This is a genomic window from Ruminococcus flavefaciens (assembly GCF_900108555.1).
Lineage (GTDB): Bacteria > Bacillota > Clostridia > Oscillospirales > Ruminococcaceae > Ruminococcus > Ruminococcus flavefaciens_P.
The window spans coordinates 1-57,671 of record NZ_FNWV01000003.1 but is presented as its reverse complement, the minus strand read 5'-3'; the positions used below and the strand labels follow the sequence as shown (position 1 = coordinate 57,671).

53 protein-coding genes, 2 tRNA genes and 1 rRNA gene (1 of these 56 running past the window's edge) are annotated in these 57,671 nt (G+C 43.2%); 34 read left to right on the top strand and 22 right to left on the bottom strand.

The features are described from left to right. Positions 1 to 428: the beginning of an amidoligase family protein gene (locus tag BLW60_RS05365; protein WP_074715016.1), read on the bottom strand. It extends 685 nt beyond the left edge of the window; only the first 428 of its 1,113 coding nucleotides appear in the window; it begins with the start codon at positions 426 to 428; its stop codon lies beyond the left edge, outside the window. A 55-nt stretch (positions 429 to 483) separates the two neighbouring features. Beyond that, positions 484 to 768 carry a DUF960 domain-containing protein gene (locus BLW60_RS05360; RefSeq protein WP_074715013.1) on the bottom strand — a complete coding sequence of 95 codons (285 nt, stop codon included), beginning with the start codon at positions 766 to 768 and terminating at the stop codon, positions 484 to 486. A 313-nt stretch (positions 769 to 1,081) separates the two neighbouring features. Here BLW60_RS05360 and BLW60_RS05355 point away from each other — a divergent pair, with 313 nt between their 5' ends. Together BLW60_RS05355 and BLW60_RS05350 are read left to right on the top strand one after the other, a co-directional pair. Then, complete coding sequence (locus tag BLW60_RS05355; protein ID WP_074715010.1) at positions 1,082 to 1,387, top strand: plasmid mobilization protein; 306 nt, start codon at positions 1,082 to 1,084, stop codon at positions 1,385 to 1,387. Then, on the top strand, positions 1,369 to 1,863 hold the full coding sequence (locus tag BLW60_RS05350) for a relaxase/mobilization nuclease domain-containing protein (RefSeq protein WP_074715008.1): 495 nt from the start codon (positions 1,369 to 1,371) through the stop codon (positions 1,861 to 1,863). Before BLW60_RS05355 ends, BLW60_RS05350 begins: the two co-directional genes overlap by 19 nt. A gap of 291 nt (positions 1,864 to 2,154) precedes the next feature. Here the strand turns inward: BLW60_RS05350 and BLW60_RS05345 are convergent, their stop codons facing one another. The 5 genes from BLW60_RS05345 to yidD all read right to left on the bottom strand — a co-directional run bounded on the left by BLW60_RS05345 (position 2,155) and on the right by yidD (position 7,765). Next, complete coding sequence (locus BLW60_RS05345) at positions 2,155 to 3,525, bottom strand: SPFH domain-containing protein (protein ID WP_074715005.1); 1,371 nt, start codon at positions 3,523 to 3,525, stop codon at positions 2,155 to 2,157. A 32-nt stretch (positions 3,526 to 3,557) separates the two neighbouring features. Beyond that, on the bottom strand, positions 3,558 to 4,622 hold the full coding sequence (locus BLW60_RS05340; protein WP_074715003.1) for a zinc ribbon domain-containing protein: 1,065 nt from the start codon (positions 4,620 to 4,622) through the stop codon (positions 3,558 to 3,560). Between the two features lie 700 nt (positions 4,623 to 5,322). Beyond that, positions 5,323 to 7,038: an SH3 domain-containing protein gene (locus BLW60_RS05335; protein ID WP_074715000.1), complete on the bottom strand. Its 1,716-nt coding sequence runs from the start codon at positions 7,036 to 7,038 to the stop codon at positions 5,323 to 5,325. 33 nt (positions 7,039 to 7,071) lie between these two features. Continuing rightward, positions 7,072 to 7,302, bottom strand: coding sequence for a DUF4177 domain-containing protein (locus BLW60_RS05330; RefSeq protein ID WP_074714997.1), 231 nt, complete (start codon positions 7,300 to 7,302; stop codon positions 7,072 to 7,074). A gap of 13 nt (positions 7,303 to 7,315) precedes the next feature. Further along, the gene (gene yidD, locus BLW60_RS05325; RefSeq protein ID WP_242872833.1) at positions 7,316 to 7,765 is read right to left on the bottom strand and encodes a membrane protein insertion efficiency factor YidD; all 450 of its coding nucleotides are present in this window, start codon (positions 7,763 to 7,765) and stop codon (positions 7,316 to 7,318) included. Between the two features lie 374 nt (positions 7,766 to 8,139). Between yidD and BLW60_RS05320 the strand changes: the two genes are divergently transcribed. The 6 genes from BLW60_RS05320 (at position 8,140) to BLW60_RS05295 (ending at position 20,253) form a co-directional block, all read left to right on the top strand. After that, entirely contained in the window at positions 8,140 to 9,900 is a 1,761-nt protein-coding gene (locus BLW60_RS05320; protein WP_074714995.1) for a type I restriction-modification system subunit M, read from the top strand. A 2-nt stretch (positions 9,901 to 9,902) separates the two neighbouring features. Further along, the gene (locus BLW60_RS05315) at positions 9,903 to 10,349 is read left to right on the top strand and encodes a hypothetical protein (protein ID WP_074714992.1); all 447 of its coding nucleotides are present in this window, start codon (positions 9,903 to 9,905) and stop codon (positions 10,347 to 10,349) included. A 36-nt stretch (positions 10,350 to 10,385) separates the two neighbouring features. Beyond that, on the top strand, positions 10,386 to 11,696 hold the full coding sequence (locus tag BLW60_RS05310; RefSeq protein WP_242872841.1) for a restriction endonuclease subunit S: 1,311 nt from the start codon (positions 10,386 to 10,388) through the stop codon (positions 11,694 to 11,696). Then, the gene (locus BLW60_RS05305; RefSeq protein ID WP_074714987.1) at positions 11,693 to 14,680 is read left to right on the top strand and encodes a type I restriction endonuclease subunit R; all 2,988 of its coding nucleotides are present in this window, start codon (positions 11,693 to 11,695) and stop codon (positions 14,678 to 14,680) included. The genes BLW60_RS05310 and BLW60_RS05305 overlap by 4 nt, the downstream gene beginning before the upstream one ends. 122 nt (positions 14,681 to 14,802) lie before the next feature. Then, on the top strand, positions 14,803 to 15,483 hold the full coding sequence (locus BLW60_RS05300) for an SOS response-associated peptidase (RefSeq protein ID WP_242872832.1): 681 nt from the start codon (positions 14,803 to 14,805) through the stop codon (positions 15,481 to 15,483). Between the two features lie 198 nt (positions 15,484 to 15,681). Beyond that, positions 15,682 to 20,253, top strand: a complete 4,572-nt coding sequence (locus tag BLW60_RS05295; RefSeq protein WP_074714981.1) for a leucine-rich repeat protein — start codon at positions 15,682 to 15,684, stop codon at positions 20,251 to 20,253. 23 nt (positions 20,254 to 20,276) lie between these two features. On the opposite strand, the gene BLW60_RS16980 is transcribed toward BLW60_RS05295, so the two are convergent. Further along, positions 20,277 to 20,504 carry a hypothetical protein gene (locus BLW60_RS16980; RefSeq protein WP_207645912.1) on the bottom strand — a complete coding sequence of 76 codons (228 nt, stop codon included), beginning with the start codon at positions 20,502 to 20,504 and terminating at the stop codon, positions 20,277 to 20,279. A gap of 115 nt (positions 20,505 to 20,619) precedes the next feature. Here BLW60_RS16980 and BLW60_RS05290 point away from each other — a divergent pair, with 115 nt between their 5' ends. The 5 genes from BLW60_RS05290 to BLW60_RS05270 all read left to right on the top strand — a co-directional run bounded on the left by BLW60_RS05290 (position 20,620) and on the right by BLW60_RS05270 (position 28,104). Next, positions 20,620 to 20,847 (top strand): hypothetical protein, encoded by a 228-nt coding sequence (locus BLW60_RS05290; RefSeq protein ID WP_074714978.1) that lies wholly within the window; start codon positions 20,620 to 20,622, stop codon positions 20,845 to 20,847. A 357-nt stretch (positions 20,848 to 21,204) separates the two neighbouring features. Then, the gene (locus BLW60_RS05285; RefSeq protein ID WP_074714976.1) at positions 21,205 to 23,106 is read left to right on the top strand and encodes an ImmA/IrrE family metallo-endopeptidase; all 1,902 of its coding nucleotides are present in this window, start codon (positions 21,205 to 21,207) and stop codon (positions 23,104 to 23,106) included. Between the two features lie 283 nt (positions 23,107 to 23,389). Further along, the gene (locus BLW60_RS05280) at positions 23,390 to 26,488 is read left to right on the top strand and encodes an ATP-binding protein (protein ID WP_074714973.1); all 3,099 of its coding nucleotides are present in this window, start codon (positions 23,390 to 23,392) and stop codon (positions 26,486 to 26,488) included. Positions 26,489 to 26,524: 36 nt separating this feature from the next. Continuing rightward, positions 26,525 to 26,794, top strand: a complete 270-nt coding sequence (locus BLW60_RS05275) for a helix-turn-helix domain-containing protein (protein ID WP_074714969.1) — start codon at positions 26,525 to 26,527, stop codon at positions 26,792 to 26,794. Between the two features lie 119 nt (positions 26,795 to 26,913). Next, positions 26,914 to 28,104 carry a tyrosine-type recombinase/integrase gene (locus tag BLW60_RS05270; protein WP_074714967.1) on the top strand — a complete coding sequence of 397 codons (1,191 nt, stop codon included), beginning with the start codon at positions 26,914 to 26,916 and terminating at the stop codon, positions 28,102 to 28,104. 120 nt (positions 28,105 to 28,224) lie between these two features. Here the strand turns inward: BLW60_RS05270 and BLW60_RS05265 are convergent. Beyond that, a tRNA-Glu gene (locus BLW60_RS05265) sits at positions 28,225 to 28,296 on the bottom strand. Between the two features lie 4 nt (positions 28,297 to 28,300). Continuing rightward, positions 28,301 to 28,377 (bottom strand) — tRNA-Met (locus BLW60_RS05260). Between the two features lie 217 nt (positions 28,378 to 28,594). On the opposite strand from BLW60_RS05260, the gene BLW60_RS05255 reads away from it, so the two are divergent. Beyond that, positions 28,595 to 29,038 carry a DUF5680 domain-containing protein gene (locus BLW60_RS05255; protein WP_074714964.1) on the top strand — a complete coding sequence of 148 codons (444 nt, stop codon included), beginning with the start codon at positions 28,595 to 28,597 and terminating at the stop codon, positions 29,036 to 29,038. A gap of 4 nt (positions 29,039 to 29,042) precedes the next feature. Here the strand turns inward: BLW60_RS05255 and spoVAE are convergent, their stop codons facing one another. The 4 genes from spoVAE to BLW60_RS05235 all read right to left on the bottom strand — a co-directional run bounded on the left by spoVAE (position 29,043) and on the right by BLW60_RS05235 (position 32,482). Next, complete coding sequence (gene spoVAE / locus BLW60_RS05250) at positions 29,043 to 29,405, bottom strand: stage V sporulation protein AE (protein WP_074714961.1); 363 nt, start codon at positions 29,403 to 29,405, stop codon at positions 29,043 to 29,045. A 1-nt stretch (position 29,406) separates the two neighbouring features. Then, the gene (locus BLW60_RS05245; RefSeq protein ID WP_074714958.1) at positions 29,407 to 30,420 is read right to left on the bottom strand and encodes a stage V sporulation protein AD; all 1,014 of its coding nucleotides are present in this window, start codon (positions 30,418 to 30,420) and stop codon (positions 29,407 to 29,409) included. Positions 30,421 to 30,749: 329 nt separating this feature from the next. After that, positions 30,750 to 31,505 carry a hypothetical protein gene (locus tag BLW60_RS05240; protein WP_074714955.1) on the bottom strand — a complete coding sequence of 252 codons (756 nt, stop codon included), beginning with the start codon at positions 31,503 to 31,505 and terminating at the stop codon, positions 30,750 to 30,752. Between the two features lie 11 nt (positions 31,506 to 31,516). After that, positions 31,517 to 32,482 carry an AEC family transporter gene (locus BLW60_RS05235; RefSeq protein WP_347496391.1) on the bottom strand — a complete coding sequence of 322 codons (966 nt, stop codon included), beginning with the start codon at positions 32,480 to 32,482 and terminating at the stop codon, positions 31,517 to 31,519. A gap of 625 nt (positions 32,483 to 33,107) precedes the next feature. Between BLW60_RS05235 and BLW60_RS05230 the strand changes: the two genes are divergently transcribed. Continuing rightward, positions 33,108 to 35,732 carry a cation-translocating P-type ATPase gene (locus tag BLW60_RS05230; protein ID WP_074714953.1) on the top strand — a complete coding sequence of 875 codons (2,625 nt, stop codon included), beginning with the start codon at positions 33,108 to 33,110 and terminating at the stop codon, positions 35,730 to 35,732. A gap of 399 nt (positions 35,733 to 36,131) precedes the next feature. Here BLW60_RS05230 and BLW60_RS05225 read toward each other — a convergent pair whose 3' ends face one another. The 8 genes from BLW60_RS05225 to BLW60_RS05190 form a co-directional block, all read right to left on the bottom strand. Further along, the gene (locus BLW60_RS05225; RefSeq protein ID WP_074714950.1) at positions 36,132 to 36,479 is read right to left on the bottom strand and encodes a type II toxin-antitoxin system PemK/MazF family toxin; all 348 of its coding nucleotides are present in this window, start codon (positions 36,477 to 36,479) and stop codon (positions 36,132 to 36,134) included. Positions 36,480 to 36,588: 109 nt separating this feature from the next. Then, positions 36,589 to 36,978, bottom strand: coding sequence for a ribosomal maturation YjgA family protein (locus BLW60_RS05220; protein ID WP_074714947.1), 390 nt, complete (start codon positions 36,976 to 36,978; stop codon positions 36,589 to 36,591). After that, a complete protein-coding gene (gene hydF / locus BLW60_RS05215; protein ID WP_074714944.1) occupies positions 36,975 to 38,174 on the bottom strand; it encodes a [FeFe] hydrogenase H-cluster maturation GTPase HydF in 1,200 nt (399 codons plus the stop codon). The genes BLW60_RS05220 and hydF overlap by 4 nt, the downstream gene beginning before the upstream one ends. 139 nt (positions 38,175 to 38,313) lie before the next feature. Next, positions 38,314 to 38,529: a PF20097 family protein gene (locus tag BLW60_RS05210; RefSeq protein ID WP_074714941.1), complete on the bottom strand. Its 216-nt coding sequence runs from the start codon at positions 38,527 to 38,529 to the stop codon at positions 38,314 to 38,316. A gap of 24 nt (positions 38,530 to 38,553) precedes the next feature. Beyond that, a complete protein-coding gene (locus BLW60_RS05205) occupies positions 38,554 to 38,739 on the bottom strand; it encodes a hypothetical protein (protein WP_074714938.1) in 186 nt (61 codons plus the stop codon). Positions 38,740 to 38,995: 256 nt separating this feature from the next. Next, positions 38,996 to 39,175, bottom strand: coding sequence for a hypothetical protein (locus BLW60_RS05200; protein ID WP_074714936.1), 180 nt, complete (start codon positions 39,173 to 39,175; stop codon positions 38,996 to 38,998). A 225-nt stretch (positions 39,176 to 39,400) separates the two neighbouring features. Next, entirely contained in the window at positions 39,401 to 40,576 is a 1,176-nt protein-coding gene (locus BLW60_RS05195; protein ID WP_074714934.1) for an NAD(P)-dependent malic enzyme, read from the bottom strand. A gap of 82 nt (positions 40,577 to 40,658) precedes the next feature. Next, a complete protein-coding gene (locus BLW60_RS05190) occupies positions 40,659 to 41,618 on the bottom strand; it encodes an L-lactate dehydrogenase (protein WP_074715644.1) in 960 nt (319 codons plus the stop codon). A 361-nt stretch (positions 41,619 to 41,979) separates the two neighbouring features. On the opposite strand from BLW60_RS05190, the gene BLW60_RS05185 reads away from it, so the two are divergent. The 19 genes from BLW60_RS05185 to BLW60_RS05100 all read left to right on the top strand — a co-directional run. Continuing rightward, entirely contained in the window at positions 41,980 to 43,215 is a 1,236-nt protein-coding gene (locus tag BLW60_RS05185) for an argininosuccinate synthase (RefSeq protein WP_074714932.1), read from the top strand. Positions 43,216 to 43,425: 210 nt separating this feature from the next. Continuing rightward, positions 43,426 to 43,842, top strand: a complete 417-nt coding sequence (locus tag BLW60_RS05180) for a GNAT family N-acetyltransferase (protein ID WP_074714929.1) — start codon at positions 43,426 to 43,428, stop codon at positions 43,840 to 43,842. Position 43,843: 1 nt separating this feature from the next. After that, a complete protein-coding gene (locus tag BLW60_RS05175; RefSeq protein ID WP_074714925.1) occupies positions 43,844 to 44,287 on the top strand; it encodes a nucleoside deaminase in 444 nt (147 codons plus the stop codon). 44 nt (positions 44,288 to 44,331) lie between these two features. Continuing rightward, on the top strand, positions 44,332 to 44,484 hold the full coding sequence (locus tag BLW60_RS16730; RefSeq protein WP_175460890.1) for a hypothetical protein: 153 nt from the start codon (positions 44,332 to 44,334) through the stop codon (positions 44,482 to 44,484). Between the two features lie 17 nt (positions 44,485 to 44,501). Beyond that, the gene (locus BLW60_RS05170; RefSeq protein ID WP_074714920.1) at positions 44,502 to 45,869 is read left to right on the top strand and encodes a DUF3887 domain-containing protein; all 1,368 of its coding nucleotides are present in this window, start codon (positions 44,502 to 44,504) and stop codon (positions 45,867 to 45,869) included. Positions 45,870 to 45,914: 45 nt separating this feature from the next. After that, on the top strand, positions 45,915 to 47,294 hold the full coding sequence (gene argH, locus BLW60_RS05165; RefSeq protein ID WP_074714917.1) for an argininosuccinate lyase: 1,380 nt from the start codon (positions 45,915 to 45,917) through the stop codon (positions 47,292 to 47,294). A 1-nt stretch (position 47,295) separates the two neighbouring features. Further along, the gene (locus BLW60_RS05160; RefSeq protein ID WP_074714914.1) at positions 47,296 to 47,544 is read left to right on the top strand and encodes a hypothetical protein; all 249 of its coding nucleotides are present in this window, start codon (positions 47,296 to 47,298) and stop codon (positions 47,542 to 47,544) included. Positions 47,545 to 47,924: 380 nt separating this feature from the next. Continuing rightward, a complete protein-coding gene (gene argC / locus BLW60_RS05155) occupies positions 47,925 to 48,878 on the top strand; it encodes an N-acetyl-gamma-glutamyl-phosphate reductase (RefSeq protein ID WP_074714910.1) in 954 nt (317 codons plus the stop codon). 38 nt (positions 48,879 to 48,916) lie between these two features. Further along, positions 48,917 to 49,333, top strand: a complete 417-nt coding sequence (locus tag BLW60_RS05150) for a contact-dependent growth inhibition system immunity protein (protein ID WP_074714907.1) — start codon at positions 48,917 to 48,919, stop codon at positions 49,331 to 49,333. After that, positions 49,330 to 50,625: a bifunctional glutamate N-acetyltransferase/amino-acid acetyltransferase ArgJ gene (argJ, locus tag BLW60_RS05145; protein ID WP_074714904.1), complete on the top strand. Its 1,296-nt coding sequence runs from the start codon at positions 49,330 to 49,332 to the stop codon at positions 50,623 to 50,625. The genes BLW60_RS05150 and argJ overlap by 4 nt, the downstream gene beginning before the upstream one ends. Positions 50,626 to 50,655: 30 nt before the next feature. Continuing rightward, positions 50,656 to 51,030: a hypothetical protein gene (locus BLW60_RS05140; RefSeq protein ID WP_074714902.1), complete on the top strand. Its 375-nt coding sequence runs from the start codon at positions 50,656 to 50,658 to the stop codon at positions 51,028 to 51,030. A gap of 191 nt (positions 51,031 to 51,221) precedes the next feature. Next, the gene (locus tag BLW60_RS05135) at positions 51,222 to 51,971 is read left to right on the top strand and encodes a PH domain-containing protein (RefSeq protein ID WP_074714900.1); all 750 of its coding nucleotides are present in this window, start codon (positions 51,222 to 51,224) and stop codon (positions 51,969 to 51,971) included. 1 nt (position 51,972) lies between these two features. Next, entirely contained in the window at positions 51,973 to 52,638 is a 666-nt protein-coding gene (locus tag BLW60_RS05130; RefSeq protein WP_207645911.1) for a hypothetical protein, read from the top strand. Between the two features lie 26 nt (positions 52,639 to 52,664). After that, positions 52,665 to 53,531 (top strand): acetylglutamate kinase, encoded by an 867-nt coding sequence (argB, locus tag BLW60_RS05125; RefSeq protein ID WP_074714894.1) that lies wholly within the window; start codon positions 52,665 to 52,667, stop codon positions 53,529 to 53,531. A gap of 157 nt (positions 53,532 to 53,688) precedes the next feature. After that, the gene (locus tag BLW60_RS05120) at positions 53,689 to 54,858 is read left to right on the top strand and encodes an aspartate aminotransferase family protein (protein WP_081348130.1); all 1,170 of its coding nucleotides are present in this window, start codon (positions 53,689 to 53,691) and stop codon (positions 54,856 to 54,858) included. Between the two features lie 2 nt (positions 54,859 to 54,860). Continuing rightward, positions 54,861 to 55,325: an LURP-one-related family protein gene (locus tag BLW60_RS05115; protein ID WP_072952394.1), complete on the top strand. Its 465-nt coding sequence runs from the start codon at positions 54,861 to 54,863 to the stop codon at positions 55,323 to 55,325. 23 nt (positions 55,326 to 55,348) lie between these two features. Beyond that, on the top strand, positions 55,349 to 56,257 hold the full coding sequence (gene argF, locus BLW60_RS05110) for an ornithine carbamoyltransferase (RefSeq protein WP_074715642.1): 909 nt from the start codon (positions 55,349 to 55,351) through the stop codon (positions 56,255 to 56,257). 125 nt (positions 56,258 to 56,382) lie between these two features. Then, the gene (locus tag BLW60_RS05105; protein WP_074714889.1) at positions 56,383 to 56,766 is read left to right on the top strand and encodes a DUF3592 domain-containing protein; all 384 of its coding nucleotides are present in this window, start codon (positions 56,383 to 56,385) and stop codon (positions 56,764 to 56,766) included. Between the two features lie 512 nt (positions 56,767 to 57,278). Next, positions 57,279 to 57,671 (top strand): 16S ribosomal RNA (locus tag BLW60_RS05100); the annotation flags it as partial.

Below are 57,671 nucleotides of genomic sequence, written 5' to 3'. Positions count from 1 at the left end.
TCCTTGCCAGCTCCGTCAATTTCAAGCTCAACGCCGAAATATCGGGTTGAATCGCCTCCATAAAATATAGGCTCAGGTTTGTAGCTGTAGTCGTGGATAGAGCGTTTTTTGTCAACTTCATCGTGATAGCATTCTGAGCAGTAGTCGTATCCGTCGAGGTGATAGGCATCGTCTTCGTGTAATAGCACATCACAGCAGCTACAGCGAGTATAGTGATTGTGGTAACATGACGCACATAGATCTGTAAACCCATCGCCATACACGTCGTCTGTCCAGATTATAGTGCCACATCTGTCACAAGTGCTAGTATATCGCTCCACGCAGTCGCTGCAGATGACTTGACCGTTTATAGTCTCGAAATCTTCGTCTTCGCCAATAATAGCTCCACAGTGGGAACAATACAGCGCGTTATTCTTGTTTTCTTCCATTGTAAAAACCTCCGTAAAATAGAAGAACCAGCCCCCGAAGGGGCTGGCTTTAATATTAATATTCACTTGATAAGAGCATGGTGGAGTGGTCATCATCATCGATGACGTATATTTTTTGCGTGATAGGTTTATCCGACGGGAGCAGGTATACCTTGCAGTATTCTGGCTGTTCCGATCTGTGCGTGATAGACTGCATACATCCGACCTGTTCAAAATCGAAGATTTGCAGATAATCGCGTGGTTCTGGGAGTTGGTCAATACAAGCCCATAGGAATAGTTGCTGCTCGATAGGGATTGTATCGTTCACTCCTCGACTGAGATATCGTTTGTTGTTGAACATCGGTTGTTTCTCCTTTCAAAAATTTGTCACACATTTAATATGACCATGTTAATAATATATTTATGAAAATGGCTAAAAATAGGAGAAAAACTGTTTTTTGATACATATATTGTTACTTTGGAGGAGAAAAAAGTAATAAAAACATGATTTTATGTACTACATTATAATGAGAGCGTGAGCGGCTTGCTAATTTATGGAAATAACCATTTTTATCTATAGACTAATATTAAAAATCTAATTAGATAAATACAGCAATCCATAGAAAACAAGCAGTTCATACTCTCATAATCTATATTTAAGGAAGGTACTTATTATGTACAACTATCAACCAAAGAAACCAACAAAGACCGAGAATGAGCGTAAAGATAAGGTTAAATCAGTACGCATGTCAAAGGATGAGGAAAAGAAGATCAATGACAATGCAAATAAAGCCGGCATGTCTTTTGGTAGTTATATGGTTAATGTAGCTGCTAATGGTGGCAACAAGTTCACACCTGCAGATCTTGTTGAATTTCAGAATACAGTTAATGATATATGTAATATCGTAAAAGAGAATGCACCAGATAAGGTTCAAAATATGCAGGAAGGAGCGTTTAAGCTGTGGCGAAAATTGATATAATTCGTAATACATACGGTGGACTTGAATACCTACACAATGCTCTTGAATATGTAACAGATTACAGAGCGTTATACAACGTCGGATACGGAGTTAACCCTTATGATACAGAAATGGCTTATAACCAGATGCTTTATACAAGGCAATATTTTGGGAAGGTCAGCGGTAACCCTCTTGTTCATATAGTTGTCGCATACAACAATCAAGTGAAAGATATTGAAACAGCAGCATATTACGGACAGCAGTGTGCGCAATACTTTGCTCCTCGTTTTCAAGTTCTGTCCTGTAATCATAAGAAAGATGAACACTGCTGTCAGTTCCATACACATCTAATCATCAATTCTGTCAGCTATATAAATGGTCAGATGATAAAGACAGGATATGATGATATGTATGCTTACTGCAAATACGTTGAGCAGGTAACCGGACAAAGATGTTGGTTCTACTTTGAAAACAAGGCCGTATATAACGGCGTATAATAACACAATCATATGAACAACTAATCAAGGCATTTAATAGAAAAACTAACAGCTGAGATCCTTATATGATCGTTCCTCACCTTGACTGGGAGGAACGCTGATGTTAGTGTTTGTGCGTACTGAGATTACAAGTATCAGAAGAGAGATTGCTTCTATGACCAATTGTTCACTGATATTATCATAAAAGGCTCGCTATTTTGCGAGCCTTTTAACTATTCAATTATGATTATCTGATGTTTTGTGATATTAAACCATTTTAGCATAATATGTTCATAGGTAAGTAATTAAGTATTACTTAGGTATTGAAGGAGGAGTTTGTGAAAATATATGTTTTAATTCTTCAACGCCACCTGCTTCAGCCCATTCAGCCATACCGTTCTTCCAAACTAGACTTTTCTGAGCGAGTTGCCCTGAGCTTGCCATTTGTGTTAAAGTCTGAATATCAAATGGTCCTGTAGATTGTCCATTTATCACAATATAATATGATGAAATTGGGACGGGTGGCGGGGCTATTCCTAAACTATTATGTTGATTACTGCCTGAAAGTATATTATTCATTGTACCAGCAATATTCTGACCAACAGCACCTCCTAAAGCCATTCCAGCCATCATTGCAGCAGGATTGAAACCTGCAGCTCCGCCATTGCCGATATTTAGATTTCCAGCACCACTTTCGCCCATTTTTCCAAGAGCTTGAGCTCCTGCAATACCAACATCAGCCTGTGTTTCGGTTTGAAATGCAGCAAAGTTTGACATTTGTGTTTGCTTATGTTGAGCATATTGAGCCTCTTCACGTTGTATACGTAATACTTCAGCATAGTTTTCGGCTTTAATTCTTTGCATATCATGAATATTTTTGATATTAGCAGCAGTCTGTGCTTGGACAGTCATGTAAGTTACATCACGAGTTACAGCCATTAAATTTGTATATCCATCGCTTGTCTTATCAATTTCTATAGCTCCTATGTCAATGCTTGATATTGTCACACCAAACGTCTCATTTATGTGATTTATGATTTTACTTTCTATAATATCATTTATTTGAGCTGTCTTACTTTCAAGCTGGACTACAGGAATGTTATTTGTAGCTGGAGCATTGGTAACAGCATCCTTAACATGACGTGAAACAGCGTCACGAATTTGCTTTTGAAAATCATCTAAACTAAACGAATTGAGCTTGTGAAGTTTAATAAATTCTCTGTAATCAGTAATCTTAAAACTTATGGTTCCACGAACAGCAACTGGGATTCCAAAGTCTGAAAAACGAGGATCATATACATCAAAGAATGGTATAGCAAATCTAACCTGGATTATTCGTGCTAGATTTATAAAGTAAACTTCAGCCTGAAAAGGAGTTCCTCCTTCATATGCAATTCCAATTATACTTGCAATCACAGGAAGGTTTTTTGTTTGTATTGTTTGATCAAACGGTCCTTCAATAAAATCTTGAATTATTCCGTTTCTTTGTGTGTAAACAAAAACAGCGACTTCGCCATCTTTCACACGTAATGAAGATCCCCACCTAATAGAGTTCTCACGGTTACTTTCACCTAATTTTACACCAGACGGATGCCATTTCCATATTAGATATGATGGTTCGTCACAGCGTATTTCGTCCATAAAACCACCTTTGCGGGCGTTATTTTTTCTAAGTATGCTCATATTGCACCTCCGCCAAGTTATTTAAATTTTCATTATTTTTTCTTGCTGTAATAAATTAATGCTGGTATTCCTAAAGTATATATATTTAATATAATCCAAATCAACTTTAAACCAGCACTCCAGGAAGAAAAACCTTTTCTTTTACTTTCATAACGAATAATGGAGTTCTGTTTTTGTCTATTGGAATAGATTAATGCTGGTATCCCTAAAGTGTATATATTTAATATAATCCACATAACTTGTGCACCAGCACTCCAAGAGGCAAACCCCGTCTTTTCACTATAACAATTCAGCGAATCTAGTTTTTCTTGCTTTTGTTTATTGGAATATACAATTGCAGGGATGCCCAATGAAAATATGTTCAAGATTATCCATCCAACCTTTTTCTCTTGATTCCACGAAGAATACCCTTTTAACTTAGGATCAATAGTTTGATTTGAGCTACCTTTCATTGTAAAAAGCATAATTATACCTGCTCCAAACAATATTACACCTATATTTATATCAGATATAATCAAAATCAAGCCAAAAATTATTAATACATAAGGTATGAATGAAAAAGCACTATTTTTCGCTTTTTGCTGATTTATAGCTCCTTTAATGGACAAATAATCACTTTTGATATCACGTAAATCTGAAGTTCCACGAAGAGTATATTTTGCCTGTTGATAACATCTTTCTATAATTGCAAGCCATGCATCAGATATATCTTCAACATCTAAATGTGAAGCATAGTATTCTGTGTCAAAATTAGATTTTGCATAATTCATGAATGAAAGGATATCTTCCTTGTTATTTGGAATCGGAAAAGATTTAATAAAATCAATCTTTTCTTTTTCAGTTTCTAGGCTTTGAAGCTGACTGGAAAATGAATCCAAAGCTGAAGAAACACGAGTATCACGGAATTCATACCCACATAATGAACAGTTAACTTCAAAAGAACTAACAACCTCTCCACAGTTTGGACATTTATGTACGACACCTTCAAAAATCTGGATTCTTGGTTGTTGATTTACACTACCAAATCTTGTCCCACACTCAAAACAGAATTTCGCTCCATCTGGTAATTTTTTTCCACAGTTCATGCAAAACGGCATTTTTCTCCCCCCTTTGTAATAAATTATTCTAATCTGACAGTATTTCACATTTCATTGATTTTACAGTAAAACATTCTTCAAATATAGTAGATGAAATAAATCTCTTGCTAAATGGGGGATTATTATGAATACCGGCAGCACAATGTTAATTGTTTTGCAAAAGATATAGTTTTTAATATATCTTATAATATAATTATAACATTTCAATTCGGCAAAATAAAGAATAATGTATTAATATTGCACTAATTGCGTTTTTTTGTAGTATTACACAATCAGACAATGCTGCAGTTGTACATTATGACATGAATAAAAGGCTATAAATCATCAATTTTCAAACTTTATATACTTATCGGACAACCTATATCTAGAAACTAAAAACCGACAAATAAACATATTAAAAATCCGGGGAATTTTCCCCGGAAAGATACATTTCTTATGCCACAAACACCCCTATACCAAAATATCCTATTGGTACTTCAGAAATTATTTTGACCGAAGTACTAGTATTGTATATGAATATGGATACGGTCAGAATCAGTAACAGAATTGTCACCGTATGCGTAATATCATAAAGCTATAGCAATGGAATAATTGATTTTGTAAGCTTTCAAACGACGATAAGTCGGATCATCAGATAATTTCGTTATGGAATAATCCAAAAAAAGACCGCTCTTTATCGAGCGGTCTTTAATACTTATCTTCAATTAATATCGAGGAACTCTTTGCTTACATATCCATAATCTGTATGATTAAATCGTCCCGTACCTGATGAAAAACCAACATAACACCAGGCAGAAGTACTTCCATAGACATAAACCATTTCACCTTTAGGGATTTCAAGAATAATATCATAAGTAGTTCCAGGACCTTTGCGAAGATTTAAACCAGATGTTTCCGTATTTATAGTACCATGCGGAATAGCATTGATATCTGAAGGATCAACGAAAGTCATATCTGCCGGAGCATTTTCAATATTGGCATAATTAGAGTACAGACTTAAAGCATTTGAGTTTTTCTCGCTTTCTACGATATATCCAGAATCAGACACATTTGATGTATCAGAAGAAATGCTGATCCAATTCATATCATTATAGTAATTAATTGCAGCATAATACTCCGATGTATCAATTCGTTGCCCATTTCTAAAATAACCAGTACCACCTTGTTCAGGAAACGTGCTTATCTCATCGATTTTGTTGAATTTATAATCATTTGATAATTCATAGTAATAAGATCCTTGTCCGCCCCCATAATGCTTCTCGCATATAAGATGCCTTTCTTCAGAAATATCGAGTCCGCCCCAGCAATCCTTAAGTTTAACAAACATAGAGCTATCATAATAAAAAATATGATATTGCGTATCACCTGATATTCCCATATAAGATACTATCAATTCTGGGATATCATCATCGTTTATATCATAATCAGTTGTGACGTTAAGTTGAGGAATATTCATAAAATTATTACTATAAACATCTGATAAATCATTCTTTAAATCACTAACTGCTTTATCTTTAGCAGTTTCGATTTCTTCTTTAGAAATTTTTACAGATGCTTTTGTAGTAGTATTTTGATTTGTAGTTAAGATTTCAGAAGTTGTTTCCTGAGCCGAAGCAGTAGTTGCTTGCGAGGCTATCTCCTCTGTAGTAGTTGTTATAACTTCATTATTGCTTGATTTATCAGAGTTTTTATTATCCTTATTCTTAGTAAGCAGCATACCGCCAAGAATACCCATTCCAACAAGCAAAACAGCTATCACACCGACAAGGACAATTATAGCAGGAGATTTCTTCTCCTCTTCATAGCTGAATAATGTTGGAGAAGGCTGCGGAGCAGTTGGCGTAGAAGGAGCTGTGTTTACAGAAGGAGCGGCAGCAGGCGTTTCAGCTTCATAGCCAGTCTCTTCATCATAAACTTCTTCATTGGCAGCCGCATTCATCGCCTTTTCATAAAGCGTATCAAAGCTTGCAGATTCAGCTGCTTCTTCGACATTATTGTCAGCTTCTGTTTCAAAATAAGCTTCCTCCATGACGTTATTTTCGTCCTCAATAACATCATCCACGGAAGTGTCGCTATTGTCATCGTCTTTATGTTCAACAGTAAATCCGGTAACTTTTCTCTTCAGACCAGCGAAGGCTGCTCCTGCTTTTTCCTTTGCTAATGTAGCTTTTTCAGCGGCGTCATCGGATTTGGCATAGTCAACAGCTTTTTTCGACAGCTTTGATACTGCTCCGCCTGCGAACTTTGCAGCAGCAATGTGTGCTCCTACTACGGCTTTTGCAGCCTTGACAGCCGTCTCAGCTCCCTTGCCTTTTTCCTTTGTCGGTGTCGGCTGATCTTTGTGTACCGGTGAGGAGCTATTGCTCGATGTTACTTTGTATTCTCCGTATATCAGCTCATAATTAGTCATAAACATATCGTCGTCACCTCCGATACAAAATACTCATATTCAATCCTTGAAGAAGATGAGTACATCCATATTGAAGTGTTCAAAAAAAACACCCATACACATTTTACCACAGCCAGCTCTTCGTGTTATAGGCAATGAATGTATACCGAGAAGTTTCCATCCTTCAGCAGCCTCTTTGTTGATTATTTCCTCATACTTTTGTCCGATAACAAGTGAATCTTTTTTTCTTTGTCCCTGAAAATGTTCAACTTGAACTGTTTTGTACTGCATAAATTCTACCTCCTTATGGTTCGTCAATGCCTCCGTTAGGATAACGGCAGCGTAATATGCGTTTTATCCCTCTTATAAAGCCTTTTAAGGCTCCATACTTCATGACGGATAATTTCATATATTCAGAGCAGCATGGCTCGAATAAACATGATGAACGTACTATTTCGGGTGCATATTTCTGATAAAGAGTAATAATAGTCAACAATAGTTTCTTACCCAATATGGCAAAGAATAAAATTACTGCCAATAACAAAATTAAAGCAAATATCCAATCGGAAATATCAGTTAAATAATGTATAGCAATCATAGCCATTGAAACTATTAAAATTATACTTAACAGCAATAATGCATCTTTCCAGACTTTGATTTTAGGACGAATAACTATCTTCTTTGACTCTTCTAAAGATTGTTTTACCTGAGCAAGTATTATTTGCTCGTCTAACTGAGTATTATGTTCTGGCATTTCGCCGGAATTGTTTTCGTAGATTTTATAATTACACTTCATAATTCTAAAAATATACCTATAGATATTGGGAAATTGTTGTATCTTATATAGTAATAATATCATTATATTTGAATAAAATCAAATATATTTTGTTAACAATATACACATTTGTGCTTTTCGTATGTTTATACAATTTAGAGATGTAGCAATTGTATAATGTGACAAGAGAAAAAGGCTATAAATCGTCATATTTCAATTATAATATACCAAATGGATAAACAAAAATCGGGGCATCCGCCCCGACATCTTTTCACTCTTTTTCTTGAAAATTTAACAATTATGTGGTATAATTAACCTAAATATTGTTTATTCTGGTACAAGGGGTATAGAACATGGCAAACGAAAGATTTACAGTAGTCGGTACAAATATCGCTGAAAAGGCGTCTATGATATGGAACGTGGCAGATATGCTGCGCGGACCGTTCAAGCCGCATGAGTACGGACTTGTTATACTTCCTATGACGGTAGTGAAGCGTTTTCACGACTGTCTGCTGCCTACGCATGATAAGGTATTAGCCGAGTATGAAAGCAAGAAGGGCTTCGCAGTTATTGAAGGCTTCCTCACAAAGGCTTCCGGCTATCAATTTTATAATACAAGCAAATACACATTTGATCTGCTCTGCGCCGATCCTGACAACATCGAGGCTAACTTCCGCGACTATCTCGCAGGATTTTCTGCCAATGTACAGGACGTGCTTGCAAAGTTCGATTTTGATGCTATAATCCGCCGTATGGTGGAAAGCAATACCCTTTATCTCGTTATAAAAGAATTCAACTCCCAGAAGGGCTATCTCGGCCCTGACAAGATAAGTGCAGTTGACTGCGGCTATATGTTCGAGGACCTTGTTAAGCGTTTCTCGGAGTCCTTCGGCGAGGAGGCAGGAGCTCACTTCACCAGCCGTGACGTTATCTACCTCATGACAGACCTGCTCCTTTCGGACGCTGACCTGTCTCAGGGCGGTACTGTCACCGTATACGATATGGCTATGGGTACAAGCCAGATGCTCAGCTGTATGGAAGAGCGTATCCACGACCTCAACTCCGATATTGACGTTACCTGCTTCGGTCAGGAGTTCAATCCGTCCACATTCGCTATCGCAAAGGCTGATATGATGATAAGAGGCGGCGATCCTAACAATATGCGCTACGGCGACACTCTGTCCGAGGACCAGTTCAGCGGCTATCAGTTCCAGTACATCATATCGAATCCGCCTTTCGGTATCGACTGGAAGCGTGAGCAGAAGGCAGTTGAAGCGGAAGCCAAGCAGGGCGAGCTGGGACGTTTCGCTCCGGGACTTCCGAAAATATCCGACGGTCAGCAACTTTTCGTGCTGAACGGTCTTTCAAAGCTTGCACAGAACGGCAGAATGGCTATCGTACAAAACGGCTCTCCACTGTTCTCAGGAGACGCAGGCAGCGGACCTTCCGAAATTCGCCGTTACATACTTGAAAATGACTGGCTGGACGCTATAATCCAGCTCTCGACGGATATGTTCATGAATACGGGTATCAGTACATATATCTGGGTGCTGAACAAGAATAAGCCTGCCTACCGTGCAGGAAAGGTTCAACTCATCGACGCTTCGCACTGCGGAGAGCAGCGCAGGAAGTCTATCGGCTTCAAGCGCTATGACGTTACCGACCTCTGCCGTGATCTTATCGTGAAGGCTTACGGCGAGTTCAGACAGGACGAGATATACGGCGACAAGAACGGCGTTTACTGCCACAGCAGGATATTCGACAACGAGGAATTCGGCTATAACAAGATAGTTGTGGAGCGTCCCACGCTTGATGAGAACGGACAGCCTGTGCTGAAAAAAGGAAAGCCTGTTGCAGATGCTTCCAAGCGTGACACGGAAAATGTTCCGCTGAGGGAGGATATCGACGAGTATTTCGCCCGTGAGGTACTGCCTTACGCTCCCGATGCGTGGATAGACAAAAAGAAGACCAAGGTTGGCTATGAGATACCCATGACACGCTATTTCTATGAGTATCAGGCACCTGAAAAGGTGGAGGATATAATGGCAAGGCTGAGCGGTATTGAGGCTGATATACAGTCGAGCCTTTCCGCGCTGTTTGATAAGGGGAACTGAATATGGCAAAGAATTACGATAAACAAAAGTCACTGCGCAATACAGGCATTTTTCTTGTAGTGATCGCAGTATTCGTTCTGCTTGCCCTCATCTGGGCTGTCATCCGGAACGCAGTATACGCAAAAAAGTATACCGTCGCCGTGAACGGAACAGTCATCAGCAGTTATGTTTATTACGAGTATGATCACGATCATAAAGAACCACACAGCAATGTTACCATACAATATGAAGGGCTGAACGGCAGCCTGCATACGATCAAACACAACCATCTCTACGGCGAATACAAGGAAGGGGAAACCGTATCGCTGAGATGTAATGAGGAACGGGATGAAGCCGTACTGAAACAGGACACAGAGCAGAATCCGATTTTCATCGGCTGTCTTTCTGCGATCTCTTTGTTTTTTGGCACAGTCGGTATACTGCTGATCAAAGGGAAAGCTAATGGCTGATGCTGGCACTGAAATGAGGTGAAAAAATTGAGACAGATGAAAGACAGCGGTATTGAATGGATTGGGGAGATTCCTGAGAGTTGGGATGTTAGGAAAATTAATTCAGTTGTCCCTATAATTACAGACTTTGTCGCAAGTGGAAGTTTTGCTGATTTAAGAGAAAATGTACAATACCTTGATGAACCTGATTATGCTATGCTTGTAAGAACCGCAGATTTGTCTGGAACACGAGATAATACTGTTTACATTTCAAAGGAATCATATGAATTTCTTTCAAATTCCAATCTTTTCGGCGGTGAAGTAATATTATCCAATATTGGTTCAGTCGGTAATGTTTTCTATTATGAGCCATTATATGAAAGGAGTTCTTTGGCTCCAAATGCAATTATGCTAAATGGTACACCATGCAACAAATTCCTATATTATTGGTTTTTGTGTCCAATAGTAAATGAAGAACTAAAAAGAATTGGTAGCCATGCTGTACAGCTTAAATTCAATAAAACACAACTAAGACAAATGCCAATGCTTTGTCCTCCTGTTGAAACACAACAGAGCATAGCTTCTTACCTCGACCGCCAATGCGCCCATATCGACAACATCATCGAGAAAACAAAAGCCTCTATCGAGGAATACAAAAAGCTCCGTCAGGCTGTAATAACGCAGGCTGTTACCAAGGGCGTAAGGGGCGACAGAGCTATGAAGGACAGCGGTATTGAGTGGATTGGGGAGATTCCCGAGGAGTGGGAAATTGTTAAACTTAAACGTATTTCGATTAGAATAGGTGACGGTCTGCATTCAACACCAGAATATGATGAAAATGGTGAATATTATTTCCTGAATGGAAATAATATTGGAAGTGATACGCTTATCTTCAAAGAAAATACCGATAGATTAAATGAGGAAGAATATTTGAAATATAAGCCGAGTGTTTTAACTGATAATACTGTATTGATTACTTTAAATGGTGCTACATTTGGAAAAACATCATTTTATAATAACGAAAAAGTATTGTTAGGCAAAAGTGCGGGCTATATAACATTAAAAAAAGAACACTCAAGAAAATTCATAAGGTATTATTTGGCAAGTATTCCCGCAAAAATAATAATGGATTTAAGTCTTAATGGTACTACTATAGCAAATCTTTCATTAACTACTCTCAATAATTTTTCAACCCCTCTCCCATGTATTGAGGAACAAATAGAAATCGCTGCCTACCTCGACAAAAAATGCGCCGAGATAGACAGGCTTATATCGAAAAAAGAACAGTTCCTCACCGAGCTGGAATCCTATAAAAAATCCATGATATACGAATATGTCACTGGCAAAAAGGAGGTGCCCACAGCATGAGCGTAGACGAGACCAACGAAAAACGCTTTGAATCCGATATACACGCCGCTATGCTCGCAGGCGGATATACCACGAATACCGACACATACGACGCAGAAAACGCCCTCTACCTCGATACGCTGATACGCTTTGTCAGGGCTACTCAGCCTAAGTCATGGCAGCGCTTTGAGCTCCAGAGCGGCACTCCCGAAAAGTTCGCAAAGGCTTTTCAGTCGGCAGTCGATATGGACGGACTGCTCGCCGTTCTGCGTAACGGCTTCAAACACAAGGGCATTCCGTTCCGTGTGTGCTACTTCAAGCCCGAATCCACGCTGAATCAGACCGCCGTGAAGCAGTATGCCGCCAACGAGATAACCATAAACCGCCAGTGGTATTTCTCCGCCGAGAATAAAAAGTCGGTGGATATGGTCATCGCCGTGAACGGTATACCTGTTTTCGCCTTCGAACTGAAGAACCAGTACACAGGTCAGGACATCGAGAACGCAAAGCGGCAGTGGATGTTCGACCGTGACCCGAGGGAGCTGTGTTTCCAGTTCAATAAGCGTATCCTTGCGTACTTCTGCGTAGACCAGCTCGAAGCCTGCATGACTACTAAGCTGGCAGGCAAGAACACGTTTTTCCTGCCTTTTAATCAGGGCAGCAACGGAGCAGGCAATGACGGCGGCAAGGGCAATCCGCCCAATCCGAACGGCTACCCGACCGCATACCTGTGGCAGAATGTCTTCCAGAAAGACAGCATGATGGATATATTGCAGAAGTTCATGAGCTACCGCAAGGATAAGAAAATGCTGCTGTTCCCACGTTATCATCAGCTTGACGTTGTTCGCAGCCTTATCGGGCATGTGCGGCAGTTCGGAGCAGGTCATAATTACCTGATACAGCACAGCGCAGGTTCGGGCAAATCCAACTCTATCGCATGGACGGCGTACAGACTTGCAGCTCTCTTCAATGACGAGGACAAGCCTGTTTTCTCCAGTGTTATCATAGTTACCGACAGACGAGTACTCGACGCACAGTTGCAGGAGACTATCTCAGGCTTCGACCATAAGCTGGGAGCAATTGAGACTATCGACGAGAAGAAGAATTCAAGAGACCTCCGCGACGCTATCAACGATGGCGTGCGTATCATCGTCACTACATTGCAGAAGTTCCCTGTGATATATCAGGAAGTGGACAGCGTTGCAGGCAGGAACTTTGCTGTTATCGTTGATGAGGCACACTCCTCACAGACAGGCAGTTCCGCACTCAAACTGAAAAGCGCTCTCGCTGATACAGAGGAAGCTCTCCGTGAGTATGCAGAGATAGAGGGCAAAGCCGAGGACGAGATCGACCGCACCGATAAGATAGTGGAGCAGATGATCTCTCACGGCAAGCACAAGAACCTGTCCTTCTTTGCATTTACCGCAACTCCGAAGGCTCAGACACTGGAAATGTTCGGTGAGCCGTATCCCGACGGCTCCTTCCATCCGTTCCATATATATAGTATGCGTCAGGCTATTGAAGAAGGCTTCATACTGGACGTTCTAAGCAACTACATGACTTACAGTACCTGCTTCAAGATTGCCAAGAACACAACTGAGAATCCTGAGCTCCCCGAGAGCCGTGCAAAGAAGCTCATCAAGAAGTATCAGACGCTGCACCCGTATAACATCAGCCAGAAATCAGCTATCATCGTTGAAACTTTCCATGAGACCACACGATATAAGATAGGCGGCAAGGGAAAGATGATGGTAGTTACCGATTCGAGACTTGCAGCTGTACGCTATTTCCACGAGATAAAGCGTTACATAGCTGAGCATGGCTATGATGATATGGACGTGCTCACAGCGTTCTCAGGATCTGTCAAGGATGGCGATAATGAGTATACTGAAAGCTCACTCAACGTCCGCAAAGACGGCAGCCATATCTCCGAAACACAGACAAAGGCAGAGTTCCACGATAACTTCAACGTGCTTATAGTTGCAGAGAAGTATCAGACAGGCTTCGATGAACCTCTGCTGCATACAATGATAGTAGATAAGAAGCTGAAAGGTGTAAAGGCAGTACAGACGCTCTCACGTCTTAACCGTACCTGCACAGGCAAGATTGATACGTTCATACTTGACTTTGCCAATAAGAAAGAGGATATCCTCGACGCATTCCAGCCATTCTATCAGGAGACATTCCTTGAACAGGAAGTAAACGTTGACCTAATCTACCAGACAGAGCGTGAACTGCTGAATTACGCTATCTATACCAATATAGACATAGAAGCGTTCATCGAGGTTTGGAATAAATCCGGCGGTCAGGAGTCAACATCAATGGGAAAGATGACAAGCGTACTGAAGCCTGTTGCGGATAGATATAACCTCAAGAACTCTGAGGAGAGGTATCAGTTCAGACGCCTTGTTCGTAACTTCATAAAGTGGTATGGTTATATAACGCAGGTAGTCAGGATGTTCGATAAAGATATGCATAAGGAATATCTCTTCCTGAGATATCTGCTGCATCTGCTTCCGGCAGAACCTGCTGATCCTTGTGACCTTGAAGGAAAGCTGAAGCTTGAATACTACAAGCTACAAAAGACTTTTGAGGGCAATATACATCTCGAAAACCTTGATGGAGAGTATATTCCTGCCAAGCAGAAAGCCGTAGGAGGTAAACAAAAGAAAACACCTCTTGACGAGATACTCGAACAGATAAATGAGAAGTACAAGGGACAGTTCACTGATGCAGATAAGGTCATTATCGATGCACTGCATCAGAAGCTCAAAAAGAATGCGAAGCTCCTCAGCTCTGCCAAGACTACAGATCCTGTTATTTTCACAGAAAGCATCTTCCCTCAGATCTTCAGTGCAACCGCTATGGAGAACTATACTGAATCTCAGGAAAGCTATGAATCCTTGTTCAAGGATAAAAACAAGTATAATGCTATCATGAGTGCTCTTGCAGGTGTTATTTATCGTGAGATGCGTACACAAAATACAGATAACCATAATCAATGATATATTAATGAGGACCGCCTACTGGCGGTCCTTCTTTTATCTTGACAAATGTATCTTCATATGGTATAATAAAAATAGAACATATATTCTATCTGCTGTGCTGGGAGGTGTTCTTCATGTGTATGTCCTTACGAATTGAGCCAAAGGAAATGGCTGAAGTACTCGTAAAGGTAAGAAAAATGGCTTTAGCCCATGATATGTCCATTAAGCTCGGTAAGAGCCTTATCATGTCAGGAGACTTATTCCCAGAAGATATTGCACCTGTTCTCGCGCCTAATAAGTATGGGAATGTGGCTATATTTCCTATGGCATGGGGATTTACACATAAATCTACGCCTAAGCCTCTTGTCAACTGCCGCGTAGAAACTGCTGACAGCAAGCCTTTGTGGAGAGACTCCTGGTACAGAAGAAGGTGTGTTATCCCTGCATCATGGTATTATGAATGGGGCTATCCTATATTTGATAACGATAGCCGCAGCATGATAGAGCATCGCAATACTAAGAAGATTAAGTTTGCCATACAGACGGAAGGTTCAGATATCACTTATATTGCAGGGCTTTACCGTTATGAGGAACATTGTGGTATGCAGGTTCCGATGTTTTCAATACTTACGCGAGAAGCAGCAGGCACTGTAAGAGATATCCACGACCGTATGCCCCTTATACTGGATAAGGATAATGTTCTGGACTGGATACGACCTAACGGAAATCCTAGTGCTATAGTCGAGAAAGCACTAACTAATATGGCCTTTGAGCAGGCTGTGGAGTATCCTCGGTTTCCGCCTGAGACCATCACAGCATAGAATAAATAGATATCCATATAATATTCAAGTATTATAATTTATGCAATATAAATACTTGACCATATATTTTCCCTATGATATAATATGCAATGGGTTATACGACGCAAGTAATAGTATAACTTCTTTTCTTCGTATATTCAGTATAATTCCGCCTAATGATTATTTGAAGAAAAGGATTTTCAAAATGGAGGCTGATTTATGAAACTAAAAAAAGTAATTGCAATTTTGTCTGCTGCAGTATTGACTGTTTCATCATCACTTGCTTATTTCCCTTCAAAAATGATGAACGATCATATACTGACTGCAAACGCTGAATCTTCTTCTCCGATTTCCATGGAAGGTAATATAATATGGGAACCAATCAAGGCAGAAGAAATTAAGGAAACTGAGGACAGCTGGCTGTACAGCGAAGTCGATGATGAAATAACGATCATCGGCTATAAAGGTTTGGAGACTGAGCTTACATTACCATCAACTATTGACCAAAAAACAGTAACTTCAATAGCTGATGAAGCTTTCAGCGGCAACTCTAAAATTATAAGCATTGATCTCGGAGCTGTTAAGAAACTTGGCAATTCCATATTTAAAGATTGTTCTGAACTGAAAGAGATCACGATACCTAAAACTGTTGTCTATGGCGGAAGTGACAAGGGCGGAGCTCTTAAAGGAAGCAGCATAGAAAAAGTGATATTTGAATCAGGAATACAATCCATACCTGATTATATCTGTAACGGTGCTGAACTTCTCGATACAGTTGAATTTCCTACTATTAAAGCGACAAAAAACGGATTTACTATTGGAAAATACTCTTTTGCAGACACATCATTATCAAGTATTGAGCTTCCTGAAAATGTAACTGAGCTTGGTGAATATGCTTTTCAGGGCTGCTCTATACTGAAAAACATTATTCTTCCTGAGTCACTAAAAACAATAAGTGGATTCTGTTTCAGCGGCTGTGAATCATTGACGGAACTTAAACTTGGTCCGAATGTAACAGCTATCGGAGAAAAAATGATTGAAAAATGTACTAAGATCAAGGAACTTACTATCCCGTCATCTGTCGATACATTTTATACAGGTGCAGTTGGGTACGGTTGCCTCTGCGGAAGTAGTGTTAAAAAAGTAATATTTGAAGACGGAACGAGAAACATTCCTGGCTATATATGCCGCGATTCATCTGAGCTTGAAAATATCGTTCTGCCCGAAAGTGTAGAAAGTATCGGTGAGAGCACATTCAGAAACTGTCCAAGGATCAAAACGATATCTCTTCCAGAAAATGTTGAGAGTATAGGTAACAGTTGTTTCAGTGACTGTACTGCTCTTGAAAGCTTTACATTCAACAAGAATGTCAAAAACCTCGGACATGATCTGTTCAACGGCTGTAAAAAGCTCAAGGAATTAACTATCCCTGCAAGTGTTGAAAATGTTGATAGTAATCATAATGTTAATGGTTGCCTTGAGGGATGCGGTGTAGAGACTGTAACTTTTGAAGCTGGCATAAAGAATATCCCTCATTTCATTTGTGCAGGTGCAACACAGCTAAAGAATGTAATAATCCCCGAAGCACCTTCAAAAACATTGGAAGGTTATTCTATCGGTGCGAGTGCATTTAAAGGAACTGCCATTGAATCTATAGAGCTGCCTGCAAGTCTTACTTATATAGGAGAGAATGCATTTGAAGGCTGTTCACTTCTTAAATCAATATCGCTTCCTGAAGGAATTAAAACCCTTGATAAGCAATGCTTCAAGAATTGCGTCCTGCTTACAGAGCTTGAAATACCGAGCAGTGTTACAACTCTTGGTCAGGAGATGATAAGCGGCTGTAATAATATCAAATACCTCGATATCCCAGCAGGCGTTAACTATATAAGCGGCGGAGCATGGATTGCTGGAGGAAACAGAGTTGATGCAGGAGTTATCGCAGGAAGCGGTGTTGAATATCTCAGCTTTGAAAAAGGCATGAAAAAAGTTCCCGATTATATCGCAAAAGATGCCAAGGAATTAAAGACCGTAATACTTCCCGATACTGTTACAGAAATCGGCAATCACGCTTTCGAGAACTGCACAGCTCTCAAAAAGGTAGAATCTTCGAACTCATCTCTGAAATTCAGTTCAGATACATTCATGGGCTGTGAAAGTCTCAACGATAAGCGTTTAACTGTATTTGATCCTAAAAATACATACTTCATTGCCAATACAGAGCGAGGAAGTGTAAACGGTATCATAAACTACAAGCTCAAATATGATCTGCTCCCTTCTGTTATAAGCGACGCACAGAGCATGAAGCTTTTTATAGATGTGCCTGACGGATTAACGCTCATGTTTGATACTATCCACAGTAAAGACCTTAGTATCAATACTGAAGATATCCAGAATGGAGTTATCCCTGTAAATTCAAGAAGCGGTGAGATGGAATTCTCAGTACGTGTTACCGATATCGGCAATTACAAAATATCCGCATCTCTTTTATTTGAGTCTGACAAGACAAAATGGAATCAGCCTATAGGCACTGTATATGTTGATTGTCCCGATATCACTATCGGCGCACCGACAGTAGTTAATAGTTATGAAGCAGAAGTGTACGGCGTATCACAGCGCGATCATGATGTTGAGATATTCGTGAACAACAAGAGTGTGGGTATATTCAGAACAAATACGTCCACAGGAAAATATCACGGAACTATTTCTCTTCCCGAATCGTCTGATGGTTCGGTTTATACTCTTTACGCAAAATGCGGAAGTCTGAAGAGTGAAGAGATAAAAGTTGAATATTCCGCAGGCAGGCCGTCTGTAAAAAAGGTTGTTCTAAAATACGGTGTTCATGGCAATAAATTTGAAGAACTTGATATTACTGATGTATTTACAAAAGGCACATCACCTGTTGTTATATTTCAATCTGATCTCGGTTTTGATATAACTACCGTAAACACAGATAAAATTGACAGATTGTTTGTTACAAGCCAGAAGGGCGATGACATCAAATACATAGAAGCGTTTTATAATGCTGAAAAGGACTTATGGAGTACTGAAGGAAATTTCGATGAAAATGATCCACACTACGTCCCCGGTACTCTGAATATATTCATTCTTGAAAAGAAAGATAATCCTGATAAATACTACGCAGAGAATGCATTATCGGAAGCTGATATTCCAATTGAAATCAAGAAAAACAGCAAAGTTGAAATTTTAAAAAGCAACGAAGATAACAGCTGTTATATAGCAGATATAACATTATCTGACGGTAACTTCAGTGATTCTTTCTTATATTACGCAGACGATAATGCTTCGGGAGCGTACATAGATAATAACTATTATACTATTGAAGAAATAGAAAATAATCTCGACAAACTTACTGAAGGAAAAGAGGCTTATACTACAATTGAGGATAATAAAGAGGTGAAGTATTACATTTTAAGTTCAGAAATAGTTATTCCAGAAAAAGCTGATGTAAAAAAAGCACCAAGACCTTTAGATATATTAAATAATAATAAATATGCAACTACAAATAATGATAAAAGTGTCCTTGATTGGTTTGAAGTATTTTTAAAGGGCGAGAAAGGTTTATTCGACGGTTCGACAATTCTGGAACTCATAGAAGGAAAAGATTCTGATAAAAAAATAGTCAAAATAATGAATAGAATCGTAAGTCATGGAATACTTGATGCCATGAATCATTTATTTGACTCTGCACCTGGTTTTGCTTCTAAAATATTTGGTGGCGGATTAACACTTGTGGAATTTAAAAATCTTTGGGATAAAGCAAATGGAAATAAAGATTACCAATTTGCCGCTTTTAATTTGGCTGCTCTTAGATTATTTAATTTAATTGGTATGCCGATGTTAATGGCAGCAAATCCATTATTAGGATTCCTTTTAAGCTGGGGCATAAGTATGGGACTTGATAAACTTAGAGACTATATTGAATACTGTATGGAGAACGGAATGACGCCGGGATTTGAAGGTTTCTTTAAGTATATTACCCCAGGTTGTCTCAAATGGATATGGGATCCAAGCGGTGCTGTCTATGATGCCGCAAGCGGAGAACCATTAAAGGACGTAACCGTTACGTTATATTACCTCGATCCAGAAACAGGGCAGAGTATAAAATGGGATGCAGAAGACTACGATCAGCTGAATCCGCTTACTACCGACAGCGACGGAAACTATTTATGGGACGTTCCAGAAGGAAAGTGGAAGGTAGTCTGCCATAAGGACGGATATGAAGATGCAGAATCCGAGTGGCTCGATGTTCCTCCTATTAGAACAGATGTCAATATTTCAATGACAGCAAGCAGCAAAGCAAGTACAACAAGTACTGCAACTGCTACCACCACAGTTACTACCACAACGAGCAAAGCTTCGACAACTACTACAACTAACACAACATCAAAAACTACAACTACTACAACTAAGTCTGCAACAACCACTACATCAGCTCTTAAAACATCTACTAATACATCGACTACTACACAGGTGATAACTACTTCAGTTACTACAACAACAGTCGCATCGACAACTGATTATATTCTTGGTGATGTTAATAATGATAATCTGATCAATGCAGTTGATGCATCTTCGATTCTTAAATATTATGCTCTGATCTCTACAAGTAAAGAGGGAGGATATAGTGAGGAGCAGAAGCTTGCAGCCGATGTTGATCATGATGGTTTGATAAACGCTGTTGATGCATCAATTGTACTTGCGTACTATGCTTATGCTTCAACGGCAAATGATGACATATTGTCATTGGAAGCATTTGCAAAAAAGTAAATAGATAAAATGATGAGTCGGGCTTATGCCTGACTCATTTTTGATTTTGATGATTTTTGGAATGTTATAAGAGAAGCAGGCACTGTCAAAGCTCTGTCCAATATGGTCTTTGAAAAGGCTGTAGAGTACCATAGATCCCCAAATGAATTCATTACAATGTAAAAAAGTATCTTTGAAGGCGGCTTTATGCCGCCTGTTTCTGTCTTCTCAGTTGGTAGATTAGGTTTGTGATCTCGAAGACCGTGGAGCATTCAAAATCGTTGTTATAGCTATGCGAACCGCCCTTCGAGGCGGATCTGTTTTACATATTTACATTGTATCGATGATATGCTATAATAGGGGATAAGAAACGAAAAGGAGCTAAATATGGGACAGAAAGAGATTATCGACAGGGACACTTACCGAAAAATCAAGAAAATGAACCGAGAGGAGCTGACAAAGTTCATTCTCCAGTACGGGGATGAGCTGCTCGGAGAACAGGGAAAAACAATTGATCTTCCTGCTCTTGAAGCGGAGCTTAGTAAGATCAAGGGTATTGGTAGTAAGCGCCTTGAGGAGATAATGGTTGTTATAGAGAAATTTTTACAAGAATAAATAAAATACTTATGGGACGGCATGAAGTCGTCCTTTTAGTTATAATAGTATTTACCTTTAATCCTGCTTCGTGTTACAGAGTAAAGTACTTCTTTACTTTCATAAGAGGCTATGGTATAATTTAAGCAACAAAAAGTATTAAAGCTCGTCACCGCGAAAGTGGGGGGGGTGGAGATCAAAATATTGAAAATTAGAGACGATTACGTTTTTTTGAAAAAATGAAGTTGCCATTTTGTCAAAAAGAGGCCTTTTTTGTGAAAAGCTGAAAATAGTTTTTCTGAAAAAACGTAATTGCTTAGAAAAAATGTGTTTTTATATTTGTTTTGATAGGCATGTATCATGATAGAGGAGAATACTATGAGAAAATATAAAAGCTTAAAAGATTATATTCGCCTAAATAATTTGGAAGTTATTATTCAAGGGCTAACAAATCATATTATGGCAATTTCATGTGCTAATGCCAGCTATAGCATAAACGATATCGAGATTCACACCTTGGTATGGAAGTCATTTGACCAAGGAATGCTTACTATAACGATAGGCGTGTCGGCTATACTTATCAGCAGCAATGGAGGGGCTGATTCTCTTCATTATTATAATATATCGTTATGCGGCAATGTTATAAGTAGATTATCAGATTTGCATATAATTAATATCGTGGAAGTGACTGAGGAGCAACTTCAAAAAGAAACTGTAGAGTCGCTTTTCATGTTACCTATTATTTCTGCTGATAATCTTGAAGACATAGCTGAGGAGTTCTATGAAAAGTATTGCCCTGATTATCTATTAAATCCAAAACAGAAGTATTCTTTCCCAGTTGTAAGGATAAAAGAATGGGTAGGTTTGAAGTTGTGGTATGCTGATCTCCCCGACAATTGTTTTGGCAGGCTTTATTTAAAAGAGTCTACTGCAACAATATATGATTCCTCAAAATACCCTATAATTGATAAGTACGAGAATACGCCTATTCCACGAGGTGCAATACTTCTTAACTATAATTATTATTATAAAGGCAATAAGTACGACGATGTTATTACTTTCTGTCATGAGCTCGTTCACTGGGCTATGCATCAGAGCTATTTTATCCTGCGTCATATGCTTGAAGACAGCTTTGAGACTATGAACTGCTCGGTTGATCTGCCTAATTTTGATGGTAATATGACAATTGCCGATAAAGCCTATTGGATTGCTGAAGGCCAGGCAAATGAGCTTTCTATACGATTAGCTATGCCGAAACATCTTGTTGAACAGGCTATAGCCGAATATGAAAACAATTCAAAAGGCATTACTCGCGATGGTATTTACTATCAGTCCATGGTTGAAGATTTTGAATTGAAGTTTAACGTTTCTCGTGAAATTGTGAAGAAGCGCCTAATGCAACTCGGCTATGATTTTGCCGATGGTACATGTGTAAAAGTAGACGATTGTCATTATCCTGCGTTTACATTTACTCATGGTACATTAAAAGAGGACGAAACGTTCATAATTGATCAATCAAAATATGAACAACTACTGCGCGAGAACAAAGATTTTGAGGATTTGATAAAAAGTAATATCTGTGTGTACACAGGAGCTGTTGTATGTATATATAATGCCAAGTATATTCGGCATTTCATAAACAATGGAAAAAATAAATATGTTCTTTCCGACTATGCTATGAAACACGCTGATGAATGCTGTGTAAGGTTCAATGCATATTATAATGCGTCCGCTTTTCAAAATTATAATTATTACATACAAGAGTATTTATGTTCCTTAATTGATAAAAATAAACGAGTTCGTTTCGATAGTAATAAAAATGAAACAATAGTTGAGTATAAACATAAAAGAGCATTATTTCTTCAGAATGATAAAATATTATACGATGAGATGGTAAAAGATGGAGTTACTACATTTTCAGAAGCATTGGTATATATAATGGATAATAAAAAGATTATAGATGAAGATTTCAAAGAAACAAAGCTTAAGAAAAAATATTTAGCTGAGTTTTTAGGATGTGATGATAAAACTATTCAAAATTACCGTAACGGATCTGCTAATATTACAATCGAAAAAGCTATGCTGATTTGCCTAGCATGTGAAACAGGTCCTAAAGTAAGCATGTTTTTAATAGAAAAATCGGTTGGAGGAATACCTGATATTGGTATAAAAAAGATTGCGTATGAATGGTTGCTTTTGAATACTGACTTACCATTGAACGAATGGGATAGGATCTTAGAAGAAGATTTTCACCTTTCTCCTATACGCTTTGACGCTTAAAAACAAGAAACAGATGACGCTGTCTAAACTTTGTTGAATCTGCCGAGAAATATAATTTCTCGTTTTAAATATAAATATGCTGAACAAGCACCATGTTGAGTAATGGCATGGTGCTTGTTTTTTTTAAATATGGATATATATATATATAGGGGGAGAAAATGTATTTCCTTTTCAGAAATTGAAATATAATCTATAATATTATCAGCAGGAATTCTGAAGCCTTTTAAATCAAAATCTTAAGGCGAGGTAACTGCAAAATAGTACTATAATAGGAGGAATAGAAATGGAGTCAAACTCAAGTTTCGATTTCGTTTGTGATTGCGGCTGCGATGTGGAATACGCGAGTCAGAAAGCACGTGAGCTTGATGAGCTTATAGAAAAAAGAGCTGATCAAAAGGCAAGCATAAACGAAGAGAAGCGCTTTAATGCACACAGAGAAGAGTTTCAACTTGAGGTATTAAAACTGCTTCAGGAAGAAGGAATCAGAAAAGAGGGTGTGGAGTTATCCTCCGCATCTCCTCTAATAAGCGATACTTATATTATTGATGGTGTCACGTTGCTATCTGATGATTTTATTCCTGATTCAGTGGAAACAGATCCGCTATACGAGGAAACCTCGTTAATCAAGAGCCCGTATAGCCTCGAGTATCAGGAGGTCAACCATAAAACAGGTAAGCGCAAGTTAGCCTGGAAGGAATCGGCGACACTCGTGTTAATTTGTAATCCTATCGCATATGGAAAATGTGAGGAAATCGACGTATTCCTTAAGGGCGTGAAAAAGCCGTTACGTTTTCCGAATGGAGAAATCAGCGAAGAGACCTTCCGCAGACAGACACCCTTCGCAAGGAAGGGAATAAACGTCAGCGTTAAAAGGCACTATGAAAGCTTCTTGCGTTCTCTTCGTGAATGCCCCAATAAAAAGTTTCTGACAATTCCCAAGCACGCAGGAGGTATTAAGCTGCAAAATGGCGTGACGACATACATATCCTCTGAGTCAGTAATACCAGGTCTGGAAGAACTGTTTCCTCAGGAAGTCAGAGATCACAAAATGGTTGCTCATGCTCTTCCGCTCAAGGATATGGTGGCAATCTATCGTAAGGCTATGCCGAACTGTTTGGAAGCCAAGATTGCAACTATAGTTCGTACTGAAAGCCTTCTTCTTCCATGGTTTGAGGCGGAAGGGCTTCATCCAGATTGTGGCTTTTCAATTTCGTATACTAATGATGCCGAGAGAGAAACGGCTATCGCTCTTACGAAGAGAAAGAACTATTCGTCCACGGTTGTGCAGGCGCTTACCGATCGCATTCCGAAGGTAAGAAAAGAGCTTTCAGCAGCAAACGACGTCACAGTGCTCTTCACATTTTCGGGTATTTTCGATGAAGGCACTTCTCTTGATAATGCCTTTAAGGAAATAATGTGGGACATCAATGGTGAGAACGGCGATGAAGACGGAACTCGTAAGATCATCGTGATACTTACCGATATTCCAGAGAGAATTCCTGACGATTATCCTGTGTATTACATCAACTGCAGCGAGGATATAGTCTCAAAAAATGTGCCTGTTTTACAGCGTTTGGCTGGTATGTTAGATTATTCCTTTAAGGAGTATCTCTACAACAACCCTGACACTGCAAAACAGCTTGTTCGCGACGGAATAAAAGTTGCTCGTCACATAGTCAGCACCTTCAGCAATGTTGTAGTTACAGATATAATGAAAATGACTCTGGCTACTGCGCATATTTTGGAGAGACTGGGCGTCGTTACAGATTCAGATTTTAGAGGTGTAATTCGTTGGTTAATGTCTGAGGCGTCTTCAAGATTAACGATGACCGACTTGTACTGCAATAGCTTTAAGTCGGCAGTAAGCAATACAATTCTCAGTAAAGAACTGAAATTGTCTATGCAGTTCGGTCCTCTATTCTATTCTGACGATGGATACACAGCGTTCTTCAGAACTGAAGACAAATCAATTAACTTAAGTGGTGACACACTTAAAAATGTAATCATACCGAAAACACCAGCAGGGAGTGTTACAAAAATGAATAAGCACGCGAAAGAAAAAGGTATGCTTATAGCTCAACATACCAACAAGAGGAAGCTCAAAGTTGCATTTGGCGAAGGATTAATTGAGGATGTTGAAGTATTCTCTTATAAAAGTTCGGTGTTGAATGCCGAGGCAAAGGCATATGTCGATGATATCATCAATAATGAGTATTGGTTCAACATAGGCGAATACCCTGACGGATTCGTTCCTGTACTGTATAACGCAGACGGCACAAGAGTCGCTGGATATGTGTTCAATCCAGACATGGATGATAACTTCCATGAAGTATACTTTGGATACACGCGCTCAGGAAAGACCTTCGCCATGACCAACAGAGCGGTTCAGATGGTTGAAATAGAGGGTGCTGACGCGGTTCTCATATTCGACCAGACTGGTGGATTCTCTCCGGAAGAAGTTGATAAGCATATTGGCAAGGAGCTAAGATCGAAGTACTTCTCCTTTTGGAACGTCTATGAGGATGGTGTTCCCGTCAATCTGCTTGATCTTCGCGGATGCCGGACACTCAAGGAGGAAAGAGAACGCATTTTCAGGATCTACGCAATGATGACTAAATCGCTCGGTAGTTATCAGGAGCCGATACTTAAAATCGCGGTCAATTGTTTGCTGAGACAGATGAAAAAGGATCCGGATATGAAAATCGAAGATATTATTAATTACATCGAGTATATCAGCTGCAACGATGACGGTGAACCGGTAATGGATGAAGCTCACAGAAAACTCTGTCTGAAGCTGAAAACGATAATCGAGGATCTTGTGGATATGCCAGTCAGCAAGAATAACTGGGGCGAATTCGTCAAGGCACAGGACAAGCCTATCATTGTCATATCAACAGGTGCTGACAGCGTTGGTAAAGGCTCGGAGATCATCGATATGATGCTCGAGAGCATCTACGGTTATAAGCAGTGCTTTCCTTCTTCAAGGTATACTGTTGTGATTGACGAGGCGCAGGACCTGTATCTTCACGAAAAAGGCGCAGTAAACGTCCTTCTCCGTAAGGGGGGGAAGCACGGCATCACTATACTTATGGCTTCACAGTCATTTCCTGATCCCAACGTTCAGTTCGGTAAGGTTGTAGGCAACTGTGGAAGATTACGTAGCTACCACCCGAAGGCAGATGATCTCAAACGTGCAGCGAACTATTTCAACTGTGGCAAGGAGGAGGTCGATTTCCTTCAGCAGGGGGAGTGCTTTGACAAAGGACCATTCTGGAGCCGTTATCGCAATGAGAACGTCATAAATACTCTCAGGGGCAAAACGGTTGTGTTTGAGCCTGCTGCAGAGATTAAAAATGATACTGAAGAAGACGAGCAGCCATAAGCTGCTCGTACATAAAAATTTATTGGAGGTTAAAAAATGGAAAAGGCAAATGAAATAATTAATTCAATGTTTGAGCAGCTTGTTACGCTGCAGGCAATATTGGATGGTAGAGGCGATTGTGTGAAAGATAAACCCGTGGAAATGCTATCTATTCCAGAGTGTGCTGCTTTGGTTGAAGGGATATCGACTCATATGGTTCGTCAGCTCGTTCATCAAGGTAGAATAAAGGCTGTCCGCACGGGAGACGGAAAGCGTAGCAAATATTTGGTTAACAAAGCAGATTTCCTACACTATTTTCAAAAATAATGATGTTTCTAACGGCTCGTCTTATGGCGAGTCGTATCTGCATACCTTGACAATGCGTATATATTGCGTTACAATTGGTATTGGAAAGGTATGCTGTGATAATACCGAGGAGGTATATTATGGCAAATATACAGAAGCGCGGCGACAGTTACTCTATCAGGGTGAGCTGTGGCTACGACAGCAAAGGCAAGCAGGTTATCCAGTCCATGACTTGGAAGCCTGAGCCGAAAATGACAGCAAAGCAGATTGAAAAGGAGTTAAACCGTCAGGCAGTCATGTTTGAAGAAGTCTGCAACAAAGGCTATCAGAGCAAGGCTATCAAGTTTGAGGTATTCGCAGAAGAGTGGTTTGAGGAGTATGCAAAGCTGAATCTCCGCAATACTACATACGAGCGTATGCTCCAGCTCCGCAAGAGGGTGTACTCTGCTATCGGTCACCTGAGAATGGATAAGATCAATCCGAGACAGATTCAGGCATTCGTGAACTCGCTCTCAAAGGATGGTGCAAACGAGCGTACCGGTAAACCTCTCGCACCGAAAACAATCAGGCATAACCTCAGTTTTGTGTCTGATGTGTTCGCCTACGCTGTGAAAATGGGCGTAGTCAGCGACAATCCCTGTTCAAAGGTCACGCTCCCTAAGAACGAGCAGACCGAGAAGAAGATCTATACGCACGAACAGGTGCAGAAATTTCTTTCTCTGCTGAACGATGAGCCCTTGAAGTACCGCACATTCTTCAACCTGATGATCTACAGCGGTTTCCGCCGTGGTGAGATGTTGGGACTGGAATGGAAAGATGTGGACTTCGAGAACAACATCATCAGCGTCCGCAGAACGAGCAATTATACTGCGAAGAAAGGCGTTTATACCGACACCACTAAAACCCGTAAGTCGCAGAGAACTCTCAAATTTCCGCAGGAAATCATGGATATGCTGAAAGAGTACAAGGCAGAACAGGACGAGCAGGCGCTTAAATTCGGAGACAAGTGGGTTGAGACCGACAGGCTCTATACTAAATGGAACGGTGAACCTATGCAGAACGGCACACCTTATTTCTGGCTTGGTGAGTTCTGTGAGAAGCACGATCTTCCATTCTATGGCTTGCACAGTTTCAGACATCTGTTCGCATCGCTCCTTGTCAACCAGGGTGTGGACATCGTGACGGTCTCGGGGGCGTTGGGGCACTCGACGGTTTCTACAACGAGCAACATTTATTGTCATATGTTGGAAGAATCCAGAGCAAAAGTCTCAGATGCGGTTAGCTCGGCGCTCAATTTTCGCACAAATAAAAATGAGCCAAAAGGTTCATGACCTCTGGCTCAAAAATCCGCAATTCATGAATAATGAACAGATAAAGAACAAAGCGGATTTTCAGAAAAAAGAAAAACTCGGAAACGGCGATATTACGCTGTTTCCGAGCATCGTCAAAAGTGACCCGTACGGGAATTGAACCCATGATTCCGCCGTGAAAGGGCGATGTCTTAACCTCTTGACCAACGGGCCATAATGGTAGCGGCAGTAGGATTCGAACCAACGACCAATCGGGTATGAACCGAGTACTCTAGCCAACTGAGCTATGCCGCCACATTTTTATTGCCGTCACCTGCGACTAAATTATTATATTACAGAATTGGTGAAAAGTCAAGCATAAACGCCAAAAAAATTATTGTTTTGTAGACTTGCACAAAATAGAAGCTTTGCTTATATTTTTAGGGAGCATATTTTACAACGGACGGATTGACAACACTGCTGATATATGATAAAATCAATGTAATGAATTTTTTGATCTGGGAGGAAACAAATGGAAAGAGATGAAATAACGTCGTTTCTGATACGTGCGAAAAAGGCGACATATGCAGGAAAGGGGGCGGAGACCGTCTCCTCGCGTACCGAGTCTCACGATCTGGAGTACACAGAGGGGGAGCTCGGATACCTCGATACATACCTCGGCGGTGCGCAGTTCGCAGGCGAGGAAGCCATATGGATAAGCGGCAAGCCCTACTGGAGCATGAATTACGCAGGGCAGGTCATAGGAGCACCTTTCAGCGGTGATTTTCTGAAAGAGGCACTCCTGCGCGTCCCAACGGACAAGCCTTTCCGCGGACCTGCCGAGTACAGTAACGGAGACTACACCTACAAAAGCACAGTCAAGGGCGACTTCGGGTGGTTTCAGGGGTACGAAGTGATAGCGTACAAGGGTGAAGTGATATATGAATGTCACTATCACGGTACTCTGATAAAATAACTGTTCAGGATCTATCCTTTTGCCTGAACAGGAAAGAAGCGATCAGTCCGAAGAGAAGTGCAGCGGTGACACCGCCTGCTGCTGCGGTAAGACCGCCTGTGAATATACCAAGCAGACCATCATTTTCGATGGTCTTTCTTATACCCTCGGCAAGGAGATGGCCGAAGCCCGTCAGGGGCACTGTAGCTCCTGCGCCTGCGAAGTCCGCAAATGGTTCGTAAAGTCCGAGGGCGGAAAGGATCACGCCTGTGATGACGAAGCCCGTGAGTATACGTGCAGGTGTGAGTTTTGTAAAGTCTATAAGGAACTGTCCTACGGCGCACACAGCACCGCCCACAAGGAAAGCTTTAAGGATATCCAGAAGCATATTATCGTTCCTTTCTTATATGGACTAAATGTGAGATAGCAGGTATGCTTTCGCCCTGCTGCATTGACATGGGTGACATGAGCGCACCTGTAGCTGCAAAGAGTATATCGTGTACTTCTCCGTTTTCGAGGAGCGGCAGGAAGTTTCCGCAAAGCACACTTGCTCCGCACCCGCAGCCCGAACCGCCGCAGTGAGTGTCCTGAGAGTCGGGATCGAATATCATTGCGCCGCAGTCGCGGTGCCGAGCTGAGATATCAATGCCATGTTTCATAAGGATATCGAGGAGGAGTTTACTGCCCACAAGCCCTAAGTCGCCCGTGATAATGAAGTCATAATCCGCAGGGGTAGTCCCCGTTGCCGACAGGTAGCGTGAGATAGTATCGGCGGCAGCAGGAGCCATTGCGCTGCCCATATTGTTTATGTCGCAGATATCAAGGTCGGCTATCCTGCCGATGCAGCCGCCTTTCACAGTGGCAGAGCCTTTCTCACGAGAGAGTATGACGGCTCCTGAAGCGGTACAGGTCCATTGAGCTGTGGGAGTACGCTGACCGCCGTAGGAGAGGGGAAAGCGGAACTGTCTCTCAGCCGTTGAGAAGTGGGAAGAGGTCACGGCAGCCGCGTGTTCCGCAATACCGCAGTCGGTGAGTATTGAAGCTATGAGAAGCCCCTCAGCCATAGTGGAGCAGGCACCGTATAGTCCGAGAAAGGGGATAGCCAGCTCTCTCATGCTGTAAGCCGAGCCTATGCACTGGTTTATGAGGTCGCCTGCGCAGATGATGTCGATGTCATTTTCGGTGAGCTGAGCCTTTCGCAGAGCGAGCCCCACAGCTTCGAGCTGAAAGCGGCTTTCTGCCTGTTCCCAAGTAGCCTTTCCGAAGTGGCTGTCGCTGACCACTTCATCGAAGCAGCTGCCGAGCGGACCTTGTCCTTCTTTTTCACCCACAACAGATGCGTAGCTTTCTATTTTTACGGGAGTCTCAAGCTGAAAAACTCCCCTGTCGATACGTTTAGCCATGATAATACCTCCGTTTCGGAGTTATTATGCACCAGAAAATTGTAAATATACAAAAAAGTCAATTAGTGGTTAGTGATTAGTGCTTAGTAGGGGCGGATATTATCCGCCAGTGATTTATGCATAATTGGAATTGAAACTTGTAGGGACGACCATCGGTCGTCCGCGCCGCGATTGATTTTGTATGTTTGCGGACGCGCAATGCGTAATTATAAAAAACGGGCTGCCACAGGCAGCCCATACACATGGTTTAAGCATAATTGCATCGTAATGTTAGGGGCGCACACTGTGCGCCCCTGCAATTCTGATCACTATTCACTAACCACTAATAACTAATCACTTTTCTCTGAGAATATCTGGTCGTATGCGTCCCAGTACAGGATATCAAGGGTATCGGACTCTCTTTCTTTAGTGCTGTATCCGCTGAGGTTATAGCGTTTGGCAGTTGTTTTGCCTGACGGATAGCTTGCCACAGCTTCTGAGCGGTCTGTCCAGCTTTTAGAAGCGGCTGTATACTCGACCTTGCCGTTTCTGACTATGATGAAGTACTCGCGCTCATTTGCGCCGTCGAAGTATTCTTTCATACGCTCGTAGAAAATTCCCGTATCGAAAGGAACTGCCACATTTGACTCGGTATCCGAGCTTATGATATAGAGTCCCTTGATATTTTCTTCCTCTTTGTTCAGTTCGGAAAGTATTTGTCCGCTTGTTTTGCTGATATTGTAAGCGTAGCTGTTTGCGTCTGTCTGGCTGACTTTCTCCCTTGCCTGCCTGAAAGCAGGTACTAAGATAGCAATGGTTATAGCTATGAATATTGCAACGGGTATGATTATCGCCCATATCCATGCATTGCTCTTTTTTGCAGGCGGATAGGATATGTACTGATAGGGATACGGCTCATAAGGCGGCGGATAGTTCGGCGGCGGAGGATATTGCATACCGCGGTTCATATTCTGTCCGTATTGCTGCGGATATCCGTTTATATATGGCTGCTGAGCATTGCTGTAGCCCTGCCTTGGCGCAGATGATGTGCAGTCGCATTTTTCTCCGTCACGGAGTTGTCTGCCGCATTGTGTGCAGTATGGCATGGTATCACTCCTTAGATATAATCAAGTGTTTTCAGTATGAACAGCCAGCCTGTCAGCGTGAACGCGCTGCACAGAGTGGTGAGCATGACCGCAAAGGCTGTAACAGTGCCTTTGTGACCGAGGTTTTTTGCCATTACGAAGCAGCTTCCCGTAGTCGCGCTGCCGAGCATTACCAGTATAGCGATGAGCTTTTCACCGCGAAATCCCAGCTTTATAGCCACAGGCAGGAATATCGAACAGAACAGAATGAGCTTGATAAAGGCTATGCCTGCCGTAACAGGCAGCTTTCCCTTTGCTTCGCCGAATTTCACAGAAGCTCCTAAAGCTATGAGCGAAAGAGGAGTAGCCATATTGCCCAGATATGTAACGGATTTGCTGAGTATGACGGGCTGCGGTATTTTCAGCAGCGACCATGTGATACCGACGATAATGCCGAGGATAATGGGGTTCGTGGCAATGCTTTTGAATGTGCTGAGAGCAAGTGCTTTCTTGCCTTTGCTTTTGTCCTTGTCGGGAGAGGTCACGGCAAGAGTTGTCACGGCTATGATGTTGTAAAGCGGTACAGTTCCAACTATCATCAGAGCCGCCATAGTGGAATGACCGTAGATATTGTTGACGAAGGCTATGCCGAGTATAGCGGCACTGCTTCGGTAAGAAGCCTGTATCACTTCACCGCGTTCCGAGCGTTCTTTTGTAAAGATCGAGTAAAGCACTGCAATGCCTACGCTGAGGAGAGTTGCACACATACAGAACAGTACGAACCTGCCGTCCCATACGGAGCGAAAATCCGCAGTAGAAAGATCCATGAACAGGAGCGCAGGGAGAAGTGTTCGGAATACGAATTTATTTATCTGCGCCGTTGAGTGGTCGTCAAGGAGTTTAACTCTGTGTACGAACCAGCCGAATATCATCATCAGGAATACGGGCACAGTGGCGTTGAGACTGAATATAAGATTTTTCAGGAACAAAAATATCACTACCTTATGTTATTTACACCTTGATTATAGCATATTTTTTCCACCGGTGCAACCGGTTTAGTTGTTAGTGGTTAGTGAGTAATGCATAGTGTAGAGAACGCTGCCCTCGGCGTTCCGCAAGTTGTTAGTGCGTAGTGATTAGAATGTAGGGGCGCATGACCTGCGCCCGTGTTCCTTACGTAATTAATGACACGAACAAGATGTAAGTAATGGCGGGTATTATCCGCCATTAGCCTTTAGGCTGTAGGGGCTGCCTTCGGCGGCCCGTTTTTTATAATTACGCATTGCGCGTCCGCAAACATACAAAATCAATTGCGGCGCGGACGACCAGCTCTGCATATAGCATTGCTAACCAAATCAAAGATTTGGAGCACTGCTTAAATGGTCGTCCCTACATTGTATTATTTGTGTTTTATGCGTAACTGACGGGCGAACACTGTTCGCCCCTACAAATGGTTTACTGTTGCTTGCATTGTAAGGCACGGACTGCCACAGGCAGCCCCTACTACAAATCTACTCACTACTTACTACTCACTAAGCACTGATCACTAACCACTAAATCAGTCATAATAAAAGAGGGACTGGCATATGATGTAAGGACAAAGCTACGCGAAAGGGTGAAGATATGGGACTTACTGAAAAGGAAGCAGCCGAAAGGCTCAGGACCGAGGGTGAAAACGTATTCGGAGAGAGCAGGAAAGCAGTTCCTGTGAAAATATTTCTGGGGCAGTTCAAAGACGTAATGGTGATGATACTTCTTGCGGCAACTGTGGTATCCGTACTCCTTGGAGAGATAACCGACGCGGTGACAATAATACTCATAGTGCTGCTCAACGCGATACTGGGCTTCGTTCAGGAGTACCGCACAGAGCATACTCTCGAAGCCCTGCGCTCCATGACCTCTCCCACGGCTAAATGCTGGCGTGACGGCAAGCTTACGGAAATAGACGCAGCAAAGCTTGTGACGGGAGATATCATCGAGCTTGAAGCAGGCGACCGCATACCTGCGGACGGTGTTGTACTGAAAGCGGCAGGCTTTTTCACCGATGAGTCCATACTCACTGGTGAGTCCACGGCAGTCGGCAAGACCGCAGGTGATACCACCGACAGGGACAACTCACTTAACAAGCCGAATATAGTCTACTGCGGAGCTTCCGCAACAAAGGGTACCTGCCGCGCGGAGATAATAGCAACGGGAAAAAATACCCAAATGGGCAGGATTTCTGAGATGCTGACGGATATCGACAGCGAAGCCACTCCCCTGCAAAAGCGTCTTGCGGAGCTTGGAAAGATAGTAGCCATAATATGCCTTGTGGTGTGTGCGGCAGTTTTCGGAGCAGGAGTGCTCAGGGGTGAAAATGCCTTTGATATGCTGATGACGGGCATAACCATAGCAATAGCCGCAATTCCCGAGGGACTGCCTGCAACGGTGACTATAGCCCTTGCACTGGCAGTGAGCCGTATGCTGAAGCAGAAAGCCCTTGTAAATAAGCTCCACAGCGTAGAGACACTTGGCTGCACATCGGTGATTTGCTCCGACAAAACGGGGACTATCACCGAGAACAAGATGACAGTTACGGAGCTTTCCACAGTGTCGGAAAATTATGGTTTCAGCGGTATGGGCTACAGAGTAAGCGGAGCAGTTACCAAAGGGGATAATATCGCTGTAAACCCTATGACCGAAAAGGCTCTCACGGAAGCTCTGCGGTGCGGAGTAGTCTGCTCTACGGCTGAGATAAGTGCGCATGAAGCTCCGAAGAGCCGCAACAGAGGTACACTTGCAGGTAAGGGTGAATGGAAGGTAACAGGTGATCCTACAGAAGCCGCCCTGCTCATCGCTGCTGCAAAGGCAGGTATCACAAGGGAGTCTCTGTCGGGAAGCTGCCGTGTTATTGAGGAATATCCCTTTGACAGCGAGACACGCTTCATGGCTGTGCATTGTCAGTGGGGAAGTGAAAAGCGCATTTACTTTAAGGGCGCAGAGGAAGTGCTGCTGCCGAGATGTTCACAGTATATGGACGAAAACGGCAAAGCTTCTCCCATGACGGCGGCAGTCCGCAGAGAGCTTGAGGAAAGGGCTGCGGATATGTCAGACAAGGCACTGAGAGTCCTTGCGCTTGCGGTATGTACCTCCGAGAACTTCGACCCTGACCGCGGAAACCTTGTATTTTTAGGCTTTGCAGGCATGACAGATCCGCCCCGTGAGGAAGCAAAGACCGCTATACGCAAATGCGCTTCTGCCTCCGTAAAGACTGTGATGATAACGGGCGACCATAAAAATACCGCCGTGGCAGTTGCTAAGAAAGCAGGACTTCTCAAAGGCGGAAAGGCTATAACAGGTGCGGAACTGGATAAGCTTACAGACGAGGAGCTTGACCGTGATATCGGGAAATATACAGTATTCGCCCGTGTCGAGCCCGTACATAAGCTGCGAATAGTAAAGAGCTTCAAGCGGCGCGGCGAGATAGTGACTATGACAGGTGACGGCGTGAACGACGCTCCTGCGGTAAAGGAAGCCGATGTGGGCGTAGCTATGGGCGTTACGGGAACTGACGTGACAAAGCAGGCGGCAGATGTGATACTAATGGACGACAACCTTGCAACTCTCGTGAATGCAGTTGAGCAGGGACGGTGCGTTTATGCAAATATTCGGAAGTTCGTGAGGTATCTCCTGTCCTGCAATATAGGCGAGGTTCTGACTATGTTCCTGGGCATGATAATGGGAATGCCTGTGGTGCTCCTGCCTGTGCAGATACTCCTTGTTAACCTTGTCACTGACGGACTTCCTGCTGTGGCACTGGGTATGGAGCAGCCCGAGAGCGATATAATGAGCCGTCCGCCGAGACGTTCGGGTGAGGGCTTCTTCGCAGGGGGACTTATGTGGAAGATAGTCATACGCGGTATATTTATCGGACTTTCCACACTTGCAAGCTTCACAACGGTCATGCGTATGGGCGGCTCTGTTGAAGCCTGCCGCACCGCCGCTCTTATCACACTGGTAGTGTCGCAGCTCATACACGTATTTGAGTGCCGTTCAGAGCGCAAGTCCATATTCCGCATGAATCCATTCGGCAATATGAAGCTTGTAGGTGCGGCCTTCCTTTCGGTGGCGGCACTGGCGGCAGCAGTGATGATACCGCAGCTGCAATTGGTATTCAGTACGGTAACTCCCGATATGGTTCAGCTCCTTGCAGCATTGGGCTTCAGCTTTGCAGTACCCGTGTTGGCGAATTTAATGCATAATTCATAATTATTGTGTCCGCTTACGCGGACGGATTATGAATGACATATTGTAGGGGCGCGTTTCGCGCGCCCGTGTGCCTCGTAAATTATGCATACCGTAACTATGTGTAGGGGCTGCCTTTGGCGGCCCGTGCCTTACGAATGAATTAAAAATAACCGATGTTGTAGGGGCTGGCGTTCTCGACAGCCCGTCAATTACGCGTCAATTTAAAATGCCGCACTGTAGGGACGACCATTTAAGCAGTGCTCCAAATCTTTGATTTGGTTAGCAATGCTATATGCAGAGCTGGTCGTCCGCCAATTACCGTAAAATTTCAAATGACATTGTAGTAGCATTTATAATTGTTGTGGGGTACACGGACCGCCGAAGGCAGCCCCTACAAGCTAACAGCTAAAGGCTAAGGGCTTAAATCTCCAAGCCGAAGCTTATGGAAAGGGCGGTATCCACCTTATTCATGGAATTAAGGTCAAGCTCGCCCATTTTGTCTTTAAGACGGCGTTTGTCGATAGTCCGTATCTGTTCAAGCAGGACGACGCTGTCCTTTGCAAGTCCGCATTTATCTGCCTGCACTTCGATATGTGTAGGGAGTCGGCTCTTATCGCGCTGACTGGTTATGGCAGCAGCTATGACCGTGGGACTGTGCCTGTTCCCCACATCGTTCTGGACTATAAGTACTGGTCTTACACCGCCCTGCTCAGAGCCTACAACAGGACTGAGGTCGGCGTAGTATATTTCTCCTCTTTTGACTGACATAAAAATTACTCCCGATATATAATGAATGTGTATCGCTGTCTGTATTATTGCCTTAACGGCTGAGTTTATGCAGCTTCATTTCATTATATGCTCTCGGGAGCTTTTTTGTTTATGTATCTTTATGCGGGAACAGCCTTTTAAACAGCCATATTTCCAGTATTGTAACGGCAGTTCCTGCCACATAGCACCATAAGTCCTCAGTAGCATAGCTTGTGCCGATGATTATGCGCAGCAGCTTGTTCTCAACGCCGAGTATATCTGCGATATGCGCCTTTTGCAGGAACTCCACAGCAAAGGAGAATACGAGTATACCAACTGCTATACCGTAGGAGCTGAACCTCTTCGGTACAAAGGAGCGGAACAGGCAGTACAGCACCCATACTATGATAACATCGCCTAAATATGAGCGTATGAAGTGGCTGAAATAGAACACGCCTATGCACACTTCAACGGCTGTCAGCAGCACAAAGCCGATGATATAGGGCAGACGTGCTTTCATTCGATCTCACCTGCAAGGTCGGGGAATAAGCCGAGACTGCGTTTGAGTATGCCGTTCATAAGTGCAAGGGCTATGCCGTAGTTTGTGAACGGTACGTTCTGATCTTCTGCGGACTTGCGGCGATAGACCATTTCGCGCTCGTTGAGCATACAGCCGCCGCAGTGTATAACAAGGCTGTATTTCGATAAGTCCTCGGGGAACTCACGTCCCGAGCTGAGCTCTATATTCAGAGTCTTGCCCGTAGTCTTTTTCAGAAGTGCAGGCAGCTTCACACTGCCGATGTCTCCGCACTGGCGGTGATGAGTACAGCCCTCGGATATGAGGACAGTATCGCCGTCTTTCAGCTTCTTTATGGCAGCTGCGCCCTTTACGGAAGTCTCAAGGAAGCCCTTGTAACGTGCCATGAGTATCGAGAATGAAGTCAGCGGAACGTCCTCGGGAACGATTTTGCTGACCATAGCGAATGCCTGACTGTCGGTGATGACCATTTTCGGCGGCGCACTGAGCTTGCCGAGAGTTTCCGCAAGCTGGAACTCCTTTGTGAATACAGCCATTGCGTCAGCATCAAGTACATCGCGGAGAGTCTGCACCTGCGGAAGTATCATTCGTCCCTTTGGCGCAGCCGCGTCGATAGGCGTAACGAGTACCACCATATCATTAGGGCTGAGCAGGTCGCCCACAATGCGCTTTTCTTCTGTGGGGAGCTTCGCAAGTGCGGCAATGCGCTCTTTCAGTTCGTATATGTTCACGCCTTTAAGTGCGCTCACTTCTATCTCGTTATCCTGACAGACGCGTTTTTCTGCGATATCGGACTTGTTGTAAACCGTGAGAAATGGTATATCCTTTTCCTCGAAAATACCGATGAGCTGGCGTTCGGTGTCGGTGAGACCGACAGTGCCGTCAACTATGAGTACAGCAAGGTCTGTGCGGTTGAGTATCTGTTTTGTTTTGCGGACTCTCATCTCGCCGAGAGTACCCTCGTCGTCAAAGCCGGGAGTATCTATTATCACAACAGGACCGAGAGGGAGAAGCTCCATAGCCTTTGTGACAGGATCGGTGGTAGTGCCCTTGACATCGGAAACTACGGACAGCTCCTGTCCTGTAACAGCGTTTACTACGCTGGATTTTCCTGCATTTCTTCGACCGAAGAAGCCTATGTGGACTCTCTCCGAGGAGGGGGTATCGTTTAAACTCATATTTATCATTCCTATGTAGGGAACGCAGCTCTCGGCGTTCCGAGTTAGTGGTTAGTGCATAGTGAGCCTTTAGCTTGTAGGGGCGCATTCTGCGCGCCCGTGTGTCTCCCAAAATCGCTGGAGATGTGCAGGCTCTGCGCTACTTCTCGGCGAAAACGCCGATGACCTTCATACATTCATCGCAGTAATACCCCTCACCGTGCAGTGAGAGGTGAACTGTGTTTTTTCTTATCATTTTGTCTTTTTCATCTTCGGGATACCATATCACCGATGTGAACAGCTGTGTGATACTTCCGCTGTCTTTGGCTTCGATAAAGCCTTTGCGGCATTCTTTTCCGCATTCGGGGCATTTCATATCTGGACCTCCTCAGTATAAAGCTTATTTGGTCGAGTTTGATTTTTTGGCAGCTGTAACGGCTGTTGAAAGACAGAACGCGGCAGCTGCACCGAAACCGATCTGTGCTATCATATTATCGCTTTTTGTCAAAGCGATGCCGAAAGATATACCGCAAGCCAGTGTGCCGATTATTGAGATCAGCAGAATAAATTTGTTTGTTTTTTTCATAGTTAGATTCTCCGTTTGTTATTAAAATTAAAGCATTGGAAGATATTTAGACCGTTGGTCGTTCGGCAATGACGGTTTTAGTATATCATATTTTTATTGTTTTTGCAAGCAAATAAATTACACATTACAAAAGGACATATATAAGGGCGCACAAAAAAGTGCGCCCGAACCGTTAGCTTTGTATGGACAGCATGGGCTGTCCTGATTTTGCGATATTGCCTATAAATGCCATAATATAGGTATTAGCTTTATTTTTTCACTTCTGTTTTGCTGTAAGAAATGTAGCGACACAGAATACACAAACTACTCCTAAGACTATCTGTGCCATGAGGAAGCTCTGTGTAACGAGAGAGATAACAAGTATTAAAAAGCTGATTATCGTTCCGATCAGACTTACAAGATGAACTTTAGATGTTTTTTTCATAGTGTTTTTCATAGTGTTTTTTCTCCTTGATTTGTTGAATTTATTTTTTTATAAAGCTAACGGTTAAAGTGCTTGATAACTGTCAGCCCTTACTTCGCACTCTGAAATAGAAAGAGCCGTAAAGTAGGAAACTGTACGGCTCCATTATAACATATTCCTACCAAAAAATCAACATTTGTGATAAGATTTTTGTGCATTTGACAAATCAGGGGATAAAATCAGAGGCTGCACTGTGCATTATATACGTGCAACACCTGTATCTCTTGCAGCCTGAGCTACAGCCTTAGCTACGGCCTGTGCAACTGTCTTGTCCAGTGCGCTTGGGATAATGTAATCTGCGCTGAGCTTATCGTCTGTAACGAATGAAGCGATAGCCTTAGCAGCAGCTATCTTCATAGCGTCGTTGATATCGCTTGCACGAACATCAAGAGCACCGCGGAAGATACCCGGGAATGCGAGAACATTGTTGATCTGGTTCGGGAAGTCGCTTCTGCCTGTACCGACAACAGCTGCGCCTGCTTCCTTAGCGAGGTCGGGCATGATCTCGGGAGTCGGGTTAGCCATTGGGAAGAGGATAGGCTTGTCAGCCATAGACTTCACCATTTCAGGAGTTACGCAGCCGGGTGCTGAAACGCCGATGAATACATCTGCGCCCTTGATAACTTCTTCGAGGCTGCCCTTTCTCATCTGCTGGTTTGTGATCTCAGCCATCTCGTCCTTCATTGGGTTCATGCCCTCAGGTCTGCCCTTGTAGATAGCACCGTTTCTGTCGCAGAGAACAACGTCCTTGAGTCCCATAGAAATGAGGAGCTTGATGATAGCGATACCTGCTGCGCCTGCACCGCTTGTAACTACTCTTATCTCGTCAAGCTTCTTGCCGACTACCTTGAGAGCGTTGAGCATAGCAGCGAGAGTAACAACGGCTGTACCGTGCTGGTCATCGTGGAATATCGGGATATCACAGCACTCCTTGAGCTTCTTTTCGATCTCGAAACAGCGAGGAGCAGAGATGTCCTCGAGGTTTACGCCGCCGAAAGAGCCTGCAAGGAGACGTACTGTATTAACGATATCGTCAACTTCCTTTGAACGAACGCACAGCGGAACTGCGTCAACGTCGCCGAATGCCTTGAAGAGAGCGCACTTGCCCTCCATAACAGGCATACCAGCCTCAGGACCGATGTCGCCGAGACCGAGAACAGCTGTACCGTCTGTAACTACAGCAACGAGGTTTGAACGGCGTGTGAGCTCATAGCTCTTGTCAACGTCCTTCTGTATTTCGAGGCATGGCTGTGCAACGCCGGGAGTGTAAGCGAGAGAGAGGTCATCTCTTGTTTCGAGAGGAGCACGGCAGATAACTTCTATCTTGCCCTGCCATTCCTTGTGCTTTTTAAGGGATTCTTCTGCATAATTCATGGTTTAAATTCCTTTCAGTGTCTTATTTTTAAAAAAGCGGAGAACATAAGAGTCCTCCGCGAAAATGCTTATTTGCGGTTTCTCAGAACTGGATCTGGTCAATAACGTTTCTCAGTGCCTTTGCGCTGTCCTGAAGCTTCTCTATCTCCTTATCGTTGAGCTTTGGTGAGACTTCTCTCTCGATACCGTTGCTTCCGATAACACATGGGAGACTGAGGCATACATCGTTGATACCGTATCTGTCGTTTATCATAGTAGAAACCGTTAAGATGTTCTTTGAGTCACGGAGAACAGTGTCACATATCTTGTTAACGCTCATTGCGATAGCATAGAAGGTAGCACCCTTTCTCTTGATGACCTCTGCGCCTGCCTTGCGGACTTCGTCGATGATCTCGTCCTCGTCAAGGTCTGCGTGATCCTGGTCTGCACAGTATTCATCAACAGGAACGCCTGCGATGTTCATGATCGACCATGGGATAAATGATGAATCGCCGTGCTCGCCGAATACGTAAGCATGAATGCTGTTAGGGCTGAGACCTACGTGGTCAGCGATTATTGAACGAAGTCTTGAAGTGTCAAGAGCTGTACCCGAACCAATAACCTGATTAGGCTTGAGGTCTGTACACTTCAGAATAGTATATGTAAGGATATCAACAGGATTGCTGACAACTACATAGATAGCATCGGGAGCGTATTTAGCCACCTGAGGCATTACTTCCTTGATGATATTTACGTTGGTCTGAGCAAGGTCGAGACGTGTCTGACCGGGCTTTCTTGCAAGACCAAGAGTGACAACTACGATATCGGAGTCTTTAGCGTCCTCGTATCCGCCGTCGAATACTTCAACGTTCTCGCCGAATGAAACGCCCTGACGTATATCCATAGCCTCGCCCTTTGCCTTAGCCTTGTTGATATCAACAAGAACGATATCAGAGCAGGTACCTGCTACTGCGAATGTATAAGCAACAGATGCGCCGACATTGCCTGCGCCAAGTATAGTTATCTTTGTACCGTTTTTCTCAGCCATTATGTTAACCTCCATAGATCTCGGTATGCTCTGCCGCTTCTTTATAACTTTGCAGAGCGATATGTACTTATCATTATAAACATAAAGGTAAAAAATATCAAGCAAAAAAGCGTCTTTATTGCAAAAATCGTAAATTCGTACAAAAGGCGGTAACATTTAACAAAGCTTTTTCACTCTGTGGATAATAGGCGGTGATTAGCCCGACCAATTAGGAAATCCGAGCCTTGAATGAATAATATGCAAAATAAAGTGGATATTTTCAAAAATAATGAATATTTATGCAAATATACTTGACATTATTTTACTATGTAGTATAATAGATTTATATCGCAAATCCACGCAAAGTTTATGCGTTTATATTCAGGAGGTAATAACAATGGCAAACAAAAAGGATATCAAAAAAGTAGTTCTGGCATATTCAGGCGGACTCGATACATCTATCATCATTCCGTGGCTCAAGGAAAACTACAATAACTGTGAAGTTATCGCTGTTTCAGGTGACGTAGGACAGGGCACAGAGCTTGACGGACTTGAGGAAAAGGCTATCAAGACAGGTGCTTCAAAGCTCATCATCGCCGATCTCAAGGAAGAGTTCATTCAGGACTATGTTTATCCTACAGTACAGGCAGGCGCTATCTACGAGAACAGATATATGCTTGGTACATCATTTGCACGTCCTATCATTGCTAAGCGTATCGCTGAGATCGCTCTTGCAGAGGGTGCTGACGCTATCTGCCACGGCTGTACAGGTAAGGGCAACGATCAGGTAAGATTTGAGCTCGCTATCAAGGCTTTCGCTCCTGAAATGGCTATAATCGCTCCTTGGAGAGAATGGGACATCAAGAGCCGTGATGAAGAGATCGACTACGCTGAGGCTCACAATATCCCGCTCAAGATCAACAGAGAGACAAACTACTCAAAGGATAAGAACATCTGGCACCTTTCACACGAAGGTCTCGACCTTGAGGATCCTGCAAACGAGCCGCAGTACGAGAAGAAGGGATTCCTTGAAATGGGCGTATCTCCTATCGATGCTCCCGACAAGCCAACATATATCACAATCCACTTCGAGAAGGGCGTTCCTACACAGCTCGACGGCAAGACACTCAACGGTGTTGAAATGGTATCAGCTCTTAACAAGCTGGGCGGCGAGAACGGTATCGGTCTTGCAGACCTCGTTGAGAACCGTCTCGTTGGTATGAAGTCAAGAGGCGTATATGAGACTCCCGGCGGTGCTATCCTTTACCACGCTCACGAAGTTCTCGAAACGATCACACTTGACAAGGAAACTGCACGTATCAAGCAGTACCTCGGCATCAAGTTCGCTGATATCGTATACAATGGTCAGTGGTACACACCTCTCCGTGAAGCTCTCACAGCTTTCGTTGACAAGACACAGGAGAGAGTTACAGGCGATGTTAAGCTCAAGCTCTACAAGGGCAACATCATCAACGCTGGCGTAACTTCACCATACACACTCTATGATGAAGAAGTTGCTACATTCGATGAGGACGAGGTTTACAATCAGGCTGACGCAGCAGGCTTCATCAACCTCTTCGGTCTCCCGATAAAGGTTAGAGCTCAGCTGGACAAGAAGCGCAACAATAAGTAATATTGCTGATACTCAAATAAGTGAACGTTTCAGGCAGGGGAGCCTTCTCCTGCCTGTTACGATTTCTTTATAAAGTTTAGAGTTGAGAATTGAGAGTTGAGAGTTAATGTGTTCTCTGTGCTCACATTATTCAGATATTCTGCCGAAGGCAGCGCCTTAACTTTCAACTCTAAACTCTCAACTGATTTTTATTGCGAAAGGAGAATTACTATGGTAGAGATAAGGCTCATGACTATCAATGACTGGAAAGGCGTTGAAGAAGTCTGGAAAGAACATGAAGGCACAAACCCCGTTGACGACTGCGAGGAAGGCTTCACAAGATATCTGAAGCGCAATCCCACCACAAGCTTTGTTGCTGTGGACGGTGAGAAGATAATCGGTACGATACTGGCAGGTCATGACGGACGAAGAGGCTTCTTTCACCATGTAGTAGTTGCTCCCGAATACAGAAACCACGGTATCGGTGAGGACTTGGTCAACCACGCTATGGACGCTCTCGAAAAAGAGGGCATACAGAAAACGGCTCTCGTTGTTTTTGAATACAACGATCTTGGCAACGGCTTCTGGGAGCACATAGGCTTCACCACAAGACCCGATCTTGTTTACCGCAACAAGTACGTAAAATAATATGGATAAATTCATGAAAATAGCCATTGACGAGGCTCGGACAGGCATTACCGCAGGTCACGGAGGACCTTTCGGCTGCGTCATCGTCAGGGACGGCAAGGTGGTCGGCAGAGGTCATAACGAAGTAATAAAGCAGAACGACCCTACCTGCCACGGAGAAGTAACGGCTATACGTGATGCCTGTAAAAATCTCGGTACATACGACCTTTCGGGCTGTGAGCTCTACACTACCGCAGAGCCATGCCCCATGTGCCGCGGAGCTATAATGTGGTCGAATATCAGAAAGGTGTATTTCGGCTGTAATATTGCTGATACAGACAGTATCGGGTTCAGAGACAAGGTGTTCTACGAGTCACCCGAGGATATATCCGAAGAGCTTGACCGTAAGGAGTGCCTTGAAGTCTTTGAGGAATACCGTGCCATAAACGACAAAAAGAGCTACTGACAAACAATCTCACTCAACATCTCACCACTATAAGGAGAACTACTATGAAAAGCGGTAATTTTGGCATAGCTTTGATACTTTTTGCAATATTCCTTACGCTTAACAGCTCGGGAATGGAGCTTTTTACATTTATTATTGCGATCACAGGACTTGGCTGTTCCATAGCTGAGAATATAATGCAGAAAAAGAAAAATTGAGCTACAGGAGAATTATAATGGCAGATATGAGAAAGATCAGAAGTGTTTTTGCAGTTATGGCTGCTGTATCCCTGCTTGCAGGCTGTGGAGAGAAAAAGACTTCCGATAATAATAATACCACAGAAGCAGCAGCTGTTACGGCAGTTACTACGGAAGCTGCAACGGAAGATACCACCTCAGCTTCAAGCGATACGGACTATGTCGAGCTTTCGAGAAAGCTCCTTGATGACATCTTAAATGATGATTTCAAGCCTGTTATGGAACTGTTTTCTGAAAACTGCAAGGAACAGCTCACCGAGGGTGTACTCATGGAGGGCTGGAAAAACATAAAAGAAGAAGGCGGCAATTTCATTGCCGTAAAGGAGTCAAAGACCGAGACCGAGCAGGGCATGACTGTTGTAACTACAGTTATGGACTTTGAAAAAAACGATTTTGATTTCATGCTTGCTTACAATGACAAGGGCGAGATCGAGGGTATAATGTTCACTTATCACCAGGAGGAGGAGATAGCTCCTCAGGTGACTGCCACATTTGCAGAGACCTGCATAAAGGTAGGCGAAAAAGAGTTGGACGGTATGCTCACTATGCCTAAGAATGCCGAAAAGCCGCCTGTAGTGATACTCATACAGGGTTCGGGTCAGCACAATATGAACGAGGGCAGCGGCGAGCTTGCTACTTTCAACGAGCTGGCACACGGACTTGCCGAAAGAGGCATTGCTACCATAAGGTACAACAAGAGATTTTATCAGTACTCCGAACTTGCGGCTGACGGGAACTACACCATACAGGAAGAGGTTCTTGAAGATGCAGGCGAAGCTGTAAAGCTTGCTAAGTCCTATGTGGACGAGGGCAAGGTAAGCGGCATATTCGTAATGGGACACAGTCTCGGCGGCTGTGTTGCACCTTCTATCGCAAAGGCAAACAGCGATGTACAGGGTATCATCTCACTTGCAGGTACTCCGAGAGACCTTGTAGATGTTGTAATAGATCAGCTGACCGCGCAGAGAGACGCTGCCGAGATCGGTTCGCAGAAGGATTCATTGCAGGAAATGCTCGATGATGCAGCTGTAATGAAGGAAGGCAATGACAAGGACGCAACTCTTTTAGGCTGGGGTTATAACTACTATAATTCCCTTAAGGAGTTGAATATAGGCGAGACTGCAAAGAGTCTCGATATACCCATGCTGTTCTTACAGGGCGATTCCGATGTACAGGTATACCCCGACAAGGACTTCCCACTGTGGAAGGAATACCTTGAGGGAAAGGACAACTGCACATTCAAGCTTTATGAAGGTCTCGGACACTTATTTGACGATGAGGACGGACATCTTAATAAGCAGGTAATGGACGATACAGCTGAATTTGTAAAAAACAGTGTTAAATAATGATTTTTTATCGGATATGAAATTTGTATTACAGGAGAGATAATTATGGCAGATATGATGTGGGCAGGAAGATTTTCAAAGCAGGTCGACGAGGGCGTCAACGCTTTCAATTCTTCCATTTCGTTTGACGGCCGTATGTATGAACAGGATATACGCGGAAGTATCGCTCATGCAACTATGCTTGGCGACTGCGGTATAATCCCAAAGGAGGACAGCAAGCTCATAGTCGGCGAGCTGTGCAAGATAAGCAACGATATAGCTGACGGAGCTGTGGAGCTTGATCCCAATGCCGAGGATATCCATATGTTCATCGAAGCCGAGCTTACAAAGCGTCTCGGCGATGTGGGAAAGAGACTCCACACAAGCCGTTCAAGAAACGATCAGGTAGCAGTTGACCTCAGACTCTATCTCCGTGATGAGATAGCTGAGATATACTCACTTGTAAAGGAGCTTGCAGTTACGCTTCTCAATATGGCAAGAGAGCATACCGAGACTATAATGCCGGGATATACTCACCTCCAGAGAGCACAGCCTATCACATTTGCACATCATCTTTTAGCTTATGTATGGATGCTTCTCCGTGATATGGAAAGATTGCAGGATACAAGCAAGAGAATGAACTATTGTCCTCTCGGAAGCGGTGCGCTTGCAGGTACTACTTATAAGACTGACCGCAAGCAGACATCAGATCTTCTCGGCTTTACAGCGCCTATGCCAAACAGCCTTGACGGTGTTTCCGACCGTGACTACTGTATCGAGCTTTGCTCGGCACTCTCCATACTTATGACACATCTTTCAAGATTTTCCGAGGAAATAATCCTCTGGTGCTCATGGGAATTCAAATTCGTTGAGCTTGATGACGCTTTTGCTACAGGCTCGTCTATAATGCCTCAGAAGAAGAACCCTGACGTTACCGAGCTTATCCGCGGAAAGACAGGCAGAGTCAACGGCGACCTTGTAACTCTTCTCACTATGATGAAGGGCATACCCCTTGCTTATAACAAGGATATGCAGGAGGACAAGGAAGCTATATTCGATGCAGTTGACAACGTTAAGCTCTGTGTAAAGACCTTCACTCCTATGCTTGCAACAATGCGCGTACTCAAGAATAATATGAGAAACGCAGCTGCAAGAGGATTTATCAATGCTACGGACTGTGCTGATTATCTCGTTAAAAAGGGTATGCCTTTCCGTGATGCATACAAGATAACAGGTACTCTCGTTGCAAGATGCATCGAGGACGGTCTTACACTTGAAACACTTCCTATAGAGGAATACAAGAAGATGACCGATCTCTTTGACAAGGACGTATACGAGGCAATAAGCCTTGAGACCTGTGTCCGTGAAAGAAAGTCCGAGGGCGGTCCTTCACCTGACGCTGTAAGAGAGCAGATAAAGCTTGCAGAAAAGGCTCTGGACCTCTGATATGAAGAAAAAGGATATAACCTTTATCATAGGACTGACTATCCTTATGGGTGTCACATGGATAATAGGCGAGCTTGTTATGGGACTGTGGATAGCAGTCATGCCGAGAACGCATATAATCTGGTTCGCAGTTATAGTTACCATAACACTTGCGATAAGCATATGGCACTCTTTCATTGAGGACAAGTCAGACTTTGAAGACCCCAAACGCGCTAAGTATGAGCGCAAAGTAAATAAGCGCAGGAAATAGTGAGTAGCGAGTAGATAGTAGAGAGTAGAATTGTAGTGGCTGGCGTCCTCGACAGCCCGTGAGCAATGAAGTTCTGTGCTGTAGGGGCGCGTGACCCGCGCTCGCCAATTATGCAAAAACTATAAATAACCCACTGTAGGGGCTGCCAGCTCTGCATATAGCATTGCTGACCAAATCAAAGATTTGGAGCACTGCTTATGTGGCAGTCCGCAAATGAGTAGTAGGTGTGACTGCATTAATTCATAATGCACAATTCATAATTAAAAGTGCCGTAAGCGATGTACGAGTAAGGACGTTGATAAAAGTGAACGAGTTTACGAGTGACAATGTGGCAAGGGGGCGCAGGCTCTGCGCTGACGGCTGTAACGGAGGTATAAACAATGTCAGTAAAAATCTACATAGACGGTCAGGAAGGCACGACAGGTCTTAAAATACAGGAGCGCTTCAAGGACAGAAAAGACCTTGAGATAATGAAGATCAGCGAGGAGCTGAGAAAAGACCCTGCCGAACGTGCCCGTCTTATCAACAGTGCGGACTATGTTTTCCTTTGTCTGCCTGATGCGGCTTCAATAGAGGCTGTATCGTTCATCGACAAGGATAACGACCATGTACGTATTATCGACGCTTCAACAGCTCACCGTACAAATCCCGACTGGGCTTACGGTTTCCCCGAGCTTTCACCTGCTCACAGGGAAAAGATACGCACATCTAACAGAGTCGCAGTTCCGGGCTGTTATGCAAGCGGATTTGCTTCCATAGTTTATCCTCTTGTAAATAACGGGATAATACCTGCTGATTTCCCTGTTTTTGCATATGCAACTTCTGGCTACAGCGGAGCAGGCAAAAAGGCTATCGCAGTATACGAGGGCGAGGATAAGCCCTTTGAGTTCAACAGTCCCCGTCAGTACGCGCTTTCTCAGCAGCATAAGCATCTGCCTGAGATGAAAGCAGTATCGGGACTTACATACACTCCTATGTTCAATCCTATGGTATGTGACTATTTCAGCGGCATGGTAGTAAGTGTACCGATACAGACAAGAATGTTGGATAAAAAAGTTACACCGCAGCAGGTGCATGAGATGTATGCAAAGCACTATGAGAGTGCAAAAATGGTAGAGGTAATGCCTCTTATGTCAGCTGACGAGCAGAAAGCGTTCTTCCTTGCATCGAATACTCTCAGCGGACAGAACAAGTTACAGGTGTTTGTTTTTGGCAATGACGAGCAGATACTTCTTTGTTCACGCCTTGATAATCTCGGCAAGGGAGCAAGCGGTGCAGCTGTACAGTGCCTTAACATAATGATGAATATTGACGAAACGACAGGATTAGTATGATTAAACATGAAAACAATCATTTCGGGGGGAATGAAACTATGAGCAAAACACTGAAAGAGATCTATGAGTATGACCTCATAGAGGACGACGGCATCGACTATACTGTTGATGAGTGGTTCAACACTATCATGGAAAAGACAAAAGATCAGCTGAGCGTAGCAGATGTAAGCCGTATGCTCAGACAGAGGATATGCTCACGAATAGCAATAAAGAGAGCTATAGAAATGCTGAGCGATGATCCGTTTATAGGGGAAATGTTTGAAGGACAGCTAATGTTCAACCTTTACAAGGGTAAGGAAAAGTATCTGAAACTGTTCTATACTCAGATGGGACCTGTGCTTGAAAAAGCAGGGCTTATGGCTAAGTGCCACCAGTTCGGCTCAGATGAGGAAAAGGAAGAGTATTTGAGCGTTATATCTAAGTTCGCTCAGAAGATCAAGGAGGAAACCACATGAAGCTTGTAGAATTACAGGGAGTTACATTTATAGAAGGCGGCGTATGTGCTGCAAAGGGATTCAGAGCAAACGGTGTACAGTGCGGTCTTGCGCACAAACCGCTTGGTGAAATGGACGCAGCAAATGCTGCTGCAAACAATGCTATCCCCGCAGCCAAGAAGAAAAACGATCTTGCACTTATCGTTGCCGACAAAGAGTGTCAGGCAGCTGCCGTATATACAACAAATAAAGTCAAGGGTGCTCCTATCATCGTAACAAAGGAGCATATCAAGGACGGAAAGGCAAGAGCTGTTATTGTAAACTCGGTAAATGCCAATACCTGTAATCCCGACGGCGTAGAGAAGGCAACAAAGATGTGCCAGCTCGCAGCCGAGGCTCTCGGAATAGATGAAAATGATGTTATCGTAGCTTCTACAGGCGTTATCGGTCAGGTACTCCCTATTGAGCCTATCGCAAACGCTATGGGCGAGCTTAAAGACGGTCTCACATATGACGGAAACAAGCGTGCTCTCGAAGCTATAATGACTACAGATACACAGGAAAAGGAAATTGCCGTAACATTTGAAATGGGTGGAAAGAACTGCACTATGGGCGGTATGCTCAAGGGCAGCGGAATGATACACCCGAATATGGCAACTACACTCACTTTCCTTACAACAGATGCTGATATCTCGGCAGAGATGATACAGCGCGCCCTCAGCGATATCGTAAAGGTTACTCTCAACAGAGCAAGCGTTGACGGCGATACTTCCACAAACGATATGGTATGCATCATGGCATCGGGCGAAGCAGGAAATACTCCTGTAACCTCCGAGGGTGAGGGCTATGAGCAGTTCAAACACGCTCTTTATACTATCATGATGAACCTTGCAAGAATGATGGCTCGAGACGGCGAAGGTGCTACAAAGCTTATTGAGTGCGCTGTAAGAGGTGCAGAGAATGATGATATAGCTGAAAAGGTAGCAAAGTCCGTTATCGGTTCGAGCCTTATCAAGGCTATGATATTCGGTGAGGACGCAAACGCAGGAAGAATTTTCTGCGCACTTGGCTATGCCGATGCTGATTTCGATATCAGAAAGGTTGATATTGAAATGGCTTCCGCAGGCGGAGTTATCCCGCTCGGACGCAAGGGCAATGTTATAGAGTTCTCGGAAGTTCTTGCAAAGAAGATACTCCAGGAAGAGGAGATAAAGATACTCATTTCCCTCGGCGAAGGCAATGGAAAGGCTATCGCATGGGGCTGTGACCTTACTTACGATTATGTAAAGATAAATGGAGATTACAGAAGCTGATATACAGTGCTTTCCCTTTAGGAGCAAAATATGTCTGATATTGAATTTGAGAATTACCTTAAAGACGGCGAGCACATACTCTGGAGCCAGATACCCGAAAAGAAAAAGCTGCACTTGAGCGAAGGTATCATTCCGATCGTTTTAGGAGCGGCGGTTTTGATCGTAGGTCTGTATGTACTGCTGAATGAGCGCGCTCTCTCTTCACTGATCTTTATTATCGTCGGCTTGATAATTATTTTTGCAGAAATAGAGCGTTCAGCAGCATATTTGCTGACCGATAAAAGGGTACTTATCATCAAAGGTATGAAGTATAAGAAGATACCGTATCATCATATATCTTTTGTAACAGTGGAAAAGAAGAAAAACAGCGATATGGGAACTGTTTCTCTCTGTTTTCTTATTTAAGAAAACGCCCCGGTCACCACACCAAAGAATATAAAGTAAGGTGGCGTAAACTCTATGATGTTCAGGACTGCGAAAAAGTCGCTGAGATCATAAAAACACAGAAGGATATGCCCAACGCATATGACAAGGCAAGAGAGATCGAGCGTATGCAGGGGTTCTGATAAACATAAACTTATATAGGGGGTGAGGAGATGTTCGGAAGAAGACGAGATGAGGACTATGACGCATATAACGAAAAATATTCCTCAAAGTATGATGATGACTATATAGCGCCGTCTGAGGAGTACCGAAGCGAGTGCGATCATGACCATGAACAGACCTACGATGATATCACAGATGTCAGGGAGTGCGACCACAGCCACGAACAGACCTATGAAGATATCACCGATGTAAGAGATTGTGACCATAGTCACGAGCAGACCTACAATGATGCAGACCGTGAACAGCGTTCCTACGATAATTATGTAAGCCTTGAAAGCCGCTTTGAAAAGCTCCTCATGCCCAATGAGCATCTTCTGTGGGCAGGCGGAAAGGATAATCTCAATCAGAAGAACGGCAGTGCAAAAGCAGGCGGCATAATGCTGCTGGTTTCCATAATCCTTATGTGTACTGTTGTAATGGCTGTTGTTGGCATAATAATGCTTATTGTCAGCATAAGTATGCTGTCGGGTTCTACAGCAGGACTTTACGGCATAACGGATAAAAGGCTCATAATCTTAAACAGCTCGGGACAGACCTCGATACCTCTTGAAAATATAACGAGAGTAAGCTCCACAGCAGGCAGTAATGGCAAGGGCTATATAACAATGTATCTGACAAAACCCATAAGGAGCAGTAGCAGCAGGAGCAATAACATCATTGGTATGTATAACATCAGCGATGCGAAAAGAGTCGAAAGGATACTCAATGACGCTATCCACGGTGCTCTGATGAATAAATGATTTGCAGGCAGGTGTGAAGATGCTCTGGAAGAAAAAAGACGAGGATTGGAGATATATCGGCAATAACGCCGGAGAGTCGGAGGAGGAAGCTCAGACTAAGCTGTTTACAGACCCCGACTATGTGAAAAGTATATTTCAGCCTTTTCTTGAAGAAGATGAACAGATATTATGGTGTATGGGCGGAGGAAAAGCCAATACAAAAAATCCCATTGAAACTATGAAAAGTAAATATGCTATTGCTTCAATAGTGATCAAAGCTATGGTAGTTATAGGCATTTTGCTTACGTTATTTGGTAAATCAAGAACAGCATTCATCAACTTTCTGATGTTCCTGCCTGCGTTACTGCTATATGAGTTTTTCCCGATCATCATGATATTATTAGTGGCAGGTCTGATAATCTGGTTTTTTGTATCAGGTAAAAAAGGTATGAACTTTGCTATAACGGACAGAAGAGTAGTTGTCTTTGGATGCGGTCAATGGATAGAGGCGAAATTTGACGATATTGTTGTAACGAGCGTAAGTATGACAAAAGGAAATAAGGGAAGAATTGAAATAAGTCTGACGGAAGCAGTTGATGAAATAATACTGTGGAATATAGATGATCCTTATCGTGTCAAGTATTTGCTCGACAAGGCAATAGAAGATCACCTGGCAAAACAATTTTAAGTTTAAATAAAAGGAAGTAAGGAAAAATGGAAAAGATCTCAAATAACGAAAAATCGCAGGTGCTTATTGATGCCCTGCCCTATATACAGAAGTACAATAACAAGATACTTGTTATAAAGTACGGCGGAAACGCTATGACCAACAAGGACCTCAAAGACGCTGTAATGACAGATATCGTTCTCCTTTCACTGGTCGGCGTAAAGGTAGTCCTCGTACACGGCGGCGGTCCTGAGATAAGCGATATGCTGAAAAAGCTCAACATCGAGAGCCGTTTCGTTAACGGTCTGAGATACACCGATGACGCAACAGTTGACGTTGTAAAAATGGTGCTCTCGGGCAAGGTAAACAAGGAGCTTGTACAGCTTCTCGCTCAGCACAAGGGCAGTGCAGTTGGTCTTTGCGGTATCGACGGCGAGATGCTCATGGCTGAAAAGAAAAAGACCGACGACGGTCAGGACTTAGGCTGGGTAGGCGAGATAACAAAGGTGAACACAAAGCCTATCACAGACGCTTTAGCAAACGGAAATATCCCTGTTATCGCAACTGTTGCAACAGATGCAGAGGGTAATACATATAATATAAACGCAGATACAGCCGCAGCAAGAATAGCTGCCGAGCTTGGTGCGGAAAACCTCATACTTATGACAGATATCGCAGGACTTCTCCGCGATAAGGACGACCCGACAACACTTATCCCAGAGGTAAATGTCAGCGAGGTTCCTTTCCTCAAGAGACAGGGCATTATCTCAGGCGGTATGATACCTAAGATAGACTGCTGCGTTGAAGCTGTCAGACGCGGTGTCAGCAAGACTGTTATCATAGACGGAAGAGTTCCCCATTCTATCCTCATTGAGATACTCTCCAATGAAGGAATAGGCACTCAGTTTACTTGATAAGGTTTCTTCTCGTAAAATAATTTACTTGTATACAAAAAGTTTACTTATGTTACTTGTGAAAAGATTGATTTTGACTGCCTTTCAGCGTTATAATAATAGTGTGTCTGAAAATTTATGAACTATGTCCAAGGCAGTCTGCATCAAGGAGGATATTATGAATACAATTGATAAATTTAATTCCCACGTTATGCAATCCTATGGACGTTACCCACTGGTAATGGAAAAGGGTAGCGGCAGACGCTGCAAGGACGAAAACGGCATGGAATACATTGATTTCGGAAGCGGTATAGGTACTAATTCACTGGGCTACTGTGACGAGAAATGGGCTGACGCCGTATGCGCTCAGGTAAGGACTCTCCAGCACAGCTCAAACTATTACTATACAAAGGTACAGGCTGATTTCGCAGATAAGCTCTGCGGCATATCAGGCTATAAGTCGGTATTCTTCTGCAACAGCGGCGCAGAGGCTAACGAGTGTGCCATAAAGGTGGCAAGGAAGTACAGCTTCGATAAATACGGCAAGGGCAGACATACTATCATCACCCTTGTTAATTCCTTCCACGGCAGAACTATCGCAACACTTTCCGCTACAGGTCAGGATGTTTTCCATAACTACTTCTTTCCGTTCGTTGAAGGTTTCGTAAATGTTACCGCAAATGATATAAGCGACCTCAAGGCAAAGCTTGAGGATAAAACTGTCTGCGCAGTTATGATGGAATACATTCAGGGCGAGGGCGGCGTAAGGGCTCTTGACAAGGAATTCGTTGACGCGGTGTATGAGCTTTGCGCTCCGAGGGATATCCTCGTTATCGCCGATGAAGTGCAGACAGGCGTAGGACGTACAGGCAAGTTCCTTGCAGGCGACCACTACGGCCAAAAGGCTGATATCACAACTCTTGCAAAGGGCATCGCAGGCGGCGTGCCTATGGGAGCTTGTCTCGTTAACGAAAAGTGCAGCGGAGTCCTGACAGCAGGTACTCACGGCTCAACTTTCGGCGGCAATCCTATTGCCTGTGCAGGCGGTCTTGCAGTCCTTGACAGGATAGAGAGCAAGGGCTTCCTTGATGAAGTAACAGAAAAGGGTAACATTATAAGAGAACAATTGAAGAAATGCAGTGAAGTTACAGCACTCAGCGGTCTTGGTCTCATGGTAGGCATCTCTCTGAAGAGCAAAGATGCCCATGATGTCGCGCAGAAGGCTCTTGAAAAAGGACTTCTTGTGCTTACAGCCAAGGAAAAGGTAAGACTTCTTCCTCCGCTTACAATATCTTACGACGAGCTGAAGGACGGATTGAAAATTCTGATAGAGATACTGGAGGAATGATTATGGAGTTGCAGTTAGTTGGCAATGGTACTAAATATACCGTCGAAGATAAAAATGGAAAGCTTCTCTATACCATAAAGAAGAAAAGCTTCAGCTCGCGCTATAACTTGATGGATACAAGCAATTACAACCTCTATACTCTCGTTCAGACAGGTGACTCAAAAAGACCAACTTTTACCATAATCCTGAATGACAATGTGTTTATGACAATGGAGTGTACCTCCTTATTTCTTGACCCGACTATCAAGGTAAAGAATAAGCAGATGCGTTTTGATCTGGCAAGCAAGGACAGAAAGAATTTTGAAATAATCCTTGACGGAAAGCACGTTGGAGAGATACAGACCCTTATGGGAGTAACAGGAGAGCTTCAGTATCACATAGAAATCGAGAATACCGCTTTTGATGACTATATACCGCTGTTTGCGCTGGCTATAGACAAGGCGTTCGGCGAAATGAACAAGTCATGACAAAATATGGAAAGGATATAAATATGAAACACTTACTTAAAATGCTCGATCTCAGCACAGAGGAGATCATAGAAATACTTAACCTTGCAGACCAGCTCAAGTACGAGCTCAAGCACGGTATCCCACACCCACACCTCAAGGGCAAGACTCTTGGTATGATATTCCAGAAGGCTTCAACACGTACAAGAGTATCATTTGAGACAGGTATGTATCAGCTCGGCGGCTATCCGCTGTTTCTCTCATCAAATGATCTCCAGATTGGACGCGGTGAGCCTGTACAGGATACAGCAAGAGTTCTCTCGCGCTACCTTGACGGTATCATGATCCGTACATTTGAGCAGAAGGAAGTTGAGGACCTTGCACAGTACGGTTCTATCCCGATAATCAACGGACTTACAGACTTCTGTCACCCTTGTCAGGTACTTGCCGATCTTATGACTATCCGCGAGTTCAAGGGCAGCTTTGACGGACTTAAAATGTGCTTTATCGGCGACGGAAACAACATGGCAAACTCACTTATCGTAGGCTGCTTAAAGGTAGGTATGAGCGTATCTATCGCTTGCCCTGACGATTATCAGCCGCCAAAGGAGATACTTGACTTTGCAAAGACATACGGCGACAAGTTCGAGATGACAAATTCACCTATGCAGGCTGCAAAGGGTGCAGACGTACTTATAACTGACGTATGGGCTTCTATGGGACAGGAAGGCGAAGCTGAGAAGCGCAAGAAGGCTTTCGCAGGCTATCAGATAAACGACGAGCTTATGGCTCAGGCAAATGCAGACGCTATGGTTCTTCACTGTCTCCCTGCACACCGTGAGGAAGAGATCACAGAGAAGGTATTCGAGGCTCACGCAAACGAGATCTTTGAGGAAGCTGAGAACCGTCTCCACGCTCAGAAGGCAGTAATGGTAAAGCTCATGGCAAACTGACAAGCTGAGCTGTTAGCCATGTAGGGGACGGCATCCTCGACGCACCATAAACAAATACATAATATAGGGGCGGATATTATCCGCCCTTGTTTTTAGGAAATGATGTCACAAAAACGAGGTGAAATATGAAATACATGATCTGGGCAGGCATAGGAATTATTATCGCCATAGCAGGACTTATCTATCTGGGAAAGCTCCTGCTGCTGAAAAAGAACGGTATCGAGACCGAAGCGGAAGTAATATCGGTGCGCGAGAAGCGGCAGAACTACTACGTACACAAGATGCGCTACGGCAGCGGTGATAAGGTCTATGAATTTGAGGATAAGGCAGGCTTTTCCGAGCCGTTCAAGGTCGGCTCGAAGCATACCATAATTTACGATCCGAAAAATCCGCAGAATTTTGACTTCGCCGAGCAGATAAAAAAGAACCTGATAATAATAGGCGTGCTTGTAGTAATGGCGGTGCTTTTTGTAGTCAGATGGTGGTGGCTCGGCAAGCTTGGAACTTGATTGGCAAATATGACCAAAATACGAAGAAAAAGCTGCATATTCTTTTAGTTGACAATTGGCTGTAAACCTGCTATAATAAATAAGTCGCCGCGAGGGAGAGACGCAGAAAAGTAAGACTGCTGGGGCAGCATTGGAGGCGTAAGGACGAAGCGGAGGGTGAAAAAACAAATCGAAAAAATTTCCGAAAAGGTATTGACAAAGGAAATGATTTGTGATATAATATTAAAGCTGTCCTGAGAGGCGGTCGAGAGAAAGAGAAAAATTTCCAAAAGAAATTTTGAAAAAGTACTTGACAAGTCAGACGGAAAGTGATATAATATTAAAGCTGTCTCGCAAGAGGGAGTAAACAGCATCTTGAAAATTGAACAATGCGAATAAGAAAAAGTAACGACCCTTGAGATTTCTTTGTAAAAGAAGAAAAGTCAAGAAAAGACTAAAAAACACTTTGAAGTAATAACGCAAGCGTTATGAACTGGATCGATATTTAAATCTAAGGATTTATATATACAACTTTAATAAAGAGTTTGATCCTGGCTCAGGACGAACGCTGGCGGCACGCTTAACACATGCAAGTCGAACGGAGTTATTTTGAGTTTACTTAGAATAACTTAGTGGCGGACGGGTGAGTAACACGTGAGCAACCTACCTTAGAGAGAGGGATAGCTTCTGGAAACGGATGGTAATACCTCATAACATAACTGAACCGCATGATTTAGTTATCAAAGATTTATCACTCTGAGATGGGCTCGCGTCTGATTAGATAGTTGGTGAGGTAACGGCTCACCAAGTCGACGATCAGTAGCCGGACTGAGAGGTTGAACGGCCACATTGGGACTGAGACACGGCCCAGACTCCTACGGGAGGCAGCAGTGGGGAATATTGCACAATGGGGGAAACCCTGATGC

Coding starts and splice junctions, on each gene's coding strand:
- BLW60_RS05360 (WP_074715013.1), bottom strand. CDS start 768: ATGTTCAACAACAAACGATATCTCAGTCGAGGAGTGAACGATACAATC.
- BLW60_RS05355 (WP_074715010.1), top strand. CDS start 1,082: ATGTACAACTATCAACCAAAGAAACCAACAAAGACCGAGAATGAGCGT.
- BLW60_RS05345 (WP_074715005.1), bottom strand. CDS start 3,525: ATGAGCATACTTAGAAAAAATAACGCCCGCAAAGGTGGTTTTATGGAC.
- BLW60_RS05340 (WP_074715003.1), bottom strand. CDS start 4,622: ATGCCGTTTTGCATGAACTGTGGAAAAAAATTACCAGATGGAGCGAAA.
- BLW60_RS05335 (WP_074715000.1), bottom strand. CDS start 7,038: ATGTTTATGACTAATTATGAGCTGATATACGGAGAATACAAAGTAACA.
- BLW60_RS05330 (WP_074714997.1), bottom strand. CDS start 7,302: ATGCAGTACAAAACAGTTCAAGTTGAACATTTTCAGGGACAAAGAAAA.
- yidD (WP_242872833.1), bottom strand. CDS start 7,765: ATGCCAGAACATAATACTCAGTTAGACGAGCAAATAATACTTGCTCAG.
- BLW60_RS05320 (WP_074714995.1), top strand. CDS start 8,140: ATGGCAAACGAAAGATTTACAGTAGTCGGTACAAATATCGCTGAAAAG.
- BLW60_RS05315 (WP_074714992.1), top strand. CDS start 9,903: ATGGCAAAGAATTACGATAAACAAAAGTCACTGCGCAATACAGGCATT.
- BLW60_RS05310 (WP_242872841.1), top strand. CDS start 10,386: ATGAAAGACAGCGGTATTGAATGGATTGGGGAGATTCCTGAGAGTTGG.
- BLW60_RS05305 (WP_074714987.1), top strand. CDS start 11,693: ATGAGCGTAGACGAGACCAACGAAAAACGCTTTGAATCCGATATACAC.
- BLW60_RS05300 (WP_242872832.1), top strand. CDS start 14,803: ATGTCCTTACGAATTGAGCCAAAGGAAATGGCTGAAGTACTCGTAAAG.
- BLW60_RS05295 (WP_074714981.1), top strand. CDS start 15,682: ATGAAACTAAAAAAAGTAATTGCAATTTTGTCTGCTGCAGTATTGACT.
- BLW60_RS16980 (WP_207645912.1), bottom strand. CDS start 20,504: ATGCTCCACGGTCTTCGAGATCACAAACCTAATCTACCAACTGAGAAG.
- BLW60_RS05290 (WP_074714978.1), top strand. CDS start 20,620: ATGGGACAGAAAGAGATTATCGACAGGGACACTTACCGAAAAATCAAG.
- BLW60_RS05285 (WP_074714976.1), top strand. CDS start 21,205: ATGAGAAAATATAAAAGCTTAAAAGATTATATTCGCCTAAATAATTTG.
- BLW60_RS05280 (WP_074714973.1), top strand. CDS start 23,390: ATGGAGTCAAACTCAAGTTTCGATTTCGTTTGTGATTGCGGCTGCGAT.
- BLW60_RS05275 (WP_074714969.1), top strand. CDS start 26,525: ATGGAAAAGGCAAATGAAATAATTAATTCAATGTTTGAGCAGCTTGTT.
- BLW60_RS05270 (WP_074714967.1), top strand. CDS start 26,914: ATGGCAAATATACAGAAGCGCGGCGACAGTTACTCTATCAGGGTGAGC.
- BLW60_RS05255 (WP_074714964.1), top strand. CDS start 28,595: ATGGAAAGAGATGAAATAACGTCGTTTCTGATACGTGCGAAAAAGGCG.
- spoVAE (WP_074714961.1), bottom strand. CDS start 29,405: ATGCTTCTGGATATCCTTAAAGCTTTCCTTGTGGGCGGTGCTGTGTGC.
- BLW60_RS05245 (WP_074714958.1), bottom strand. CDS start 30,420: ATGGCTAAACGTATCGACAGGGGAGTTTTTCAGCTTGAGACTCCCGTA.
- BLW60_RS05240 (WP_074714955.1), bottom strand. CDS start 31,505: ATGCCATACTGCACACAATGCGGCAGACAACTCCGTGACGGAGAAAAA.
- BLW60_RS05230 (WP_074714953.1), top strand. CDS start 33,108: ATGGGACTTACTGAAAAGGAAGCAGCCGAAAGGCTCAGGACCGAGGGT.
- BLW60_RS05225 (WP_074714950.1), bottom strand. CDS start 36,479: ATGTCAGTCAAAAGAGGAGAAATATACTACGCCGACCTCAGTCCTGTT.
- BLW60_RS05220 (WP_074714947.1), bottom strand. CDS start 36,978: ATGAAAGCACGTCTGCCCTATATCATCGGCTTTGTGCTGCTGACAGCC.
- hydF (WP_074714944.1), bottom strand. CDS start 38,174: ATGAGTTTAAACGATACCCCCTCCTCGGAGAGAGTCCACATAGGCTTC.
- BLW60_RS05210 (WP_074714941.1), bottom strand. CDS start 38,529: ATGAAATGCCCCGAATGCGGAAAAGAATGCCGCAAAGGCTTTATCGAA.
- BLW60_RS05205 (WP_074714938.1), bottom strand. CDS start 38,739: ATGAAAAAAACAAACAAATTTATTCTGCTGATCTCAATAATCGGCACA.
- BLW60_RS05200 (WP_074714936.1), bottom strand. CDS start 39,175: ATGAAAAACACTATGAAAAAAACATCTAAAGTTCATCTTGTAAGTCTG.
- BLW60_RS05195 (WP_074714934.1), bottom strand. CDS start 40,576: ATGAATTATGCAGAAGAATCCCTTAAAAAGCACAAGGAATGGCAGGGC.
- BLW60_RS05190 (WP_074715644.1), bottom strand. CDS start 41,618: ATGGAGGTTAACATAATGGCTGAGAAAAACGGTACAAAGATAACTATA.
- BLW60_RS05185 (WP_074714932.1), top strand. CDS start 41,980: ATGGCAAACAAAAAGGATATCAAAAAAGTAGTTCTGGCATATTCAGGC.
- BLW60_RS05180 (WP_074714929.1), top strand. CDS start 43,426: ATGGTAGAGATAAGGCTCATGACTATCAATGACTGGAAAGGCGTTGAA.
- BLW60_RS05175 (WP_074714925.1), top strand. CDS start 43,844: ATGGATAAATTCATGAAAATAGCCATTGACGAGGCTCGGACAGGCATT.
- BLW60_RS16730 (WP_175460890.1), top strand. CDS start 44,332: ATGAAAAGCGGTAATTTTGGCATAGCTTTGATACTTTTTGCAATATTC.
- BLW60_RS05170 (WP_074714920.1), top strand. CDS start 44,502: ATGGCAGATATGAGAAAGATCAGAAGTGTTTTTGCAGTTATGGCTGCT.
- argH (WP_074714917.1), top strand. CDS start 45,915: ATGGCAGATATGATGTGGGCAGGAAGATTTTCAAAGCAGGTCGACGAG.
- BLW60_RS05160 (WP_074714914.1), top strand. CDS start 47,296: ATGAAGAAAAAGGATATAACCTTTATCATAGGACTGACTATCCTTATG.
- argC (WP_074714910.1), top strand. CDS start 47,925: ATGTCAGTAAAAATCTACATAGACGGTCAGGAAGGCACGACAGGTCTT.
- BLW60_RS05150 (WP_074714907.1), top strand. CDS start 48,917: ATGAGCAAAACACTGAAAGAGATCTATGAGTATGACCTCATAGAGGAC.
- argJ (WP_074714904.1), top strand. CDS start 49,330: ATGAAGCTTGTAGAATTACAGGGAGTTACATTTATAGAAGGCGGCGTA.
- BLW60_RS05140 (WP_074714902.1), top strand. CDS start 50,656: ATGTCTGATATTGAATTTGAGAATTACCTTAAAGACGGCGAGCACATA.
- BLW60_RS05135 (WP_074714900.1), top strand. CDS start 51,222: ATGTTCGGAAGAAGACGAGATGAGGACTATGACGCATATAACGAAAAA.
- argB (WP_074714894.1), top strand. CDS start 52,665: ATGGAAAAGATCTCAAATAACGAAAAATCGCAGGTGCTTATTGATGCC.
- BLW60_RS05120 (WP_081348130.1), top strand. CDS start 53,689: ATGAATACAATTGATAAATTTAATTCCCACGTTATGCAATCCTATGGA.
- BLW60_RS05115 (WP_072952394.1), top strand. CDS start 54,861: ATGGAGTTGCAGTTAGTTGGCAATGGTACTAAATATACCGTCGAAGAT.
- argF (WP_074715642.1), top strand. CDS start 55,349: ATGAAACACTTACTTAAAATGCTCGATCTCAGCACAGAGGAGATCATA.
- BLW60_RS05105 (WP_074714889.1), top strand. CDS start 56,383: ATGAAATACATGATCTGGGCAGGCATAGGAATTATTATCGCCATAGCA.